This window comes from Niallia sp. FSL M8-0099 (genome assembly GCF_038006945.1).
In the GTDB taxonomy this organism is placed as follows: domain Bacteria; phylum Bacillota; class Bacilli; order Bacillales; family Cytobacillaceae; genus Niallia; species Niallia circulans.
In genome coordinates this window covers 2592934-2650604 of record NZ_JBBOWF010000001.1, presented here as the reverse complement: position 1 = coordinate 2650604, position 57671 = coordinate 2592934, and the positions used below count along the sequence as shown (strand labels likewise).

Here is a 57671-nt window from a genome sequence, read left to right as displayed (position 1 = left end):
GGATATCGAAATGATATTGGGACAATCGAAAGTGGCAATTTAAAAACAAAAATATCGATTCCAAAAGAAATGGAAGGACCTGGTGTCGGTACTAATCCAGATGAAATGCTTCTCGGAGCAGCAGCAACTTGCTTTATTATTACACTTGCTGCAATGATGGAAAGAAGTCGACTTGAGAAGGAAAGCTTAACATTAGAATCAGAAGCAGTAGTTGATGTCACAAACGGTGTATTTACTTACAAAAAAATTATTCATCGCCCGAAGATTGTGCTCAAAAAAGAGGCTGCTGAAAAAGACATAAAGCTTGCAGCAAAACTTGCCCATAAAGCGGAAGAGAGCTGCATGATTACAAGAGCGATTAAAGGGAATGTAGAAGTCGAATTAGAAGAAACAATAGAACTTGCACTGTAAAATCCAAAGAAGGAGGGGGATTCAGATGGCAAAGCAGCGGAGACATGTACAAAAAACAAAACAGGAGGATAAGCCTGTTACATTAGGGGATCTTCTAAATGAACAGTTAGCAGATCAACTGAAAAATAAAAAGCAAGAACTAAAACAACAAGAAGAGGCCAAGCAAAAAGCAGAAGAAGAAAGAAAAAGAGAAGAACGTCGACAAAGAGAAAAAAATAAAAGTTTTGAAGAACTGTTAAATGAAAATGCGATGAATTGGAAGGATTTTAAGTAAGAAGAAAAGGATATCGATTAAGGTATCCTTTTTTAATAATTACTTTATTTCTGTTATTTTGGTGAAATTTTTTTCTTTTATTTGACTATTTTTGGGGTGAAGCAAAGCTTGGAATTCTTGAAATAACGCAGCAATTTCCGTTTGTTCATTGATTAAAGCAATATTGGCATGATAGTCTTGTTCACTCTGATAGGTCGTGATTTCCAGCCATTTTGTCGGATCATCATTACTTTGTAAATAGGTTGTTGTTGAATCGATATACTTGCGATAGATGTTGCTTGCTTTCTCTTGAATACAGAAATATTCTTTGATTTTATCGGTTGGTATATGATATTCATATACTTTTACATACATTTACTCTCCTCCTTCGATTTTAATTAATTAGTAATTCTTATTTTAGCATGTTTACAAAGACATTTAGTGAGAATGTATCAGGATAAGAATATTTGAGCTGAATATTCTGTGGATTTGATCTGTATAAATGTTTGTTTTGCCTATAAGATAGGGAAAAAAGAGTAAAGTTGAATCGAATTTGGAGATGATAGAGTGGTAAACTTGCAATTAAAGGATAGAGAAAACATAGTCGAACGGAAAATTCGCTATGATTCTACCATAGAAGAATATCAATGCAAACTTCTTCAATCGGATAAAAGGAAAATCACTCTCTTGCATCAAGTGGAAAAGTCATTTGAAATGAGGAAAGGCAAACAAAAACTAGTTATTCCGAAAGGGACCTATACGTTTGCTTATTATTGGTTGGATCAGCCATATAATTTATACTTTTGGCGAGATGCAACTGGAAAATATTTAGGAGCGTATTTCAATATTGTGAGAAAAAATTGGTTTCAAAATGATATGGTTATCTATGAAGATTTAATTATTGATATTGTCGTTAAACCTAATCAAATGTATTATATTTTGGATCAAGAAGAATTACCTCAACCCATTGAAACGTTTGAAAAAGGGTTTGTTCAAAAAGCATTACAACAATTGTTAAAGCGGAAAGATGGTATTCTTGCAGAGGTATCTAGAGAAACAGCAGATTTGTTTCGCCTATAAAATGGAGCTATGTACGTATTTTTAAAGGGAAGCTCCAGATCATTGCAGCAAACTTTAGAATATCCTAAAAAATATAGTATGCTCATCTTTCTTTTGTTAAAATTTAACTTAAATTGGCAGGCTTTATTTGAAAGGATGAAGAGCTTGACTATTACCCACGAATTTGGAATCATTGAAAATTTCAATAAACAGTATGTATATAATCATTACACTCCAGATATTTATGATTGTATACCTGTAAATGATGATTTTATACAAGAGCTGATAAAACCATTAGCGATGATGAAAACATACTTCCAACATCTGAACGACCGGCTAAAGGTTTAGCCTATTACGGAATAACACTTATTCCTCCTGAATCGTTACCATTTTTTTTAGATATCGTTGCGTCTAAAAAATCAGGGCAGCTTATTGATCTAGCTCGAAAAATAACAGCAGCGCAGGAAGCAGAAAAATACATGATTCACTATGGGATTTAAGCCATAGTAAATCATGTAATTTTGTCGCTTTATTTTTTACTTTTAATTTGAAAATAAGGAATATCTAGAAATGTAAGACCTATTGCTAAGCCAAGAGAGGTAAAAGAAAATGCAAAAGTCTTCTGATCCGGATGAAAAAAATAAGAAAATAGATAATTAACTAAGCTGAATAAGAGAAACAGGCAAATACATTGCGATACCTTCTTCGCCAATAAAGACCAGCTAAAGTTTTTCTTCCACGTGAATACTGCCATCCATAGTAAGTAAAATATAAAACAAAATAGGAATATGATATATCCAATGATAAAATAAAAGGGAAAAGTGGTAGTAAAATCTTTATAGATAAAATAAAAAGCTATTCCAGTTAGGAGGAAAAAAATAATATATAAAAAAAGGGTTAGCCTGCTAAAAAAATTATTCATATTACACCTTTTTCTAACTTTTATTAATACTATGATTCTAGCATTACACTACAATAATTATAAGCGAAAGTGGTAGATTAATCCAGCAGGCTAAAATAAATGTCAGTAAGAGAGTTAAACTTCATCCTCATCATCCAAATCTCTTCCTTTTTTATTCCGTAAATAATAAGTATAAAGTACAGGTATGATCCCGCATATAAATACTATTCCGCCAATAAGAACACCATTTAAGATACGCTCTCTATCAGAGAGGATTATCAGAATTCCAATAAGCACGGAAAGCAGAGTGACAATAGTAATAGAAAGAGATAGTCCCTTTTTAGGGTCCTTTTTGCTGTTTTCATGATCGACGCTTATATTCATTGATAGATAGGCTGAAATGATGCTAGTAATAATAAATACATACCATAGCGGATTGTCTGTCATTCCAGCTAAGCCCTTTGTAATAAGGTCATAGCCTAATATGCCAATAATACCAAGCGTTTGAATGATATAGGCTACTTTAATATTTTGTAAGTTTTTCATAATTAGACGTTCATCTTTTATTTTTTTCACTTTTCTTCCTCCTTGTCTACCCAAAATAATTCATCTAATGTTCTGTTGAGGGAATAACAGAGCTCAAGACAAAGTTTTAAAGTAGGATTGTATTTTCCTTTTTCAATAAGACTGATTGTTTGACGAGTAACGCCAATCTTATCTGCTAATTGCTGCTGGGTTAAATCTGCTTGAATTCTTGCAATTTTAATATGGTTCTTCAAGGTAATCCTCCTTATTGATGGAATGTATATATTACATTATAACTAATATATATTGCTAAATGCAATATATATATTCCGTTTGATGATTGTGATTCCATAAAAAAGAGAGAATCACTACTTAAATTCTCACTTTTTTATCTTCTATTTCTTTGTGAACGTCATTACTTCTTGCAAATTTGGAATAGAAGAGGAGGCCCCTTTCCGTGTTACAGCAATTGCAGCAGCTTTTGCAGCCATTTGCAAGGCATGTTTTATTTCCGCCTGCTGGGAAACTTGACTTAAAAAGTATCCTAAAAAGGTATCGCCAGCAGCGGTTGTATCAACTGCATCTACTTTAAAAGCGGCTTGTCTATGTTCTTCTAAACTATCTTTATAAATTACGCCTTCATTGCCCAATGTTAAGACGACTTTTAGCTGCTTGTTTAAGGATAAAAGCTTTTGAAAAATCTTGTCATTTGTATGTTCATTCGTAATGGCTTTTGCTTCTATTTCATTTAATATTAAGTAATCAATTTTTGAAAAATCTAGGTTGGTAATTGTCTCATCGATAGGTGATGGATTAAGAGCAATCTTTAATCCTCTTTTGTGTGCAGTTTCCACTATGTATGCTAAATCGTTTATTTCATTTTGCAATAACAGTAAATCGTTCTGGGAAAAATTCGCTAAAACTTGGTTAATATGATTGATTGTTATTTCTTTATTTGCTCCGCCTAATAAAAGAATACAGTTTTCTCCACTAGCAGAGACTTGAATAATGGCGTGGCCAGTTGTGTTCCCATTCTCACCAATCCAATCAACATTTACATTTGCTTCCGCTAATACTTCTTTTAAAAATAAGCCGTCTTTTCCAATATTCCCGCCGTGGTATACTTGTGCTCCAGCTTTAGCAAGTGCAATTGATTGATTTAATCCTTTTCCGCCCGGAAATTCTTCATAAGTCGTAGAAGATAAAGTTTCGCCAGCAGAAACAAAGTGAGGAACCGAATATACTTTATCAATATTTAAAGAACCAAAATTCAAAATCTTCAAGTCTTTCCCCCCATAGTTTTTAACTTATTTATAGAATATCACTGATTTTACTTTAAATAAACGGGTTAAGTTTGTTAAAGTAATAAGATAAGAGGAATTATTAGGAAATTTTAGGAGCGTTTTTTGGTAGTAAGCAAGAAATGAAAACTGATTGGTTAAAGGCTTATTTATAAGGAGGAGCAAAATATGAAGCATGCCTTAATTATTGGAGGCACAGGAATGCTTTTTGATGTGTCTGGATGGCTGGCTGAGCAAGAGGATTGCAGATTATCTATTGTTGGCAGAAAAGCTGCCCCAATAAATAGTTTAATAGATAACCTGGACGATAAAACGAAAATAACCCCCTTACTGGTTGATTATACAAATCACACTGCGTTTAGGGAGAAATTAGAATGGTCTATACAACAGAATGGACCAATTGATTTGGTTGTAGCATGGGTTCATTCGATAGGAAAAAATGCTTTGAATATAGTAAAGGACGAACTTTCCGAAAGCAGACAGAATTGGCGTTTGTTTCACATCACTGGGAGCAGCTCGGATTTGTCCAAAATAAAGAAGGAACTAACGATTCCCCCTAATTGCAGCTATCATCAGATTCAATTAGGATTTATTGTGGAGAATAGCGTCTCCAGATGGCTTACACATAAAGAGATTTCAGCTGGGGTGATTGATGCCATAAAAAATAATTGGAAGAGAAAAGTAGTAGGTGTAGTGGAACCATGGGAGAAAAGACCATAGACAGTGTTTAAAAAGGAAATGGAGGAAAAAAGATGTCAGAAGATTTTTATTGTGACGAAGTTCTTAGTGGAAAAACAAAGGTTAGAAAAGTGATGGAAACTGAAAATGTGTTAGCATATTATCATACAAAACCCTTTTATCCAGTTCATATAGTAGCAATTCCCAAAAAACACATCGCTTCTCTTATTGCATTAGAAGAAGGAGATAATCATTTACTATTGGAGCTTTTGGGCGTTGTAAAGCAAGTAGCTGCTACCGTGACAAAGGAACATGGTGCATGCAGAGTTATCACCAATCTTGGCAAGTATCAAGACTCCAAACATCTTCATTGGCATATTGTTCATGGCAAACCGCTAAGGTAAATGGTCGAATCTAAAAATATAGTAAAATATCATTATTTATTTCAAATACTGAATATTTCTGAAACGGAAATTATTTAATAAGGGAGATTACAAGCTAGGAAGGGGCGCCCCCTATCCTTATGTTCACTATTGAAAAAGGGTTTTATGGAAACTTCACCGGTAAAAGGAATAAAAACCATTTTGTTGTTCAGAAATGGTAGATTAGGAGATCTAGAAATGCTAACCCTTTACATAACAAGACATGGAGAAACACAGTGGAATATAGAAAAAAGAATGCAAGGATGGAGTGATTCAGACTTAACGGAAAAAGGAAAAAAGAATGCAGTATTATTAGGTGAAAGATTGAAAGAGATAGAATTTGCTGCAATCTATACAAGCCCTAGTAAAAGAACGGTCGCAACAGCAAACCTTATAAAAGGAGATAGGCAGATTTCCGATTATTTTCGATGATCATTTAAAAGAAATTAATATGGGAAAATGGGAAGGAAAGAAAGCAGAATATTTGAAAGACAGGTATCCAGAAGCATTTGATTTCTTTTGGAATGCCCCTCATCGTTACAAATCCAGCGATGGCGAAGATTTTTTTGCAGTGGAAAAGAGGGTTAAACAAGCATTAAATATAGTGAAAGAAAATTATGCTTCGGGTAATGTTCTGCTTGTAACGCACTCCGTGGTGATAAAGTTATTACTAGCAATTTTTAAAGAGCTGCCAATGGAGAAAATCTGGGAACCACCTTTTATTCATGATACTAGTCTTACTGTTATAGAAATCAACGGTGATATGGGCAGGATTGTATTAGAAGGGGATCTATCACATCGGGTGTAGAGATATTTTGACTACTCCTGTTTATATTTTTTACCACCATTTTATGCTTAAGGCATTAACTTTTTAGATGACTATTTATATAAAATGTTGAGGACGGGAAAAAGATAAAATATGGAAGAAGATTACCGATAAAAAAGAAGAAAGGAGAATTAATGTCGTTTAAAATCAGCAAAAAAAGATTTAAAAATAATTGAAAGCTTGAATTTCAAATTGTCTTTTATATTAAGTATAAAATTAATGAAACTAAACAACGATTATAGAGAGACTTACAGGGGGAGAGTTTTTTGCGAAAAAAAGTGCATTTATTTATAGCTATTATACTGCTGTTATCATTATTTGTTCCTTATGGTTCTAACAGCAAAATAAAGGCAGCTTCAAATGCGATATCGATTAATTTCCAAGCAGATGATGCAGTGATTGATCCAAATCGCCCATATATTTATATGGTAGAAACAGGTAAGCCTATTTTGCATAGAGTAAATTATCTAACGGGAGAAATAAAAAAGATAAATCTTAAATACCCAGCAGAAAAAGTGGAAGTATACAAGGACAAAGTCTATGTGACTCAGCATTTAATGAAACATTCATATTATACGGAAAAGGGCTTAAAAGGAGCCATTGCAGAAGTGGATGCCGGAAATTTTACTTTATTAGATACCTTTCCAATATCCACAGATCCATGGGATATTGCGATCGATCAGAATGGCTACCTTTATATAACTCCTGGTTCTAATCAATGGGAAACTATTAAGGTTTATTCCTTAAATTCGAAAAAAGAAGTAGCAGAAGATGCTGGAAATGATAATACATCCATTTACATGGAATCTAGTATTTCCTACAATGAAAAGTTACACCGTCTTTATACATTGGACTCAGCAATAAGTCCAATAGATGCCTATGCCTATCTAATTGATAATGGCAAGATTGTAGACCATTATGACTCCCCATATCACGGAGACTATCATTTAAGCTCGGAAATGGTTATAAGCCCAGACGGACAATATATGTACAATATGAATGGGGTTGTATTTCGTTTATCAACTGTACAAGAAGAGGATATGACTTTCGATTTTGAATTTAGGATGGCCAATGATGAGGAAAATAATGAATATGAAACTTTTAATGACATTGCCTTTGATGATTCTGGAAGAAGAACTTATATAGCTAGTAGTTTTGGGGGAATAGATGTTTATGGCTATGGATCTGCCGATTATTACTATTCATTAAAAGAAGATTATTTTGTTCATTCTCTCTTTTATCAAAATGGATTAATTGCTATCTATGAAGATGAGAACGGAAATAATTATGTAGAGTATATGAAAAACACTGAGCCGTCTTCCTTTGAATTAACGGATTCATTGTTTTATGATGTTAAAAATGACGAGTGGGCAAGTTTAAGACAAGATAGTAGTAATCTGGAAATCGATTCTGAACTTTTATTCTTTTTTAATCAGGGGATTAGATGGAAGGATAGAAATGGAATAACTCTTATGGAGGGGGATAAGAAGATTCCTATTCAAATAGAGTCTGATGATAATTATTTGCATATACTCCCAGAATTATTAACAAAGGGAAAAAAATATAAATTAACGATAAATAAAAATGCTATTACCGGTTATGCAGGCAAAAGCTTGGATCGTGATATTGTCATAACATTTGGGACGATTGTTGAACCAGTGTCAGAGGTGTTTCTGGAAAAAGATAGTTCACAAGCTCCCAAGATGTATACATTTATTGGAGGAACTACGGGAGGAAGCAACCCTCTATATGAGTTTTATATAAAAGAGGGAAATAATTGGAAAAAAATACAAAGCTATAGTAGGAATAATAAGCTAGAATGGCAGCCAGCAGGTACTGGAACTTTTCAATTTAAAGTATATGCGAAAAGTTCTGGTAGTAGGAATCTCTATGATTCTGTACGCGAGTTTAGCCAAAAAGTTACAGATACAATAAAGCCGAGTATTACTATTACACAAAAAACTAAGAAACCAACAAACCGAGATATAGAACTCCAAATAACCGCAAAGGATAATTTGGGAATTCGGTATATCCAGCTACCTGATGGGAAGAAAGTGAATAATGAAAACGTAAAGTATATGGTGAAAAAGAATGGAACATATACCTTTACTGTTGTAGATTTGGGAGGAAATAAACAGGTTAAGTCTATAACCATAAAAAATCTCGATAAAACACCTCCAAAGGAACCTCAAATTAAGGAAGTTACAGATAAGTCGACAACTGTATCAGGAAAAGGAGAAGTAAATGCAAAAGTTGTAGTACTGGCAGGTAAAAAGGAACTAGGAAAAAGTACAGTACAAAAAGATGGTCGTTTCCAAATAAAGATTTCAAAACAAAAGGCAGGAACCAAATTAGTAATTAAGATAATAGACGCAGCTGGGAATAGTACATCCAAAGCAATAAAAGTTATCGACAAGACTCCTCCAGCAAAGCCAAAGATTACGACAAATGTAACATCGAAGACGACACTTATTGCTGGAAAAGCAGAAGCGAACGCAACTATTACTATTTATAATGGAAAGAAATTCGTGCAAAAAACAACAGCTGATGGAAAAGGTTCCTTTAAAATGACAATCAAAAAACAAAAGAAAAATACAAGCTTATTGATATATGCACAAGATAAGGCAAAGAATAAGAGTCAAGCAACAAAAATAAAAGTGAAATAAAATAATAGGATATCGTTTGTGTAAGAAAAGACGATATCCTATTATTATAGTTTTTTCCATAGTTTCTATAATTCGAAGTTTTGGCAGAAATGAGTGAACATTTTGAGATGGGGAGTGGAGAAACATTTTGAATAAAATAGAGCTGATTGAATTAACCGCAGAAAATATACAAGCAAATGGCTGCTATTGTTTAAGAAGCAAACAGAAGTCAACAGGCTATCAAGCAAAAAAAGCATGGTTAATGGATCAATTTGGACAAGGATTGAAATATATTCAACTAATGGAGAATGACAAGCTGGCCGGTTTTATTGAATATACACCCATTGAACATTCCTCCAGAGTAGTATATGGGGAAAATTACTATGTCATCCATTGTCTATGGGTAAATATAACGGGTAAAGGCTATGCAACTCAGCTAATTGAAAAGGTAATTCAAGATGCAAAAAATCATAAAAAGAATGGCATTATCGTGGTAACAAATCCAACAACCTCTTGGACGCCAAGCAAGGAAGTTTTCTTAAAAAAAGATTTCACTGAACTAGAAGATGCTCCCTATGGATTCGAGTTATTAGTCTACAAAATAAATGAAGCAGCAAATCCATATTTTCCGAATGATTGGGAAGAACGACTGACACTTCATAACAACCAATTAACCATTCTCCGCACAGCGCAATGCCCCTATATCGATATAGCCATCGATAATGTAATAGAAGCAGCTAGTAAATTACAAATAAAGGCAGAAATTCACCATCTCCAAACACGTGAAGAATTATTAAAGCTGTCGCCAACTCCATATGGTGTTTATGGAGTGATTTTTATGAATAAATTAGTCGCTTATCACCGGCTTACAGTTCATTCTGCGATGAAAAGAATGAAGGAATTTATATAAACAGAGAATTACCGAAAGTGGACCTCTTTGCAGGAATCCACTTTTTATTTTTGAAAATATTTAAAAAAAGTAAAACTTTTTAGAACTCTATCCGTCTATACATAGAATTTTTAATAAAGGAGGGGAAATGGTGGAAAATGAGAAAGATAAAATCATCTTAGAATGGTATGAAAAGTTTGGAGAAGCTATTTTTAAATATATTTTCATCATGATTCAAGATTATCAGCAAGCAGAAGATTTAACAAACGATACTTTTTTGAAAGCTTTTATCCACTTGGAAACATTTAAAAGGGATGCAAGTGAAAAAACGTGGCTGTATCGAATTGCTCATAATCTCACCGTCGATATGATTAGAAAAAAGAAGCCGGTAATACTGCTAAAAGAAGCTTTTTTATTTAAAAAAGATGAGAATCCATTACCTGAAGAGATGCTGCAGATCAGAGAACAATCATTAGAAATTTACAAGGCGTTAAGTACCTTGAAATCAACTTATCGAGAAATCATTATTCTAAGGAAACTAAAAGAATTCTCTATTGAAGAAACGGCAGGGATTTTAGGATGGTCAGAGGCTAAAGTGAAGTCAACCTTATTTCGAGCCATGAGAGCTTTGGAGAAAGAATTAAAAAAGGAGGGAGAATTAAATGGAAAAATTATATAAGGAACAACTAGATACAGAATTGAGGGACTTAGAAGCTGATATATATTGGAATAAAGAACGTAAAGATGCTTTGCATTTAAAGCTGAAGGAGCAGATGAAGAATAATCGGAAAACGAAAAATGCACTTCAACCATTCCCTTTTGTGGCAATTATAGGAGTGGCAGCGATTCTCTTTCTTTTCACTCAAATGGAAATGGAATCACTCCCATTTGAAAAAGGGGCAGCAAAAAATGCAGCTTTCGATATGGAAGCGGATCAAGATGAAAGAGTAGTTTTTACAGTTGAAGAGCAGAATAAAATCGAAAATAAAACAACTGTTTATCTATCAGAGGAAGCGATATTACCATATAACCTAAATACTAAAAATTTATCTTCCATTGTAGTTGTCGGTGAACCAAAAATAAGTGCGAGAAAAGAAAAGCGTTCCATTCTAGTTAATGTTGATTATCCGTTAAAGAATGGCCAATATTTTTCTATCCATTCAGAAAAAAAGCCTAATAATATGCGAGGAAACGGAATAAATAGTGTGGTGAAAAAAGAATACGAGATCACGATTAATAATCAAGAGGCTGTTTTAGTAGATATGGAGAAAAAGCCAAAATTAATACTAAAAACAGATAGATACCAATATACTATCTCGGGTGTAAAAGATGTAAGAGATTTAATCAAAATTGCCGAAATGATAGAATTTTATTGAAGAACAGAATGATAAATTTGTGATTGGAAAATTAATTGTTATTGCTAGCGAGGAAAATCCGAATGGTAAAAATAAGGGAGAGTTAATACATTGAGAAATAGGGGTTCTGTTGTTATTAGCCAAGGGAACAAATTTTGTTTAATTAAAAGAGTAAGAGATAATTCCGTTTATTTTGTTTTTCCTGGCGGAGGAATTGAAGCAGATGAAACGCCCTGAGCAAGCAGCTAAACGGGAAGCATTCGAGGAGTTAGGGGTAACTGTCGAACTAAAAGAATGCCTTGTAGAATTAGAGAAGCAAGGAACTCAGTATTTTTTTCTAGCTGATATCATTCATGGAACGATTGGATCAGGGCAAGGTGAAGAGTTTACTAATTCTAATCGAGATCGTGGCACTTATTTGCCTATGTGGGTAGACATAGATGATTTAACCGTTATGGATGTAAAACCTAATATCGTAGCTAAAAAAGTGCAAGAATATTTTGCTAGAAAGCATTCATCTTAGAAAAAGTGACCTTTTTTATCGAAGGTCACTTTGCTTTTTTGGTTTTGGAAATTTAATCATATTTTGAGGTTTAATGGTATAATTTTGAAGGGGAGCGAACCGAGTTTTGATCTTAAAAAGCTTATGCTAAAAAAGCATCATAACAGGTTGACTGGTATGAATTTGTATTTTGGAAATTGTTTTGGCTGACAAAGTTGACAAATAAAAAATAGGTAGGCAGACGACATGAAAATAGAAATACGAACATCGCAAGAGAAACCAATTAAATGTTTGGGATAACATTTTTTCTATATCCTGCTCCGTTCTTTCCTTCCACCATCCTGCATTTTTATATAGTTCTATCACCTCGCAAGCCTTCTGTAGGTGCATGGGAAAAGAACAAGCTCATTGGGTTTGCAAGAGCAATATCGGATGGGATTTTTAGAGCGTATATAGAGGATGTTGTTATTTCCAGCTCCTTTAATCGGAAAGGAATTGGCATAAAGCTAATTGCTAAAATGGTAGATGAATTATCTAATATTGATGTTATCAGTTTATTTTGTGAGGAAGATTTAATTTCCTTTTACAACAAGAATGAGTTTAAAAAAAGCAACTCACAGTTTGTCATGCATAAAGTAAAGAAATGAAAATGGATTATACTTCCCTAGTTTTTGATAGGAGTGAGAATTTGAATTTAATAGAAAATATAATTGCAATGAAGGAACAAGAGTTAAAGTACTTCTTAGGAAATGATAAATTGGATGAAATAACATCGGATGAAAAAACAAAACAGAAAGTCATCCTGTCCATGCTTAAACATATTGGCTCCCCTGATAGCGAGTTAAGAGATAACTTGATTTATCAAACATTTTGTCAGTTTATATTGGAATCCAAACTAGATAACGATCTATTAATTGAAATATTAGATATTTGTATAAGTGATCAATTTTTATTTAAAGGAATTGGCGAAAAGAATACAGATTCTGTTTTCACTCGTTCTTTCACCTCTTTATTAATAGCACTTATACTTTATCAAGATAATCGCGATGATTTCTTATCAAGGGCAAAGATCCTTGAAGTGAAGGATAAGTTGATTAGCTATGTACATCTTGAAAAAGATGTGAGGGGATATGTTAGAGAAAAAGGATGGGCCCATAGTGTTGCACATGCAGCAGATGCTTTCGATGAACTTGTCAAAAATAAAAAAATGAAGCAAAGTAATTATCCAGAAATAGTGAAGGCGATTTTGGGTAAAATCTATCAGTCGGAGAGTGTCTATATTCATGATGAAGAAGAACGCATGATTATTCCCATTGTACAAATGGCAGATAACGGTTTAGAGAAGATAAGGAAGGTTTGTCTATTATTGTCAACGATAAACTTTTTAAGAAATTTTTGCAATTCGCTACCAAGAACCAATAATTTTCTTCCTCTAATTCATTCTTATCTTTCTCTAACTCCTTCCTCCTATTTTTTATCCAAGATTCCAACACTTCCTTCTCTACACCCAGTCGTACTCCATGCTATAAAGGAGATTTATTAACGATGGACTGGATACTATTTGATACGCCAGATTATTTACAGGGAGGTAGTGCTAAACAGCAGCAAGCATATTTAGCATTGAAGAAATTAAAAATAAATGAAATTTTACATTCTTATAAGCCAATTCTTTGCGGAACCATTCCAATTGGAGTGGATATAGAGTCTTCCGACTTAGATATTATAATGGAAGTCTACGAATTTGAAATTTTTAGCCAGATTGTCATCGATTATTTTGGAAAAATGAATCATTTTCGCCTAAAAAGATTAATGATTAGAGAAGTGGAAGTAATAAAAGCAAATTTCTATTTTGATGGCTTTGAATTTGAATTGTTTGGTCAGCCTATCCCGGTTAAGCAGCAATATGCGTATCTCCATATGATAATTGAACACGCCGTTTTAAGGATAAATCCATCCGTAAAAGAAGAAGTACTTATACGAAAGAAACAAGGCTATAAAACAGAGCCAGCTTTTTGTCAGGTTCTAGGATTAAAAGGTGATCCTTATCAGGCGCTGATAGAATACGGGAAAGCAAAGAGATTCATTTAAGTATCAGCAGAAAAAGGCAGGGACAACAGTGGAAAGAAAAATAATCGGTGAATGGAAGTTTTATCAATCTACGAAAAATATTCAAAATAAAGACAAAATTGTAATCTTATATCATGGTTGGGGTGGAACAGCGAAGGGATACATAGAGTTGGCCGAAGAAGTTGCTCAAGAAGGGTATGGCGTATTAATTCCTGACATCCTATATCACGATGAAAGATTTCCTTTAGAAGATTACTTTGATTACAACATTACTCAGCAGTACTTTTGGGATACTATTTTCCATACTATTGATGAATTCAATGATTTTTTAGGCGTAGTAGGAATAAAGAAAAACAGTATCATATTAATAGGCAATTCAATGGGGGGATTTATAGCAAATGGTATTTTTGCGAAAGAGCCTGACATAAGTGGCTTGGCAAACATCAATGGCTCGGGTTCCTTCCTCCTTACAGAAAAATTATTTCGTATACGAGATGATAGAGAAGAGATGTCTCAAGAAGAAGAGAAGTTATTAAAGAAATACGATCCAATAAACACAACGAGGAGTCTATCACCAGTTCTTCTTATGCATGGAGATAGTGATACGATAATTCCAATCGAGAGTCAAGAAAATTATTATAAGTATCTTAGCCAGGAGAAGGGAAGAACCAATGTGGAGTGGGGAATTTTTGAAAAAGTGAATCATGCATTTACACCCGAAATGGTAGAGAAACTTATTGCTTGGTTAAAGGAAATCAAAAATAAGGATGAGTGGATAAGATGGACTTAATATTTATACGACATGGAGAGGGAGAACACACACTTAACCTTCCTGCTAGTTTACAAAAAAGAAATCCTTCTCTCACAAAAAAGGGGAGGGATCAAGCTAATAAGCTAAAGGAACGTTTGCCTTTAACCACTCAGGATATTGTGTTTATTAGCCCCTTAGTAAGGACATTGGAAACAGCTATGCTATGGACTGATGGAGTCGATTGTAAAAAAATAGTAACTCCTTATGTTTCTCCAAGGATGTTCCCTCTCTTAACGAATAAACAAACCTTGCCTTGTGATCTAATGATGGAAAAGGAGAAAATACTAGATATTTTTCCTGTCTTTGAACTAGACGACAATCCCCCTGAGTCATTATGGGAGAACGGATTTAATACTGTTATAGATAGTGAATTTACAAGACAGGCGGAAGAATTTTTAGCAAATTGTAGACATTTAAAAAAAGAGAAAATCTATATTGTTTCACATGACGGCACCATTACTTCCTATCGCCAGTTAATATTAGGGAGACCGTTAAGTAGAGATGATTTTCCGAAAGAGACAGGGTGGTTTCAGATATCATGTTGATTAGGATGGGGGTGTATGCTAGAAATGCTATTTTAAATATGTACAATAATGCTTGGATAAATATGTACAAATTTGCTTTCATTTTACATACTAGTCTTGAGGTGACTAGTCATGTATATATCATTAAATGTCGATGTTAATTTTGAGATTAATAGTCTTTCAGACTTACCAAAATTCAAACAAATAATGGAGCATATGAAAATGAAAATTAATAAGAGTAAATTGGCTGAAGAACTTGGAGTAGATCGACGAACAGTTGAGAAATATCTAAATGGTTTTGTCCCCAAGAGGACAAGAAAAAAGTCCTCAAAAATTGATGAATATTATGAAGTGATCGCTGCTCTTTTATCTGAGGATTCTAAACAGGTGTTTTATTATCGGCGGGTGCTTTGGCAGTACTTAAAGGATAATCACGGTTTAGACTGTGGTGCTTCGACCTTTCGAGCCTATATCGCTCGAATACCTGAATTTAATGCTTACTTTGTGGAGGACAAACGTATTGCTTCTCCGAAGGGGACGGTTCGCTATGAAACTCCGCCAGGTAAACAAGCTCAATTAGATTGGAAGGAAAATATTCAATATGAAACAAAAGATGGCGAGCAGGTCGAGATCAATGTAGCTGCGCTTATTCTATCTACTTCAAGATTGCGAGTATTCCACTTGAGTATTTCCAAGTCACAAAGTACGCTGTTTTCCTTTCTAACAGAAGCTTTTGAAACGTTTGGCGGTGTTCCTGAGGAACTCCTTACGGATAATATGAAAACAGTGATGGATGAAGCAAGAACGGAACATTATCCGGGTAAAGTGAATGCAAAGTTTGAGCAATTCGCAAAAGACTTTGGCTTTAAAGTGAAAGCCTGTATCGCTGGCAGACCAAGGACAAAGGGAAAAGTCGAAACGACAATGAAATTGTTAGACGAAATTCATGCCTATCAAGGACAATTCTCTTTAGAGGAACTGCATCAATTTATACAAGAGTTAGCCAACAGAGTGAATCACCAGATTCACCAAGGGACAGGAAGAATACCAATGATTGAATATAAAAAAGAAAGGAACCACTTACTCCAGCTACCAACTGATAAAGTAAGAGATTCCTATCGCATTAAGCACACACAAGTAAAAGTCAATGCATCCAACATGATCTCCTACAAATCAAACCAGTATTCCGTACCACCAGAATATCAAGGAAAGAAAGTAGGTTTACAAGTGTATGATAACAACTTATGGATTTATTATAACATGAAACTTATTGCACAGCATCCAATCAGCAAAGCGAAGCTAAATTATCAGGAAGCACATTATAAAGCAGGTTTGGCTGTTTCAGCCCCTTACTATAACTATCCGGAAATCGATGATTTGGCAAAGAAAAATCTAGCAACGATTGGAGAAGTGTATAAATAATGAATCTATCCACTAATTATCAACAATTATTAAGAAACCTAGAGTATCTAAAGCTGAAGCAAATGACTCTACATTTAAATGAAGTAATTGATTTCGGAGTCCAGAACCAGCTGTCATTTATTGATACGTTAATCAAGTTAACCAACTATGAAATTGATGTGCGAGAACAAAATATGACGCAGTCGATGGTAAAGGTGGCTGCATTTCCACATATGAAAGAAATAAAAGATTTTGATTTCACTTTCCAAACCTCAGTCAATCAGCAACAGATTCAAGATTTTCTAACCTTTCGCTTTATTGAAGAGAACGAGAATATTGTTTTCTTAGGACCAAGTGGTGTTGGCAAAACACACTTGGCCACCGCCATAGGGATTGCGGCAGCAAAGAAAAGAACAAGTACCTATTTCATTAAATGCCATGATTTAATTCAGAATTTAAGACGAGCACGATTGGAGAACCGCTTAGAAACTCGTCTAAAACATTATACAAAATATAAACTATTAATCATTGATGAGATTGGTTATTTGCCAATTGATCAAGAAGATGCGAAATTATTTTTCCAACTGATTGACATGCGATATGAAAAGCGCAGTACGATCTTAACAACGAACGTAAACTTTAAGGCATGGGATGAAGTATTTCAGGAGCCTAAGCTGGCAAATGCCATCTTAGATCGCATCTTACACCATGCGAAGGTTGTGACAATGGTGGGAAATTCCTATCGTTTAAAGGATCATTTAGTGCAAGAAAACGAGTGATTTTGTACATCCTTAAACGAGCGAAAATGTACATATTTGTGTTGACATTTATATGTATGCCGGTAAAAAGAAGATTTGGTAATCATAAAAACTGGAAACGGATAATAGAAAAGCAATATGCTCAAACGTTTATGAAGACGGAAGAGTTTACAGGATATTTGGCGCTCTTTCATTCAATAAAGGTAGTGGAGTCAGTAACAAAAAGGTATGATCAGAAAGTTGTGTGTATCCTTGATGATGGCTATATGTGGCTTCATCAGTTTCCCTTATATAAACATCATTCTGTCACTACTATGTTTAATGCAGATGGAGATAAGGTTAGTGGGTGAGGCTGAACAAAAAAGCAAATAAAAACCACTAAACTTCAAGTGGTTTTCGTAAATTTATATTAATGTCCCATTATAAGCGTGCCTAGTATATGGTAAAAAATAGGGAACAAAAACAATACTACATTGGCAATTATACCTACTAGTGATAAGGTATCTCTATTCCGTTTATACCCTAAAAAGCCGATGACTGCTCCAAATGGACACAAAAAGAGCGGCATAAGAACAGGTAATCCTTGAATTTTCTCCAACGGAATGATGTCTGTAAAAAAATTAAGAATCAATAGTCCAAGGACAATAGGAAAAAGAATCGATAGCACACCTAAAAAGCTGCTTTTATTACTTTGTTTTTCTCTGATTTTCTGATGCACATTCATACTCCTTTCAGATTTGCTTTTCATAAATTCACTTTTTGAAAACATGAGAGGATGAAACTTTATATGTATACTTTACTATACAATTATTGGAAGTGTATGTAATTTTTCGAAAAAAGTTGTATTTTTACATTTAATAAGAGGGAGAATAATTTTGCTAATATCTGATAAACTGTACGGGAATTTTGAGATAGAAAAAGTTTTAATAGAATTAATAGAAAGTAAGCTAATCCAGCGATTAAAAGGAATTCATCAAGGTGGAGCAAGTTATTTAGTAAATGAAAACTGGAATGTAACGCGCTATGAGCATTCAATTGGGGTTATGCTTTTAATCCGAAAGCTTGGAGGTTCGATAGAGGAACAAATTGCTGGTTTATTGCATGATGTGTCTCATACTGCCTTTTCCCATATTATTGACTTTGTCTTAGATAAACAGAATGAGAATTATCATGAGGAAATATTTCTTTCTGTGATAAAGGATTCTGAAATACCGATAATCTTAGAAAAATATCATTATGACTATGAGAAAATAATCGGAGACGATTCTAAATGGACGATTTTGGAGCAGCCTGCACCAGAATTATGTGCCGATCGTGTGGACTATACATTACGGGATATGTATACATATGGAAAAATATCGTTAAAGGAAGTAGAGGGGTTTTTAGAAAATGTTGTAATAGTTGAAGGGAAAATGTGTTTACAACATGTCGATTCGGCAGAATGGTTTGTTGAAACCTATTACAAAGAGGTCATCGATTTTTTCATGCATCCATTAAATATTTATGGATATGACCAGTTAACAAAAGTTTTAAAAGCAGCTTTAGCTCATAGCATCATACAATTTTCCGATTTTTTAGGGGAGGATAAGGAGTTAATTCATAAAATAAGTACAGCCAAGAATGTGGAGCTCCAAATGCTATGGAATAAGCTCCATCCCAGTGTGAAAGTAATCGAAGATGAAGAGGATTTTGATATCCATTTAAAGAATAAGGTTCGACTTATTGACCCATTAATTTTCTGCCGAAATAAACTAATAAGTGCTTCAAGCCTTTCGCAAAAAATTCAAGGGATGAATCATGCAGCTTTGCAAAAAGCGAAGAAAGGTGCTTATGTAAAAGTGATAGAAGCGTAAGGGTTTGATGATCAGTTTTTTATTATTTTTTCCTCTGACTTACTGCATGATTCTTAAATTAATGGTTAATCCCTGTATAGGTCATTCATAAAAAGTCATATGTGGTTTTTCGGTTTTATAGTAATGGATGCGGTCACTTAATGTTCCGGTATGAAATTCGAATTTATGGCCATCAGGATCAGTAAAATAGATTGATTTTTTATCTTTTTATCTCTTTCTCTGCCATCGAGAAGGGAAACATTAAGGTGCTCTAATTTTTTTAATGTTTTATCATAGTCAGCTTCCTCTATCGAAAAGGCAATATGTGTATAAGAATGGTGAATCTCGTTTCTTGGAATCTCTTTCTCTTCGTTTAAGGCTAACCATATTCCACTTAAATCAAAATAGGCGGTAGAACGACCTTTTACTAGCAATTTTGCATCAAAAACCTGTTGGTAAAAAAGAATAGATTTTTCTAAATTAGAAACAGAAAATAACAAGTGATTGAGTCCATTTATCATTGTAATCCCTCCTGTTATTATAATTTGTTAAAAGCTTAAATAATTCCTTTTTTAATAGTAATACAATATATTAAAAGGATACTAGTTATTTATGAGTGTTTTTTTAGTAACGATAAAAGAGACATTTCCTTAAGCAGCAAATGTCTCTTTTACTTTCCATTAGATTTTTTTCAGATAAACATAGCTTACTTTATCATATTCCATTTTCTCTTCATAAAAGCGATGGGCATCGATTCGCTGTAAACCAGAGGATAAAGACACGATAGGATAGTCATTAGCGACAGCCCACTCATGAACATAGTTTAATAATACCTTTCCATATCCTTTCGACCGATGCTTGCTGTCTGTAATTAATTCGCATACCCAGATGAATTTGCCGTTATACAAGGTTATCATAGGCATAAACCCACAAAGGGCGACAATTTCATTCTGATTATAAAGTGCAATCAAACGGTAGTCTTCTTTTTGAACAGACTCTGACACTAATGTAAGATAAGTATCCAAATTTAATTGCGTTCTCAATTGTTTCATAACAGGAAAAGCTTTTTCCCATTCTGCTTCAGAAGTTAATTCTTTAATAAGTAATTGGTCATTTAACATATCCAATCCTCCCTTTCTATCTCTAATGTAATGGCAATCTGGTATAATCTAAAGTGCCAGAATTGTTCTTTTTAAAGGTATCAGCTGAAGGGAAGGAGTGGATACTAATGCTAGAATTAACACCAATTTTACAGAAGGATAGTGGAAAGCCCCTTTATATGCAGTTAGCGAATTTTATTAAACAAGAAATTATGAATAAACATATTTCACCGAATGAAAAATTGCCATCGAAAAGAAAGCTGGCGGAACATTTGCAAATTAGTTTAAACACAGTCCAATCGGCCTATGACCAACTTTGTGCAGAAGGATATGTGGAAAGTATTCCGCGAAAAGGATTATTTGTATTAACTATTGATGAAGAATTTCGAAATCGGTTCGATACAGAAGAGAATAAGGAAAAGCAAAAGGTGGAACAGGAAAAGCCTGTGAAAATAGACTTTAATTCAGGAAATGTCGATAGTAGCTATTTTCCCTATACTACTTGGAGAAAACTTTCTATGCAATCGATATATGAAGATCAAAACTTCTGGTTTTCGAATGGAGATCCACAAGGGGAATTTAATTTAAGAGAGCAGATTGCTAAACACTTATATGCGACAAGAGGCGTAAACTGTCATCCCGACCACATTATTCTAGGTGCAGGTACGCAAATGCTAATTGGGTTAATTGGTTTATTGATCGGAAGGGATAAAACATACGCCCTTGAAAATCCGGGCTATCATCGAATTAGAGTAGTTTTTCAAGATATGGGGATTAAAGTTTTACCAATTTCGGTTGATGACAATGGCATGAATGTTTCGCAATTGAATGAGAGTAAAGCAAATATTGCTTATGTAACGCCTTCTCATCAGTTTCCTTATGGAATGATTATGCCTATTACACGTCGATTAGAATTGCTTAAATGGGCAGAAAAAAACGGCGGTTATATAATAGAAGATGATTATGATGGGGAGTATCGCTATAAAGGAAAGCCGATTCCGGCACTTCAAGGACTAGATAAGAACAATCGGATTATTTATCTAGGAACCTTCTCAAAATCCTTAATTCCATCTCTGCGCATAAGCTTTGCTGTCCTCCCGAATTCTTTATATTCTACATATAGGAAGCATTTTACCGTGTATAAACAGACTGTTTCTCGCATGCACCAAGACACTTTATATCGTTTTATTAAAGAGGGCCATTGGAATAGTCATTTAAATAAAATGAGAACATTATATCGAAAGAAGCGCCAAGTATTACTGCAAACGATTCAACATCATTTAGGTGGATTTGTAAAAGTGATTGGAGAAAATGCTGGCCTTCATATTGTTTTAGAAGTTCATACTGAGTGGACAGAAACACAATTAATAGAAAAGGCATTGATCTTTGGAGTTAAGGTATATCCACTTTCCTTGTATTACTTTGAGAAACGCTATACAGGTAATCCAAAAGTAATTTTAGGGTATGGGGGATTAACAGACACAGAAATGGAAGAGGGTATTGGTTTACTGAGAAGTGCTTGGGAGATCGGGAGTGATTAATGAAATTAGCTAAACAAAAGCCATTTTTAAGATGACTTTTGTTTAGGAATTTTAGATTATTCTTGCGAGAAAATTATCGATATGTATCATGAGTAGGTGTAAACAAATCCTCGGCAGCATTGCGAACTATGGAAAAATGATCGACATTATAATGGCCATGTAATATTGTATTGTGATGTTTTATAATGGTCTCGGCAGAAAGGATAGAAGAATCAGTTGTGGAATGGCCATCCCCAACTAGCGTGACATCTATATGATTAACCGTTGCTGTTCGGACCGCTGTATCAATACAATAAGGAGTTTCGCAACCCATAATAACAAGATGGTGCATTTCTTTTTCCTGTAGATACTCTAATAAACCTGTTCCATAGAACGCATTGGTTTTAACTTCGCGAGGGACATTTATATCGGAGTGAATGTCAAATCCAGGTCCTTTTCCTCCTGCAACATCTTTATCTCTTACAAAAATGATCTCTATCCCTGATTCAATAGCTTTCTTTATTACTAAATTGATTGATTCTAATAAACCTTGTTTGTTATAGACCCCTTTTGCTTCTGCGTTTCCTTCAACCAGCTCTTGTTGTACATCAATAATTAATAATGCTTGATTCAATCGAAAAACCCCTTTAAACAAGAATAGTAGTAGCTTTTTAACTACGATATTATATTCGCGATTGGAGAGAGCTTTTCCTTTTGGAGATTAAGGAAGGTTAAATAAACTTTTAGAGGCTTTTTATTCCAAGTATTAATTTGAAGGATTTTCTATTTTTAGTAGCTTTTTTAAATCCTTCTTTTGAGTCGATAATAAGCACTGTTTTTCCAACCCAAATTCTAGTATATAATGATTGAAATTTAATAGGTCTCTTTATTCCTTTTTCCTCAAACTCTGTTCCATCTTGTAATTCTGTTTCTGTTCGTATAAGCCATTTGTTGCCTATACCAAATTCTATGTATTTCAAAGTGATTCCTCGTTTCTACTATTTAGTTAAGGTGTTATTTCGATAAGAATAATATATTGGTGTTAAAATCATCGTTCATAACCAAGATGAACACCGCTTTTCAAGACACAGAGCCCAAAAAAAGGTGTTCATAAGCAAGATGAAAACAACTATTCAATAGATAGAGCCCAAAAAAGGTGTTCATATTCGAGATGAAAACAACTATTCAATAGATAGAGTAGAAAAAAGGTGTTCATAGGCAAGATGAAAACCATTATTCAAGAGACAGAGCTCAAAACTAGCGTTCATAACCAAGATGAGCCCCGCCTACAAAAACAATAAGTAAAATCGGCATTCATCTATCATAAAAAATGGTTCATAGAAAAATTCCATGAACCATTCGGGGAACAAGCTCCGAAATAAACACCTATCCTAATTAACGGTGTGCTTCATAAACAGATGCTTTGGAAATCTTTTTGATGAATGCTATTTCATCCGCAGATAGAGGGGCACTGTTAACTGCTTTTGCGTTAGCGCGAAGCTGTTCTGCTGAGCTTGCTCCTGCGATGATGCTAGCGACAGCGGGATGAGCTAAATTATATTGCACGGCAGCCTCTGTAAGTGTACGATTATCTAAGAATTTCTGTTCCAGTGTTTGTAATACTTCTGTCAATTCTTCTCGAGAATAATCTAAATAGCCTTTCTCCGATAGTTTTTCGCGATATTTAGGACTTAAAAGACCTTTTGCAACCGGTCCGCGAGTGACAACACTAATATTGTTTTCGGCAAGTAATGGCAGTGCTTCTTCCTCAGGACGTCTGTCCAAAATGCTGTATTGCATCATGACAGAAACAATTGAAGAACGTTTCACATATTCGCGAATGACATTGGGACGAATGGAGGAAATACCATAATAATGAATAATTCCTTCTTCTTTTAATTCTTCAAATGCCTCAATCGTTTCCTCTATTGGATCTTCCATCGTGCCTCCGTGCAGCTGATATAAATCAATATAATCTGTGCCAAGGCGCTTTAGGCTTTGTTTTACTTGTTCTTTAATATAGGCTTTACTTGCATCCCAAACCCAGCCTTCTTGTCCTTCTTCCCACTTATTGCCTACCTTTGTAGCAAGAATGACATCTTCGCGATTATTCTTGAAAAACTGACCGAGCAATTGCTCATTTTTCCCTTGATCATATAGATCCGCTGTGTCAAAATAATTAATTCCTTCTTCAAGTGCTGCTTCTAAAATTGGGAAAGCAGTTTTTTCTTCGGTACCGAGACTCATACAGCCTAGACCTAATTTGGAAACAAATAAGTTAGAATTGCCTAATTGAGACTTTTGCAAAATTAAACACCTCTCCATTAAAGATATCTCTTATTGTACGAAAGATGCTGTTTATTCACAAAGAATATGGCTTATTTTTGAGAGCTGTCAGCATTTGCGTTTATCCAATCTTTTACATAAGTAAATTCCGTTTGGTATTTTTTAAGAATATAGCGGATTTCCCAAGCCTTTCCTGATAAAATAATTCCTTTTTCCTGGATATATACTTTCAAAAGCTTCCCCCAATCCTTTCCATTGAACAGAAATGAAGTATAATAATCTATATGTCAGAGCTTTGGCTTAATAGAACAGGAGTGTGTCAAATGAGTACATTGGAAGAAAAAACATTAAAAACAGAGCATATTTATAGCGGGAGAATCATTCAAGTTCAAGTGGATGAGGTCGAATTGCCGAATGGGAAAACGTCCACGCGAGAACTTGTAAAGCATCCAGGCGCGGTTGCTGTAATAGCGATAACGGATGATAATAAACTAGTTATGGTAGAACAATATAGAAAGCCGCTTGAAAAAGTAATTGTGGAGATTCCTGCTGGGAAATTAGAAAAAGGCGAAGAACCAGCTCTTTGTGCTAGAAGAGAGTTAGAAGAAGAGACGGGATATGAATGTGAAACTCTAGAATTGGTAAGCTCATTCTATACTTCCCCAGGATTTGCTGATGAAATTATTCATGTATATGTGGCAAAAGGATTAAAGCAAAAAGAAAATGCAGCAGGACTTGATGAAGATGAGTTTGTGAATGTATTAGAAATTTCACTAGAGGAGGCATTGGAATTTATCAAAGAAAAGCGTATTTTTGATGCTAAAACGATTTTTGGGGTACAATATTTACAAATTGCAAATTTAAAGGAGTAAAAATGAATTCGTATTACACTGATTTACATATCCATATTGGTAGAACAAAGAGCGGGAAACCGGTAAAAATAACAGCATCAAGAAACTTAACTTTAACGGCAATCATAGAATATGCCAGTAAGCAAAAAGGTCTTGATATGATTGGGATCATTGATTGCCATTCTCCTGAGGTAATATTGGAAATGGAGGAGTTAATAGCACAAGGGAAGATGCTGGAATTAGCCGATGGTGGGGTGAGAATGGAAGAAATCACGATTATTCTTGGCTCAGAGCTCGAAATATATGATTCTTTCTGTAAGGGTCCTATTCATGTGCTATGCTATCTACCGACGTTGGCTAAAATGAGGGAATTTTCTAATTGGATTTCTCACCATATGAAAAATGTAACATTAAGCTCGCAGCGCCTTTATATCAGTGGAAAAGAATTACAGTATAAAGTAAAGGAATTAAATGGACTATTCGTTCCTGCCCATGTCTTCACACCGTTTAAAAGTTTATATGGTAGCGGAGTTAATCGTTCCTTTAAAGAAGTTTTTGACGAGAAAATGATTGATGGGATTGAGCTTGGTTTGAGTTCTGATACCGAGATGGCAGACCAAATCGCAGAATTACATTCTTTTTCATTTATAACCAATTCTGATGCTCATTCTTTAGAAAAAATGGCTCGGGAATATCAGGTCATGGAAATGGAGGACGCTTCTTTTGCTGAATTTGCAAAAGTACTTCATCAAGAAGACGGTAGAAAAATCATTGCCAATTATGGATTAGATCCGAAATTAGGTAAATATCACGAAACAGTTTGCATGAAATGCTATGCTCCATTCTCGGAAACGACAGGGATCTGCACAGAATGCGGAAGTCATAAATGGGTAAAAGGGGTGGCAGCAAGGATTAGCGATTTAAAAGATGCAGCCAGTGCACCTAGTAGACCTCCGTATATTCATCAAATACCGTTAGAATATATACCTGGATTAGGAAAAAAAACGCTGCAAAAATTACTCGATTATTTTTCTACTGAAATGCAAATCATTCATGAAGCCCCCTATGAAAAACTAGTGGAGATTGTGCCAAAGAAAGTGGCAGATTATATTGTTGCAGCAAGAACGGGAATGGTAGACTTGCAAGTTGGCGGGGGCGGCAAATACGGCAAGGTCAGAGTAGATAAGTAATATCAAAAATCCCACATAATCATTTGTGGGATTTCTTCATTATGTCAAAGAATAAAGACAAATATCTCTTAGTTCTTCTGTATCGGCACTTAGTGTCTCATTTTTCAAAATTCCATCTAATGAGAAGCCGAGTTTTTCTGGGATAGCACGGCTTTTCATGTTGGTGGAATCTACTCGTATCTCAATACGATTAGCCTCAAGAGTACTTTGTGCGAACTTTATTAATGCTTTTGTACTTTCGGTAATATAGCCTTTTCCTGTATGAGCTGAATCACACCAATAGCCAATTTCAAACACGCGGACTTTCCAATCGATTGAATGTAGACCGGTTGATCCAATAAATTCATTTGTTGCTTTTAAATAAATATGTAATCGAATATCTTCTCTTAAAATATATTTGGCATATGATTCTCGTACGCCTGCTTCCACTTCTTCTAGTGTTTGCTCCTGATTGGCAAAACTCATCCAAGGTTTAAAGTCTTCTTTTGACCGCTGAATGCTTTCATATACATCTTTGCCATCTCCTGGCATACAGGGGCGTATGACTAGCCTTTCTGTTTCGATCGTTTCTGGTAAATCGATTAATACTGGTTTCAAAACACTCACCTCAATTTGTTAATCTATCTATCTCTATAATCAATAATATAATAATCTGATTATTTTTTCATTTCTATTAATAATAGATTTATAGTCATATGCCCTTTTTTTTTGCATAAACATTAACTAACAGACTTGGCGGGAGGAAAGGCAATGAAAAAGAAAAAATATCAGAATATCCTAGTGAATCATATACGCGATCATTCCTCAATTTACTTATTTATCATTGTATTGTTTTTAATGGGGGTTATTTTTGGTGCAATTGTAGTGAATAGTTTGTCTCTCTCCCAAAAGGAAGATCTCTATTATTATTTAACACAGTTTTTTGGACAGGTTTCGAATGGACAAGTAGCGGACAGCAAAGATTTGTTTTTTCAAAGCTTTTCGCATAATAGTAAGTATATTGGTTTTATTTGGCTGTTAGGTATTTCGATCATAGGATTGCCTATTATTTTAATTCTACTATTTATTAAAGGAATGGTAGTTGGTTTCACAGTTGGCTTTTTAGTAAATCAAATGGGATGGCATGGATTTCTACTATCATTTGTGTCGGTTCTGCCGCAAAATCTAATTGTTATTCCAATTTTTATAATTTCTGCTACACTATCAGTAGCATTCTCTTTTAAAATGATTCGCCAGCAGTTTATGAAGAAAAAGGGAGAACCAATGCTGCCGCTGTTTGCTAGATATACTATTCTTCTAATAATGGCCTTTATAGTAATCGGCATTGCTGCTGCAGTAGAGGCATATATTTCGCCATTATTAATGAAAGCTGTCATTAATATGGTACAATCTATTATTATTACTATCCCTTTTTAATGGAGGGGTGCTGCTTCATTCATTATCGTTGATAGTCATTATAAATTAATAATTATTATTAATTGTTATTTATAATAATTTTTATTAGGATTCTTTTCCTACTTCTGTTATAATGAGATGGACAGTGGCTAGGGAGGGACTTTCGGAATGGAAAGTAGAATAGATAGAATAAAAAAGCTGTTGCATTCTTCGAGCTATAAATTAACTCCCCAAAGGGAAGCAACAGTTCGAGTATTATTAGAAAATGAAGAAGACCATCTCAGTGCAGAAGATGTTTACTTACTCGTTAAAGAGAAATCTCCTGAAATTGGATTGGCAACCGTATATCGCACACTTGAACTACTTACGGAATTGAAAATTGTTGATAAAATAAATTTTGGTGACGGTGTTTCTAGGTATGATTTGAGACAAGAAGGTGCAGCCCACTTTCATCACCATTTAGTATGTATTGAATGTGGAGCAGTGGATGAAATTCAAGAAGATTTACTAGGAGATGTAGAGAAATTAGTAGAGCGTGACTGGAATTTTAAAATTAAAGATCATCGTCTAACATTTCATGGTATTTGTCATCGTTGCACGGAAAAAAACGAGGATGTTTCATCCGCAGAATAAACCTTTTCAGTTGAGAAGGTTTTTTATTTTTGTTATTTACTAATTCAAAGAAGGAATGTTACCTTTATCACATATTCATAGGATATCAAATGAAAACGAAGGGGGAATTTAACGCTTTAAATAATATTTATTTCTATTATAATAAGAATAATAGGTCCATTAGGTATATTAAATGTCCAATCTGGCATAGCTTGTATTATAGAAGTTATGGAGGGATTTTGGATGAGATGGACAAAAGCAATTATAAATACACTAAAAGTATTTCTCCTATTTACAGGATGTACGATTCTTTTTTATTATGCAATCGTTTGGTTTAATCAAGAATATCAACAACTACATCGCTATGATGAGCCATCAGGTTCTGCCATCAAGGTGAATGCAGATAATAGTCTGGAAACAGAAAAATATTCATGGAGGGATCGAATATTCCTGTTTTACTTAAATGGGGAATAGTCCTATGGAAGATCAATTAAAAGATTTTATACATTATTTATTAGTGGAAAAGGGTTTAGCGAGTAATACACTTGTATCATATGAAAGAGACTTAAAAAGCTATATAAAATATATGAAAAATGTAGAACAATGTAATCTCAAAGAAATACAGCGTTCCCACATTATTCGCTTTTTAGGTTTTTTAAAGGACCAAGGAAAGTCCTCTAAAACAATCGCACGACATATAGCATCTATTCGTGCATTTCATCAATTTTTATTCCGGGATCGTGTGCTTGAAGAGGATCCAACTGTACATATTGAAACACCGCAGGCAGAAAGAACATTGCCTAAAGTTCTATCCATGGAGGAAGTAGAAGCACTGCTTGATTTTCCTCATAAAAATGACCATTATGGACTCAGAGATAAAGCGATGCTTGAGCTTCTCTATGCAACAGGAATCCGTGTGAGTGAGTTGATCAATTTAAATATGGATGATGTTCATCTTACAATGGGGTTTATCCGCTGTATCGGAAAAGGGAACAAAGAAAGAATCATCCCTATTGGCGGAGCAGCTACGAGGGCATTGAAGGATTATTTGCATCAAGGGAGACCAACATTTTTAAACCAAAAGAAATCCACGGAGCATTCCTTGTTTCTAAATCACCATGGCAATCGATTAACAAGACAAGGCTTTTGGAAAATTTTAAAGCGTTTAGGGAAGGAAGCCCATATTGAAAAAGAAATAACACCGCACACATTAAGACATTCGTTTGCAACTCATTTATTAGAAAATGGTGCTGATTTAAGAGCGGTGCAGGAAATGCTCGGTCATGCTGATATCTCAACAACTCAAATATACACCCATGTAACAAAAACTAGATTGAAAGATGTATATAGTCAATTTCATCCTCGTGCCTAGTGGGCGGGAGATAGTTTTTATTTAAAAGGGTAAATAGTAAGGAGAAAAAGACACTGTCAGCAAACTTGAACAGTGTTCTTTTTTCTTTTTATATGAAAAAAGGTATAATGAAGAAGAAAATAGAAAACAATTTTTATTTTTCCAAAGTGAAAGATAACAATTTTGAAAAAGATGTCAGACTTCTGACGATTATGCTATAATTTTTATGGTTAATAAAGATACATATAGTAGGACAAAATAGGGTTAAATGAAATGGTAAAAGGAGGAAAAAGATGTCTACATATAAATATAATCGTGTTTTCCTAATTGTAATGGATTCTGTAGGGATTGGCGAGGCACCTGATGCGAAAAAATTTAATGATGAAGGAGCACATACATTAGGGCATATTGCTCAAAGAATGAATGGTCTTCATATGCCGAACATGGCGAAATTAGGTCTTAGTAATATTGAGGAAATTGCTGGTGTTGAGCGGGCTGATACTCCAATTGCTTATTATACAAAAATGCAAGAAGCATCAAACGGAAAAGATACCATGACTGGACACTGGGAGATAATGGGTCTAAACATTGCGACACCATTCCGTGTATTTCCGGAAGGATTCCCAGATGAACTATTAAATGAAATCGAAGAAAAATCTGGACGCAAGATCATTGGAAATAAACCAGCTAGTGGAACAGAAATTCTAGATGAGCTAGGCGAAGAGCATATGAAGACTGGTGCTTTAATCGTCTACACATCAGCAGATTCTGTGCTGCAAATTGCTGCACATGAAGACATTGTTCCTTTAGATGAATTGTATCGTATTTGTGAATTAGCAAGAGAATTGACACTCGATGAGAAATATATGGTTGGTCGTATTATTGCTAGACCATTTATTGGCGAGCCAGGCGACTTTAAACGTACTGCAAATCGTCATGACTATGCTCTAAAGCCATTTGATCGAACTGTAATGAATGAATTGAAAGATAATCAAATTGAGAGTATTGCTATTGGAAAAATCTCTGATATTTATGATGGAGAAGGTGTGACAAAATCATTGAGAACCGTCTCCAATATGGATGGGATGGACAAACTAGTTGACACACTAAAAATGGATTTTACAGGTTTAAGCTTCTTAAATTTAGTAGATTTTGATGCTTTATTTGGACATAGAAGAGACCCAATTGGCTATGGAAAGGCATTAGAAGAGTATGATGCTAGACTGCCAGAAGTATTGGAATTACTGAAGGAAGATGATTTATTAATCATTACCGCTGATCATGGAAATGATCCGATCCATCATGGAACAGATCACACAAGAGAGTATGTACCATTATTAGTATATAGCAAATCATTAAAGGAACCGAAAGAGCTGCCGCTACGTAAAACGTTTGCTGATATTGGAGCAACAGTAGCAGATAATTTCAGCGTAAAGATGCCAAAGCATGGCACAAGCTTCTTAAATGACTTAATATAAGGGGAATAAAAAATGAATTATACGATGATTAAGCAATCAGCTGATTTTTTAAAACAAAAATATGCGAAAACACCTAAAATTGGTTTAATTCTTGGCTCAGGCTTAGGCGTTCTTGCAGGGGAAATCGAAAATCCAGTAAAAATACCTTATGAAGAAATTCCAGAATTTCCGGTATCAACAGTAGAAGGTCACGCTGGACAACTTGTATTCGGTACAATTAAGGGAATCGAAGTGGTAGCAATGCAAGGTCGTTTCCACTTTTATGAAGGGTATACATTTGATAAAGTAACTTTCCCGGTTCGCGTTATGAAGGAATTAGGAGTAGAAAAATTAATTGTAACCAATGCTGCAGGCGGGGTGAATGAAAACTTTGCACCTGGTGATTTAATGCTAATCTCTGATCATATTAATAATATGGGCACCAATCCATTAATCGGACCAAATGACAGTAAGTTAGGGGTGAGATTCCCTGATATGTCAGAAGCATATTGCAGAAATCTGCGTGAAACAGCACGCAAGGTCGCAAGCAGTATTGGACTGAGTATTCAGGAGGGTGTCTATGTGGGAAACACAGGTCCATCATATGAAACGCCAGCAGAAGTAAGAATGCTTCGCGTATTAGGCGGCGATGCAGTGGGGATGTCGACTGTTCCGGAAGTAATAGTCGCTCGTCATGCAGGTCTGAAAGTATTAGGGATTTCTTGTATTTCTAATATGGCTGCAGGTATTCTAGATCAACCACTGAATCATGAAGAAGTAATCGAAACAACAGAAAAGGTAAAAGCAAATTTCCTGCAATATGTGAAAGAGCTAATTAAACATATAGGTGCATAATGAAGTTTTCATCCTAAAGAGTTACTGATTTACCGGTAACTCTTTAGATAGATATATTTTTACACCGTTTACATAAATCAAAAAATTAAAAAAAGCAGTAATTTGACTTGAATTTTTGCAATTTTAAAGAAAAAAATTCCATACATATGAAGGAGAATTCAAATTATGGCATTCAGAATGGTCGATTTAATTGAGAAGAAAAGGAACGGTTTAGAATTATCCAAAGAAGAAATCTCTTTTATTATTAAAGGCTATACAGATGGAACGATTCCTGATTATCAAATGAGTGCATTTAGTATGGCTGTGTTTTTTCAAGATATGACAGCAGCTGAACGTGCTGAATTAACAATGGCAATGGTTCATTCAGGAGATGTCATTGATTTATCTGCCATTGAAGGAATTAAAGTGGATAAACATTCAACTGGGGGAGTTGGCGATACTACCACATTAGTATTGGGACCATTAGTGGCATCAGTAGGTGTTCCAGTGGCGAAAATGAGTGGAAGAGGACTCGGTCATACTGGTGGAACCATCGATAAATTAGAATCAGTAAAAGGTTTCCATGTGGAAATAGAAAAAGAGGAGTTTATTGACCTAGTAAATAAGAATAAATTAGCGGTTATTGGACAAAGTGGGAACCTCACTCCTGCTGATAAGAAGTTATATGCCTTACGAGATGTAACCGCGACTGTTAACAGTATTCCATTGATTGCCAGCAGTATCATGAGTAAGAAAATTGCAGCAGGTGCAGATGCCATTTGCTTAGATGTGAAAACAGGTGCTGGAGCATTTATGAAAACATTGGATGCATCTAGAGAGCTTGCTGAAGCAATGGTGCAAATAGGGAATAATGTGGGCAGGAAAACAATGGCTGTTATTTCTGATATGAGTCAGCCTTTAGGATATGCAATCGGAAATGCACTAGAAGTAAAAGAGGCAATTGATACATTAAAGGGGCATGGACCAGAAGATTTGACGGAACTATGTTTAACTTTAGGCAGTCATATGGTCTATTTAGCTGGAAAGGCAGAATCAACGGATAGAGCGAGAGAAATGCTGCAAGAGGTAATAGATAATGGCAAAGCGCTCGAAACGTTCAAAATTTTCTTAAGTTCCCAAGGTGGAGATGCTTCTGTTGTGGATCAAACAGATTTATTACCTAAAGCTAAATTTATTACGGAGCTTCCAGCAAAAGAATCAGGCTATGTCGCAGAAATAACAGCTGACAGCATTGGGACCGCTGCTATGTTATTAGGAGCTGGCCGAGCAACAAAAGAGTCAGAAATTGATCTAGCGGTAGGCTTAGTTTTACGCAAGAAAATAGGAGATAAAGTGGAGGCTGGCGAATCACTCGTTACGATTTATAGCAATACTGAAGAAGTAGACGATGTAATAAAAAAATTGGATGAAAATATTAAGCTTTCACCAAATGAAGTAAAAGCTCCTACGCTAATTTATGAAATAATTACAGAATAAGAAGAAAAGACTCACGATTGAAGCTAATAGCTGATCATTTGTGAGTCTTTTGCTTTCTTTATTGAAGAGGAATAGCTAAAGTTTTATTGTATTCTTTCACATAATGCAATCCGCCAATATGCAGTTCCAGCGGTCGAGATTTTGTGTTAAATAGCAATGATCGCTCATTATTAATTGTTCCATCCTTGTTAGTTATCAACTGGTGATTGGTTGTTGTTTTTAAAGGAATTCTTTCTTGCTCTTCATTGATAATACTTACTTTATCTAATAAAACAGAATCACTCGAGGAGATACTTATTGATAGCATATCATTTAACTGGATGTTCTTTATAGTTACTTCATCATTCTCTAATGGTATTACTCTATTTTCTTCTTTCCCTGTAAGCGCAATGGATTTATTTATCGATTTATAACCGATAAAGTCTTTCATGAGAATTTCGAGTGAATGGATATCTTCTGGAAGGCCATCATATTCAATCGAAAATGTATTGTTTTTGTTAATGGATGAAGAAGTAGTATAGCCTTCTTGGGAGAGAGGCTGACCATTTGCGACTAGCTCTACTCCATTAAAACCATGATTGAGCCGGTCATAATTGTCGACATGAAACGTGCCTTCTATAACCGTTTGTGTAGGAGTAGCTGTGATTCTTTTAAAATGAATAGTACCTTTATCTACATTCCATTTTTTATTAATAGATTGCTTCATTTTTGTTTGTAATGCTTCCTTATGATTATAGGGAAAGGAGATATCAGTTGTACCTTCCATTGTTTCATCATCTTTCCAGTAAACATAGTGCAGCTGGAGCTTTTTCGAAAAAGCATTAATGGGATCAAAATTTAATATTCCCGTGATTTTTGTTTTGTCATCATTTTTTTCAAAAACGGAGCTATTCATTTTTGCATTTGTAAAAAAGCCAGTAATGTTCCTTGGTGAAAAAATGTGATCTAGATCATTTGGCAAGCCTTTATCATTTTCTAATGTAATATAAACAACCAATCTATTTTCATCGGACATAAGTCCATTGATTGTTAATACAGTACCATTTTCTAATAGATAGGACTTCTCAATATTTTGCCCAAATCCTTTTTCATTTAAATCTTTTAAGGATTGATTCATAATGGTATCGAATCCTAACAGTTTTTTGCCGTAATAAGCCAATGCACTTGATTGATACGTCATAAAAATTAATAGAATTATTACAGCAGCAGATAAGGGAACCCATCTCTTTAGGTTAGGAGAGTTTGTTTTTTTATCAAAAAGTGCTTTGCTTAGTCGCTGTTCTAATTCTGGCGGAGCTGTTATTTCTGCGATTTTCTTTTTTTCCTCTAGTAGTTTATCCTCTAAAGATTCCACTTGTCTTCCCCTCCATACATCTTCTTTAATCGTTTTAAGCCATTGTGTATTCTGGATTTTACTGTGCCGGTAGATACTTTCATGATGCTGGCAATCGTCTCATTATCGAAATCGTGAAAGTACTTTAGCTTGATTGCTTCCGCTTGGACTGGGGGTAATTTTGTTAATAATTGTACAATGTCTAGTGTTTCCACTGAATATTTATAGGGATCGGTTGTATGTAAAAGATTGTGCTGCTCTAAGTCATCCATAACTATTTCTCTACGTTCCTTTTTTAATTTCCCCTTACAAATATTCACTAAGATAGTTTTACTCCAGCTATAGAAAGATTCAATTTTTTCGAGCTGAGCAATTTTCTCATATAAGATGATGATCATTTCTTCCATTGCATCCATCGCATCATGAGAATTCCCCATATAGGAATATGCTAGACGATAATAATCGTCTTTTTGCTGCATCACTAATTGAAGCAAGGCTTTTTTATTCCGCTTTTTTGCCTTCTGTACAAGTTGTTCATCATTCATGTCTTCACCTCTCGCTTATAAGAGTATTTTATCGTTTAAAAAGTTCATTTTTTTGTATTTAATATATAAATATTTTCAGGACAACAAAAAGACACCCAATGGCTTGCAATCTGCCATTGGGTGTTTCCCCTTATTGTTTCGTTAAGATTACTGGTCCATTAGCTGTAATGGCTAAGGTATGTTCATATTGCGCAGAAAGGCTGCCATCAACAGTTCGTGCTGTCCATCCATCCAAATCAACCTTGGCATGATACATACCGATATTTAGCATTGGTTCAATGGTAATAACCATCCCCTCTTTAAGAGGTGTCCCAACGTGTGGAGGACCATAGTGAGGGATTTGTGGGAGTTCGTGCATTTCTCTGCCAATCGCATGTCCTACAAAATCTCGCACTACCCCATAACCTTTTGCTTCAGCGAACGTTTGAATGGCATGGGAGATATCTCCTACTTTGTTTCCAATGACCGCTTGTTCTATCCCTTTGTATAATGCCTCTTCGGTTGTTTTTAATAAGTTTTTTGCCTCTTCGGAGATATTCCCAACCGCATAAGACCAGGCGGAATCAGCAAGCCATCCATCTAAGTTTACTACCATATCTATCGTAACAATATCTCCATCTTTTAAGGGGCTTTTGGAAGGAAAACCATGACAGATTACATCATTAATAGATGCACAAGTTGCAAAAGGATAACCGTGATAGCCCTTTTGTTCTGGAGTGGCTCCTCTTTGTAAAATAAAGTTTTCCGCAAATGCATCGATTTCTTCCGTAGTAATGCCTGGTTTGATTAACTTTTTAATTTCTTTATGACAATCAGCAAGAATTTCTCCTGCTTTTCTCATTTTTTCAATTTGCTCAGGTGTCTTTAAATGAATCAATTGTTATCCTCCTTTGAACTCTATTCATTATAACCTAGATCAGTAAACTAGCCTAACGATACCTATGAAATGCATGAAACATTCCATCTTCCTTTAGTGCTATTCAAATTATTTCATGAATATTCTTCATTGGCTGTATAAACTTGTTTTTTTTGGAAAAAATGGATGCTATATAGAATGGAGGGTCAATAGATGAAACGCATCATATCATTGTTAATCATTACCTGTTTTATGACATCAATTTTGGCACCGGGCACTTTAGCTGCTGAGAAAAAGCAAGAATTAGTTGAAAATGTAAAATCAGCCATTTTAATTGATCGAGATACAGGGACTATTATGTATGAAAAAAACAGCGAGGAAAAACTTCCTCCTGCCAGTATGACAAAAATAATGACGATGCTTCTGATCATGGAAGCAATTGATCAAGGAAAATTAAAGTTAGATGAGAAAATACGTACAAGTGAGCATGCGGCATCTATGGGAGGCTCACAAATTTTCCTTGAACCTGGGGAAGAGATGACAACCGAGCAAATGTTAAAAGGAATTGCCATTGGATCTGGAAATGATGCAGCTGTAGCAGTTGCGGAAAGATTAGCAGGATCTGAAGAAGAGTTTGTTCGATTAATGAACGAAAAAGCAAAAGAATTAGGCTTAGAAAGCACCAAGTTTCAAAATGTGACAGGACTTCCAGTAACAGATCATTACAGTTCTGCAAAAGATATGGCATTAATGGCAAAGGAATTGCTTAAATATGAAGATATAACGAAATTTACTGGCACATATGAAGATTATTTAAGAGAAGATACTGATAAGAAGTTTTGGCTAGTTAACACAAACCGTCTTGTGAAGTTTTATCCAGGCGTGGACGGATTAAAAACAGGATTTACAGCTGAAGCAAAATATTGTTTAACCGCAACTGCTATGAAAAATGGAATGCGTGTAATTGCAGTTGTTTTCGGTGCGCCAACCTCGAAAGAAAGAAATGCTCAAGTAACAAAAATGCTGGATTATGCATTTAGTCAATATGAAACACATCCTTTGCATAAACGAGAAGAAGCGATTGGTAAAGTAAAAGTAAGCAAAGGATCAGAGAAAGAAGTGACAGCCGTTACGAGCGAACCAATTTCTATCTTAACGAAAAAAGGGGAGCAAATCGATAAATTAGAGAAGGAAATTACGATGAATAAAAAATTAAAAGCTCCAATTGAAAAAGGGCAGGAAATTGGAAAAATATCCTATAAAAAAGACGGGAAAACCCTTGTGACAAGTCCGTTGGTAGCACAAAAAGAAGTGAAATCAGCAAAATGGTGGACATTATTTAAACGCTCTGCAGGAATGTTTACAAAAACAGAATAGTTTTATTTCTTTTGTCGAATTCATTTATATTCCTTCTGTTTTTAGCGAAAGAACACTAGTTTTGTCTGTGGAGAAGGAAATTGCATGAAAACCTAGAATAGTTTCTTTAAACCAAATAAGGAGGCTATTCTAGTGAGTCTTAATATTGAGTTGGAAATAAAAAATAATGTACTTTGTATACGCCTATCTGGGGAATTGGATCATCACTATGCAGAAGAATTACGGACAAAAGCAACAACTGCAATCGAGAGCTATAGTATTCGTCATATCGTGTTAAATCTTGAACATTTAACGTTTATGGATAGTTCTGGCTTAGGAGTTATATTGGGAAGATATAAGCAAATTAAACAGCTTGGAGGAGAAATGGTCATTTGTGCTATCTCCCCAAGCGTTCAGCGTTTATTTGATATGTCTGGCATGTTTAAAATTATGAAGCTGGAAACAAATGAAGAATTTGCCCTACAACGATTGGGGGTAGCTTAAGATGAGAAACGAAATGCACATTCAATTTAGCGCACTCAGCCAGAATGAATCATTTGCACGTGTAACGGTTGCTGCATTTATTACACAGTTAGATCCAACAATGGATGAATTAACGGAAATTAAAACAGTTGTTTCAGAAGCAGTGACTAACTGCATTATCCACGGTTATGAAAATGATCCGAATGGAATTGTTTATATTTCTGTTATATTAGAAGATTCATACATTGATTTAACCATCAGAGATGAAGGGAAAGGAATTTTCGATGTAGAGGAAGCAAGACAGCCATTATTTACGACAAAACCAGAGCTTGAACGATCTGGTATGGGATTTACCATCATGGAAAATTTTATGGATGAAATCGAAATTCAGTCAAGTCCAGATAGCGGAACAGAGATTCGTCTGCGTAAGCATTTAATGAAAAGCAAAATGCTAAGCAATTAAGGAGAATCGTCTATGGATGTGGAGGTAAAGAAAGATAAGAAGGAAACGTATCTAAAAGACCATGAAGTCAAGGACTTAATAAAGCGAAGCCAAGATGGAGATCAATCAGCAAGAGATACTATCGTTCAGAAAAATATGCGTCTTGTTTGGTCAGTCGTGCAAAGATTTTTAAATAGGGGATATGATCCTGATGATTTATTTCAAATAGGATGTATCGGGCTATTAAAATCAGTTGATAAATTTGATTTAAGCTATGATGTAAAATTTTCTACCTATGCAGTACCAATGATTATCGGAGAAATTCAACGATTTATCCGTGATGATGGGACGGTAAAGGTTAGTAGATCGTTAAAAGAATTAAGTAATAAAATTCGAAAGGCGAAGGACGAGTTATCGAAGCAATATGGCAGAACACCAACAGTCGGGGAACTTTCCGAGTTTTTAGAGATACCTCCAGAAGATATCGTTCTCGCACAAGAAGCTGCAAGAGCGCCATCCTCGATTCATGAAACTGTTTATGAAAATGATGGCGATCCCATTACATTACTGGATCAAATAGATGATGGTAATGAAGGAAAATGGTTTGATAAGATTGCTTTACAGGAAGCTATTAGGGAGCTTGATGAACGAGAGCGTCTGATTGTTTATTTACGATATTATAAAGATCAGACTCAATCCGAAGTAGCAACGAGGCTAGGGATTTCTCAAGTTCAAGTTTCTAGGCTGGAGAAAAAAATATTAATACAAATGAAAGAGCAAATGGATCTTTAAAGGAAATAGCCGCAAGTCCGCATCGTGGATTAGCGGCTATTTTGTTTTTATATAAAAAGTGAAAAAATTACCATTTAACAGACTTTCATAATTTTATCATGATAATCGAATACTACAGTCATGGTGAAAACAACGTGTTAGGACGTGAAAAAATGGCAGAGACAATATATATCAGAATGAGACATCGCATTCAAAAAAAGTCAAATGAACGGATATTTCTGAAAGACCTTGCACAAATAATTGCAACAGATGAATTGCTGTCTACACTAAAGGATGTATGTCTATACCATATTACAGAACAAGATAAGAATATAATCATTATTGATAGTACGCTAGTTATTCGTGAAATTAAAAAAATCCATAAAGAAGTTGAAATCCAACTAATTGGACCAGCTCAAACGATCATTGAGGTTGTTTTTAAGAAGAGAAAAGTGACACTTCCGTTATTTATCTTGGTTTGGCTATTACTTTTTATTGGTTCTGGATTAACGATTATGAACTTTCATGAAGATGTAAGCATGCAATCTGTTCATCAGAGAGTTTATAAAATGATTACAGGGAAGGAGATTGAAAAACCATTAATTTTTCAGATTCCTTATTCTGTAGGATTAGGTCTTGGAATGGTCATTTTTTTCAACCATGTGTTTAAGAAACGCCTTAATGAAGAGCCTAGTCCATTAGAAGTGGAAGTATTCAATTATCAGCAGTCCTTAGATCAGTTCATGATTATGCATGAAAATAAAGAAAGCATAAAAAAACTAGATGATCATTAATATCTTATTTGTAATCTTTGTCGGTTTAGCGTGGGGAATAACCGTTGGGGCTGGTTACGTTGCCTTTTTAACCGTATTCGGTATTATCCCAAGACTGACACAGCTAACAAAAACATTTAGTAAGATTTATGCATATGAATGGGCTGCTGTTTTAGGAGCTGTTTCTGGGACACTTGCTTTTTTGAGAGAACCTAGTTTTTCCTTACCATCATTTCTGCTTATCATAATGGGCATTGCTGGAGGAATTTATATTGGGATGATAGCAGCAGCATTAACAGAAGTGCTGGATGTATTCCCCCTTTTAGCAAAGCGAATTGGAATTGATGACAAGTTATTGGTATTAATGATGGCTCTTGTATTTGGTAAGATCTTTGGCTCCTTATTTCATTGGGTATATTTTATTCCTTGAGGCTGAATGTAATGGAGACAGAAAGGAAGTATGGGAAATGGAAAATAGGAGAAAGGTAATCCTTATAACAGATGGAGATGAATATGCCAGAAGAGCTGTTGAAATGGTTGCAAAGGAGATTGGGGGAAGATGTATTTCTACCTCCTTCGGTAATCCAAGTAATCATAGCGGAGAGGAAATATTATCTTTTATTAAGCAAGCAAAAAATGATCCAGTCTTAGTCATGTTTGATGATAGCGGCTTTGTGGGAGAAGGAAATGGCGAGAATGCACTAAAGTACATAGCTACTCATCCTGATTTAGAAGTCTTGGGAGTACTTGCAGTAGCAAGCAGAACAAGACGAGAGGAATGGACAAAAATAGATGTTGCCATCGACCAAGATGGTGAATTGACGCCATATGGTGTTGACAAATATGGAATTCCAGAAATGGAGTTAGGAAGAGTTAATGGAGATACTGTGTATATTCTAGATGAATTAAATCTTCCCCTTGTTGTTGGTATTGGGGACATTGGGAAGATGGGGAAAAAGGACTCTTATGAAAAAGGCGCCCCGATTACACGGAAAGCAGTAGAATATATTTTAGAAAGAAGTGGTTTTTATGAGCAGCAAGACAGAAAAGAAGATCCAAATATACGAAGAACTAGATAAAATCGAAAAGTATATGAAGGATCGGGTCGGGCTTGGAACTAGCTTCGATCTGGGTGTTCGAAAATTTAAAGTAATGCGAAAAGAAGTTAATTTATATTATGTAAATGGATTATGCGATAGTGTGTTGATTGCAGAATTATTGGAGCAGCTACTATTTTTAAATGATGCGGATCGTAAATCACAAGCAAGAGATACATTTGATATTATTCAGAATCAATTGGTCCACCAAAGTGTACAAGTTATTGAAAAAATGGATGAATTAGTCGACCAAGTTCTGTCTGGATTAGTAGCAGTTGTTATTGAAGGTTATGATCATGGTCTTATTATTGATGTGCGAAGTTATCCAGGAAGAATGCCAGAAGAACCCGATACGGAAAAGGTAGTCAGAGGTTCACGTGATGGGTTTGTTGAGAATATTATCGTAAACACTGCCATCACAAGAAGAAGAATTAGAGATGAACGATTACGCTTTGAAATTATGAGAGTGGGAGAGCGTTCTAAAACCGATATTGCCGTAGGGTATATTGATGGAGTGGCGGATCCTGATTTAATTGAAATTGTAAAAAAGGAAATGAAAAACTTAAAAACAGATGGACTAACAATGGCTGATAAAACGATTGAAGAGTTTTTATTAAAGCAAGGCTATAATCCTTATCCTCTCGTAAGATATACGGAACGAGCAGATGTAGCTGCAACTCATTTATTAGAAGGCCATGTCATTATCTATGTCGATACATCTCCAAGTGTCATTATAACACCAGCTACTTTTTTTCATCATTTGCAGCATGCAGAGGAATATAGACAATCACCTATGGTTGGAACCTTTGTGAGATGGGTTCGGTTTTTAGGGATTATCGCCTCTATCTTTTTCCTGCCATTTTGGTTTTTAGCTGTGCTGGAGCCATCCCTGCTGCCAGAAAGGCTTGCTTTTATCGGACCAAATGAAACAACAAACATTCCAATTGTTGTACAGATTTTCATTGCAGACCTCGGGCTTGAATTTTTAAGGATTGCGGCCATTCATACACCAACACCATTGTCAACCGCAATGGGATTGATAGCAGCTGTTCTCATTGGGCAAATTGCGATTGATGTAGGACTATTTGTTCCAGAAGTTATTCTGTATGTATCAGTTGCTGCAATTGGTAACTTTGCTACACCTAGTTATGAACTTGGGATCGCTAACAAAATTGTTCGGCTTGTCTTGTTAATCGTTGTAGCTATTTTTCATACTCCTGGCTTTGTTATTGGAATGACCCTGTATCTTCTATTCTTAATTCGAACAACAACATTAAATGTGCCTTATCTATGGCCATTTATTCCTTTTCATCCAATAGCTTTGGCCCAAATTATCATTCGCCGTGCGGTTCCAGGAAATAAAATTAGACCAAGTCATTTGCATCCACAGGATCGATTTAAGAGGTAGTAAAAGTATATTTATGCGGACAGATTACTTCTTATTAATAGAGGGAATAATCTGTCCGCTCCTTTGTTAAATTAGCTGAACAGCCACTTGAGAATTGGCTGAATTTATGGTACATTTGGATAATTAAACAGAGTTATTAATAAAGTGAAACTTTCATTAGCGCTCCTTTCACAAGTTTATCACAGTGAGACTAATGTTAATTATGATGATATTTATATGTTTCACACACAGACAAGTTCTTCGTTAAGTAGACTGTCTGTTTTTAATAGGAGATATAATTTTATAGAAGAATAGAGGGGAATCCATGCACTATTACGGAACTTCAAAAGTGAACGATGCAGGTCATCTTGAAATAGGTGGAGTCGATACACTGGAATTAGTCGAAAAATTTGGAACACCTGTTTATGTATATGATGTTGAATTAATTAGAGAAAGGGCGAAAGGTTTTAAGGAGACTTTTGATCAGCTTGGAGTAAAAGCGCAAGTGGCTTATGCAAGCAAAGCTTTTTCTACTATAGCAATGGTTCAACTAGCAAACGAAGAAGGCTTATCATTAGATGTAGTTTCCGGTGGTGAGTTATATACTGCAATTGCTGCAGATTTCCCTGTAGAAAGAATCCATTTTCATGGGAATAATAAAAGTAAAGAAGAACTATTGATGGCAATTGACGAACAGATTGGCTGCATTGTTGTCGATAATTTTTATGAGCTTGAAATGCTTACTCAACTATGTGAAGAAAAAAATAGGAAAATGTCGATCTTACTAAGAGTGACGCCTGGAATTGAGGCACATACTCATGATTATATTTTAACTGGTCAAGAAGATTCTAAATTTGGGTTTGATTTACAAAATGGACAAGCAGAAAAAGCGTTGTTAGAAGCGATTAAATCGCCGTTCATAGAGGTACTAGGCCTTCATTGTCATATTGGGTCTCAGATTTTTGATACAACAGGTTTTGTTCTCGCTGCCCAAAAAATAATGGCACATTTATCAGAATGGAAAGCCAATCATCATTTTGAATCAAAAGTATTAAATTTAGGTGGTGGATTTGGTATTCGTTATACCGAGGAAGACCAGCCTATTCAGCCAGCTGAGTATGTAGAAGTAATTATCAAGGAAGTAAAAGAACAAGTAAACAACTTAGAAATGCAAATGCCGGAAATTTGGATTGAGCCAGGCAGATCTCTTGTAGGGGATGCAGGAACTACTTTATATAAAATCGGTTCACGAAAGGAAGTACCGAATGTTAGAAAATATTTAGCAATTGATGGAGGAATGAGCGATAATATTCGTCCTGCTTTATATCAGGCCAAATATGAAGCAGTGCTGGCAAATAAACCGCTGCAAGCCCCAGATGAAACAGTTTCCATTGCAGGAAAATGCTGTGAATCAGGAGATATGCTTATTTGGGACCTTCCTTTACCTAAAGCAGGCGATCATGATGTACTTGCTGTATTCTGTACAGGAGCATACGGATATTCGATGGCAAACAATTATAATCGAATCCCAAGACCACCTGTTGTGTTCGTGGAAAATGGAGAAGCAAGAGTGGTAGTGAAGAGAGAATCATTTGAAGATTTATTACGCTTAGACTTGCCATTAAAAGAAACAGCTTCATTAAAAAAATAAAGCTAAAAAAGGGAGTCGCTAAGACTCCCTTTTTTACTTGAGTAAATAATAGTTAAGAGAAGAAAGATTTGATTGCTTCAACAATACTTGTAAAGACTTCTTTAATCTTTGCTAAAAATCCTTTTCCTTCTTCGCTTTCTAAATAGCCCGTTAATTTATCCTTTGCTTCACTCAGCTGATTTCCAACTTGATTCCAGTCAATATTAAGTTCTTTTAATTTATTAAAGAAAGAAATAAGACTTTGAAGCTGTTCATCCGTTAAACTGATATTTAATTCTTTAGCAGAATCTTGAATAATTGTTTGTATTTCTTCAACTGTTTTTGGTTTTTGCTCTGCTATTTGCTCCTTCACTTTAGCCATTAAAGCAGTGGCTTCCTCTTGGCCAATATCTTCCCCTAAATTAGCTGTCTCCACCATCTCTTCATTGGCAGCTTGCTTTACGTCTTCTGGGATAACAGTATCTGTAGAGACTTCGTATGCTTTAATAATTCCTGTTAATGCAGCTGTACCAGAAACTTCAATAGGCGCAGTAATATAAATTTTTGCATCCTTTACCCCGGCAGTAATCAAGGCATTAATATACATTTCGTCCGTGACCCAATTAATATTTTTGGTAGTAACTTGAATTCCAGTACCTTTGTCCCCGATTGTAATGGCCGAAGAAGAGATTGCTCTAGTACCAATTAACGATTTTGAAATGTACTTTCCTAAATATTGATGCTCTTCTTTATTAGAAACAGTAATAATTTCTGCATCTTCAGGTGCTTTCATTTCAGTTAATAAAAGCTGTTTTTGTTCGGCTGTTAAGTTTTCACCAAGTGTAACAATCATGTCCCCAACTGCTACATCAGCATAAGCTGGAATCGGTATTAATAGTAAGAAAGCTAGAACCATCCATATCCATTTATTTTTTTTCATTCGTTTACCTCCTGTTTTCCTTCTGCAGAACTAGGTGAAAAGTAGGGCTATCCATATTTGATAAAATAGCATAAATTTCCGTGATCTAAAATAACTACATCTAATAGACGTAATTCAACTACAATAAGTTTCTTATTTTAGTTTTATTGTCTTCTTTCCCTTTATTATTCACCGTAACTCCTGAAAAAATGAAGTTTTTGTGTAGCTTTTTAACATATATATGCATATTTTATATAGTATTAAATAAATTTAAAGTGGTAAATAATTTGATTTAGATTGGAAAGTAAAGGTTTTTTCCTTTTAGAAGCTAGATAGTTATTTTCTCAATATCTTTATGTATAGAATTCAGAGTTGCTTTGTTCGGGCTAACAAGAAAGCAATCAACGGGCAGGAATATTAAGAAGTAAAGCTAGTAAAGGGAAGGGTAATAGTAATAAATGTTTAAAACATTTAGTGGCTAGCTATTTAGAAATGAAGACGAGGAGGGACAAGCAGAATTTTAGAAGTCCTCAAAAAATTCTCTTCAAAGATGTATACGGAAGAAAGACTTGGATAAATAGTATTATCTCTATAAGGGTAATTTGGCATGGATAGAATGAATCCTTATGCTTAAAAGATTTTCATTGAAGAATACCGCTAATTTATGTATGATAGAACCAATAACATTTATCATATTTTTGGGGCGGTCCTAAATGATTCTTACAAAAAGGAAGAGGATGGTAATAATTCGTTTCAGTTTCGTACAGATGAAAAATTTTTAATTTAACATCAGGAGATTGATTGAATCTTATTTTTGATGGGAAAACTGTTAGTGAATATGTTTTAAAAATAATGAGGGATATTAATGATTATTCGATATAAAAAGGCATTTGAAAAGATTGCAATGGGATTGCTTTCTTTTATGCCTGCAGAAAAAGATTTAAAAGTATTACAACAAACAATTAAACAATATGAGTCGGAAGAAAATTGGCAATTATTTTTATGGAAGGAAGAGGAAGATATTATTGGCTTAATAGGCGTTATCTTTGAAGATGAATCTTCCATTACCATCCAGCATATAACTGTTAATCCATCTCATCGCCATCAAGGTGTTGGAAAAGCTATGGTTCAAGCTGTGAAAGGTCTTTATCCGAACCGTACATTAAAATCAAATGAATTAATTGTCAATTTTTTATCTAAGTGTAACGATGGTGTTCAAGTAGATAAATAAAAAAGAGGTGTTTTCTAGGAAGAATCCATTGAATTGGTTCTTTAAGAAAACACCTCTTTTGTGATAAGGACGGCACTATTAAAGGTGCTTATCCTTTTGTTTTCTTTGAAGCAGTGCGTTTTCTCGTTCCTTTATAACCATACTTCTATCTCGGCTTATATGACGATGAATGATTTCAAAAGGAACCGGCTCACTATTTTTCCATTTCAGTCCCTTTATATGTGCTGATTCGATACAGTTCATTTCTAAGTTAGGGTCTGTAAATGGTAAATGATAGGTACAGAAGGCAAGTTGCTGTTTAATATGCTTTTCTTGTAGCTTTAATAAAAGAAGTAATTTTGAGGCATCGAGACCTAATTTCTTAATTATTTCCTGCTTCTTTTCTAATAACTGCATGCTTTTTATAAGCGTTTTTTCTGCTCCTTTAAAATTTTTTCGGCGATGATGATAGGCAGATACTGCTAAGAGAATAAATCCTACCCAAATAGAATCTTTATTGCCACTATCGACTTTTTTCCAATATTCCTCTAAAATTTCATGACACTCAAAATAATCTTGATCGCAATGAAAATGTACAAGAAACTCTATATATTCATTTGGATACATTATTATCTCCTTATTCTTTACTGAAATTAAAATGGGGTTAAAGGATCCATTACATGTCTGTTATTATATCGATAAATGATAAAAAATGTAACGATAAGACTTAAAATTAGGGAAATGGTGATTTTTCTGTTGGATAACTATTGTGTTTCGTTTATATTAATACTATCATTATTAAGTTAAAGGGATTCTATTAGGATTTTGGTGAGAATAATGCAATATAATGTGAAAATTGATAGTTTTGAAGGACCATTAGATTTACTTCTTCATTTAATCAATAAATTGGAAATTGATATTTATGATATTAACGTCGCAGAAATTACCGAACAATATTTAGATTATGTTCATGCCATGCAAGTGTTACAATTAGACGTAGCGAGTGAATTTTTGGTGATGGCAGCAACTCTTTTAGCGATTAAGAGTAAAATGCTTTTACCAAAGCATGAAGAAGAGTTATTAGATGACGATTTAATGTATGAGCCGGAAGAAGATTCACGAGAAGAGCTAATTGAGAGGTTAGTAGAATATCGTAAATTTAAAGAGGCTGCAGATGATCTAAAAGAGATGGAATTGGAAAGAGGGCTTATATTTACGAGACCTCCAAGTGATTTATCAGATTTTAACGTAAGTAATGAAGAAAGCATCAAACAAGAGTTAGATGTTTCTTTATATGATATGCTTGCTGCCTTTCAAAAATTGCTAAAACGTAAAAAGTTACAGTCACCGTTAGCAACAAAAATCACGCGGCAAGAAATTCCAATAGAAAGTCGAATGGAAGAAATTGTCGGGTTTTTAAGAACTAGAAGAGAGAGAACATCTTTTGAAGACCTTTTTCCAGTCGCCACAAAATCACATATTGTCGTGACTTTTTTGGCAATTTTAGAACTTTTAAAGCGTCGACAAATATTTGTAGAACAAGAAGGAAACTTTGCAGATATTTTTGTAATGGGAAAGGAAGTTGAATAACAGATTGAAAGTGAATGATTGGAAAGCAATCGTTGAAAGTCTTCTCTTTGCCGCGGGAGATGAAGGATTAACGATCAAGCAATTAATGCATGTTTTAGATATGGAGCAATTAGAAGTAGAACAATTAATAGATGAGCTAATAAAAAATTATCGTAAGGATAAAACAAGAGGAATTTCTATTATTGAAATCGCTGGTACGTATCAATTTGCCACAAAGAAAGAGCATTCGGAGTATCTAAAAAAGTTAGTGGAATCCCCACATGCATCTACCTTATCACAGGCAGCTCTTGAAACATTGGCAATCATTGCATATAAGCAGCCGATTACACGTGCAGAAATTGAGGAAATTAGAGGGGTGAAAACGGAAAGACCTCTTCATACGCTTTCAGCAAAAGCGCTCATTAAAGAAGTGGGTAGAGCAGAGGGAGCGGGAAGAGCCATTCTATATGGAACAACCAAAGAATTCTTGGATCACTTCGGATTAAAGAATATTGGGGAATTACCTCCATTGACAGAAAAGGAAGAAGAGTTTAATCAAGAAGAGGCTGATTTGTTTTTTGAATCGTTTCAGCAAATAGAAGAATAAAAAAGGAGTATCTAGGCAGTGGCTTAGATACTTTTTTATTATTTTAAAAAAGAAGGTTTATCTTTTGCTCGAATAATTGTGTCCAAATTCCACGCATTTAAGAAAAACTACATAGAGTACATCCAACAAGATCAGTAAAGAGGTAATTTAAAGACATGATGCTCATCCTTTTATCATACCTTTTATAAGAACGATAATGGAGGAAATGGAGTTGGCACATAGATGAGTAGTTATAATGAATATGTTAGAAATGTGTTAATTTGGAACCAGGAATTAAAGCAGTTATTAGAATCGGAAGAAGTTCAAAAGGAAGAGAGTATTTGGAAAAGGCTTGATAAATTTTCGCAGTTAATGGAAGGTGTTCAAAGAAAACCAATTGAAACAGAGGAATTAATTAGAATTCAGCATGAAGCAGAAGAGCTTCATGAACAAATGGAAAGCTATTTTGCCCAAAGACAACAGCTTGGAACAATATTTATAAAGGAGCCGACAATTGCAGCCGGAGAGCATCAATTGCCGCAGTTAGCATATGCTTATGATGCCCTAGAACCTTATATTTCAAAGGAGATTATGGAGCTCCATCATCAAAAGCATCATCAATCCTATGTGACAGGACTGAATAAGGCAGAAGAGAAACTAAAAGAGGCAAGAAAAAATAATGATTTTGCCCTTGTGAAACATTGGTCTAGAGAGCTGGCATTTCATGGTTCAGGACATTATCTCCATACAATTTTTTGGAATAATATGAGCCCTAATGGTGGAGGCAAGCCCAAAGGTGCATTAATGGAGGAAATAAGGAGCTATTTTGGTAGTTTTAATGCTTTTAAAAATCACTTTTCAGAAGCAGCAAAAGCGGTGGAAGGTGTTGGTTGGGCGCTTTTAGTATGGTCTCCAAGAGCAAGGCGCCTAGAAGTTCTTCAATCCGAACGACATATGCTGTTAACCCAGTGGGACACCATTCCATTATTAGTACTTGATGTTTGGGAACATGCATACTATTTGCAATACAAAAACAATAGAGGCGATTATGTAGATAATTGGTGGAACATTGTTAATTGGAAAGATGTTGAAAATCGATTTTTAAAAGCAAGTGAATTGAAATGACGCCCCTATTAAAGGGAAGTCATAACTATAATTTAAAAATAACAGAGATATATGCTATAAAATATGCAGTCCCTTTTAGGACTGCATATTTTATTTGCTAGGAAGCTCTATTTATTAGTCATATGCTTGTCTTTTTTTTCATAAACTTGTACAAACCATTAAAGGAGACGAGGTTGTGTTAAATGAAATTACGTAAACTTATTATTCTTACAATCATTACCTCCATTCTGTTTCTCGCTATTCCCCAAAAAAGCAGTGCACAAATGTATGTAAGTGCACAAAGTGCGATATTAATGGAACAAGATTCTGGACGAGTTATTTTTGAAAAGGACGCACATACAAAAAGAAGAATTGCTAGTATAACAAAAATAATGACCGCGCTCCTTGCGGTGGAGTCTGGAAAATTAGAGGATACAGTGACTGTTAGTAGTAATGCAATTAGAACGGAAGGATCATCTATCTACTTACAGGAAGGGGAAAAAATTAAGCTTGAAGATCTTGTATATGGATTGATGCTTCGCTCAGGAAATGATGCCGCAGTTGCTATTGCTGAAACTGTTGGTGGAAGTCTAGATGGCTTCGTCTATTTAATGAATCAAAAAGCAGAAGAAATCGGCATGAAAAACACTCATTTTGCTAATCCCCATGGACTTGATGATCATGAAGACCATTATTCTACAGCTTACGATATGGCACTGCTTACCCGTTACGCAATGAATAATGATACATATAAAAAAATTGCTGGGACAAAAAGCTATCGTTCGGAAAGTACAAACAATGAGTGGGATCGGGTCTGGAGGAACAAAAACAAACTTTTAACAAGTCTATATGAACATTCAACAGGAGGAAAAACAGGGTATACAAAGAGAGCAAAAAGAACATTGGTCAGTACAGCGGAAAAGGATGGAGTAGAATATATAGCAGTAACGTTAAATGATCCGGATGACTGGGATGATCATATTAATATGTTTGAAACCGCGTTTAAAACATATAAAAAAGTGCAGGTACTTGAGGAAGGGAAAATAAAAACAGTTAAAAATAAATTTTATAAAAATAAAGTATATATAAAGTCTGATTTAGAATACCCAGTGACAGAGAAAGAAGAAGATTTATTTAAGGTTGAGTATAGTTTGACAAAGGTGAAGAAAGAATGGGAAAAAAATCAGGAGGAAGTACCTGAAATAGTAGGAGAAGCAAAAATATATTTAGATAGTAAACTTGTAGATAGTGTTCCTATTCATTTTAAAAACACTAAGGCAAAAGAATCAAAAAGCTTTCTAGATTATTTTAAGAATATGTTTACAGCAATGACTGGGGTTGGCAAGCATGGTTAATTATATTTGGGCAGCGCTAGCTATTATAGGAATTGTTTTTGCAGCAGTTAATGGAACGATGGATGAAGTAAATAAAGCGATTTTTTCTGGAGCAAAAGAAGCGGTAACAATATGTATTGGGCTTATAAGTGTTTTGGTTTTTTGGCTGGGGATGATGAAAATAGCAGAACAGGCTGGGTTACTTCAAAAGCTTACAAATCTATTTAGACCAATAGTAGCAAAGCTTTTTCCCGAGGTTCCAAAAAACCACCCAGCAATGGGGTATATATTATCGAATATGATTGCTAATATATTTGGGTTAGGTAATGCTGCAACACCTCTAGGGATTAAAGCAATGGAAGAATTGAAAAGATTGAATGGGGGCAAGAATTCAGCAAGTAACAGTATGATTACTTTTCTTGCCTTAAATACGTCATGTATTACTTTAATTCCGACAACGGTTATTGCTATCAGAATGAATTACCATTCTGCTTCTCCGACAGATATAGTAGGCCCAACTATTATTGCAACCATTTTCTCCTGTATAGGCGGGATTTTAATTGATCGCTATTTTTACCATAAGAGAATGAGAAAAGGGTGATGAGTGATGGAGATAGTATCTTTAATTTCATTGTGGATGATTCCTTCCCTCATCGGGTTTATTTTACTGTATGGAACATTTAAAAAGGTTCCAACATATGAAAGCTTTGTTGAAGGTGGAAAAGAAGGAATACAAATTGCGTTCTCCATCATTCCCTATTTAGTTGGAATGCTTGTTTCTATCTCCATTTTTCGCGCATCTGGGGCATTAGAATTTTTTATGAGTTTTCTTAAGCCTGTATTAGACTTTATCGGCGTTCCCTCCGAAGTAGCACCATTAGCAATTATAAGACCAATATCAGGAAATGCAGCATTGGGAATGACAAGTGATTTAATCGCAACATATGGTCCAGATTCCTTTATCGGCAGGCTTGCATCTGTCATACAAGGAAGCACCGATACCACTCTTTATGTATTGACCGTTTATTTTGGGGCAGTAGGGATAAAGAAAATGGGGGATGCCTTGAAAGTTGGATTACTAGCGGATCTTATTGGATTTATTGCTGCTATTTTAGTTGTAACTTTAATGTTTGGTAAATAATCATAAAATGTCTTAGGGAAAGTTTGGGGTATTGGAACTTTTCCTAAGGCATTTTTTTGTTGTTTGGCAGATTCTTTCTCTTTCTATGAGAGTTCTAAAAGATTGTTAAGGTTAATGAGAAAAAATAACAACCAACTATATAAAAATTCTTATTTAATGAGTAGATCCCTAATTTTAAAGATTTCTTTGAAATTTCGTCCATTTATGTCATAATTCATAGGAATGGCAAAAAAAGAACGATCAAGGTTTTGAAATTAGTCTATTTTCATAATAGGATAAAAAATAAACGCTTATAAAATATTTTGTAATATGATCAATCATTTTTTACTGTTGAGAAATTGGATGAGGTGATTTAGATGGAAAGACTACAAAAAGTAATTGCACACGCTGGAATTGCATCAAGAAGAAAAGCAGAGGAATTAATTCTTGACGGAAAAGTAAAAGTTAATGGGAAAACAGTGAAAGAACTAGGTGTGAAAGTAGGTTCTAATGATAAAATTGAGGTAAGTGGAATTCCTGTTGAGAGGGAAGAACCAGTTTATTTTATCCTTTATAAACCAAGAGGGGTAATTTCTAGTGTCAATGATGATAAAGGAAGAAAAGTTGTAACGGATTATTTTTCTGAGATTGAAGCAAGAATTTATCCTATAGGACGATTAGACTATGATACTTCAGGTATCATTCTTTTAACAAATGACGGGGAATTTGCAAACCTTATGATGCATCCAAAAGGAGAAATTGAGAAGGTATATGTTGCAAAAGTCAAAGGCATCCCTGCTCGTGAGAAAGTAAAGCAACTCGAAAGAGGGATTATGCTAGAGGATGGAAAAACAGCCCCTGCCAAGGCGAAAATTCTCTCTGTTGATAAGAAAAAAGGAACAAGTATTGTCGAACTGAAGATTCACGAAGGAAGAAACCGCCAAGTCAGAAGAATGTTTGAAGCGATTGGAACACCTGTAATGAAATTAAAAAGGGAAAGATATTCATTCCTAAATTTAAATGGCTTGCAGCCTGGAGATGCTCGTGAATTAACTGCACATGAAGTGAAATTACTAAGAGCAGAAGCGCAAAAGAAAAAAGGATAAACTGTATATATTTTCGTATTCTCCAGCGTCTATATCCTTGTATTGCATAACAATGTTTACCTACTTAATACGACAGAAATTACACAAAAATGTTCATAAAAGTTTCACATATTGCAATGGATGATAACAATATCTACATGATAATAATGCTATAATAATTGTGGAAGATTAGATAAATCATTTATATAAATTACAATGTTATTGGAGAAATGCAGTATAAATAATAAACGATAAGATAAATAGCTATTGCAAATAGACATGGCATTTATTTATACATGCAGCTAACGAAACAATAAAAAAAGATAATCGTTTCGTGTATTTTTGTTAGGAGGGTATGAACGATGGAGAAAGAAATAAAAATCCTAGTGGTAGATGACGAAGAAAGAATTAGACGTCTTCTAAAGATGTACTTAGAAAGAGAAGAGTTTATTGTGGAAGAAGCGGAAGACGGAATGAGCGCTCTTTCTAAGGCATTAAACACAGATTATGATGTTATCTTACTCGATCTAATGATGCCTGGTAAAGATGGTATGGAGGTATGCAAGGAGCTAAGAGAAAAGAAGACTACTCCAGTAATTATGCTTACAGCCAAGGGAGAAGAAGTAAATAGAGTTCAAGGATTTGAAGTCGGAACAGACGACTATATCGTAAAGCCATTTAGTCCAAGAGAGGTTGTTCTGCGAGTAAAAGCTTTATTACGCCGCTCTACCAAAACGACTTTTGAGCAAAGCGATAGTTCTTCAAAAGATGTCATCATCTTTCCAGCATTGACTATTGATCATGATGCACACCGCGTATTGGCTAGTGGGAAAGAGGTAAGTTTAACTCCAAAAGAATATGAACTGCTATATTTCTTAGCTAAGTCACCAGATAAAGTATTCGATAGAGAATTACTCTTAAAAGAAGTATGGCATTATGAATTTTTCGGTGATTTAAGAACGGTTGATACACATGTTAAACGATTAAGAGAAAAGTTAAACCGTGTATCAGAAGAAGCAGCAAGCATGATTGTAACAGTTTGGGGAGTAGGATATAAGTTTGAGGTTAACAATGGATGAAGTTTTGGCGGAGCGTAGTATTTAAGCTTTGGATTACTTTTTTATTGTTGGTCTCCGTTGTATTAACGATTCTAACAATTATGCTTCTTGAGTATTTTGAGCAGTATTATACCGAGCAGACGGAAACAGAATTAACAAATACCGCCACAAAAATATCGGAAATAATGAAAGAGCATAATAATCAAATAGGTTTGGAAATTGTAGGAGAACTACTTGATCATTCAACAGGAGCTGTCATCGTTTCCTCTCCAGATCAAGTGTATTATTATCCAGAGAGTGGCTTGCAAGAACTTTCTTATTCTTTCATACAGGGCAATGAAGACTTAAACAAGGTGGTGACAAGCAATAAGACAGCAGTTGTAAGGACAGAATTAAACAATAAAGACAATACACCTGAACAAGTAGCGATTGTCGGATCCCCTCTCCATGTGAATGGAGAGGATGGAGCTGTTTTTATTTATCAGTCCTTACAATCGATGAATGAATCTAAACAATCTACCGCCAAATTTATTGTATTAGCAGCTGTTATTGCGATTATTCTAACAACGATTTTTGCTTTTTTCCTACTAACAAGGATTACTGCTCCGTTAAGGAAGATGAGAGAAGCTGCATTTGAAGTTGCCCAAGGTAATTTTGCAGCTAAGGTTCCCATTATGGCACAGGATGAAATTGGCGAACTTTCCATCGCATTTAATGAAATGGCGAAAAGGTTAAATTTTAATATGAACGCCTTAAGTCAAGAAAAGGAGCAGTTAGATAATATACTAAGTGGAATGGCAGACGGAGTGCTAACCCTTAATCGAAATGGTAGTTTATTGCTTACGAATCCTCCTGCTGAGAAATTTTTGCAGCATTGGTATTATGAAAAAGGCGAATTAAGTGATATGCAAGCACAAATCCCAGAAGAATTACGTAAATTGTTCCAGCTTGCTGTTCATACTGGTAATGAACAAATAGATGAAATCACTTTACAGGGAAGAAACTGGGTAATGATTGTCAGCCCTTTATATGATAAGAAGGATATTAGAGGAGCGATTGTCGTCATTCGCGACATGACAGAGGAACGTAAATTAGACAAGCTACGGATCGATTTTATAGCCAATATTTCTCACGAATTAAGAACACCTATAAGTATGTTACAAGGATACAGTGAAGCGATTGTCGATAATATTGCTGAGTCAGAGGAAGAAAAGAGAGAGATGGCTCGAATTATTTATGATGAATCATTACGCATGGGTCGTTTAGTCAATGAATTTTTAGATTTAGCCAGAATGGAAACAGGTTATCTTGAATTAAGGAAGGAAACAATTGATCTATACCCATATATTAATCGGGTAGCGAGAAAGTTTAATGCCATCGCTAAAGAAAAAGAAATCACCTTTACTGTCTCTATATCGGAGGATATTGGGGAGTACGAACTTGATCCAGATCGTATCGAACAAGTTCTAACCAATATAATGGATAATAGTATGCGCCATACACCAAGTGGTGGAACAGTTTTTTTAAGAGGCAGATCGGATGATTATGGAGTGTATCTAGAAGTAGAGGATACCGGTTCTGGAATTCCAGAGGAAGATTTACCATATGTCTTCGAGCGCTTTTATAAAGCAGATAAAGCTAGAACAAGAGGTAATGCTGGGACAGGCTTGGGATTAGCTATTGTCAAAAATATTATTGATTCCCATGGGGGAGATATATCTGTTTATAGTAAATATGGTCGAGGAACGACATTTTTTATCTTTTTACCTCGAAATAAAGAAGAAAATTAGAGAATGTGCCGATTCTTCTTGATTCACAAGAAACAATTTAACATAATAGAACGTATGGGGTGTCTAAAAAAGTATTTGACCCTGCAAGCTATTTTTCCATTTTGTATGTATGAAATTATTACATACAGATATAACTTGTGAGGTCAAACTTTTCAGGGCATCTTTTCTTGTGTTTACGTACTAATGGGATAAAGGAAATTAGAATAATTACATATAAGTAGTGAAACTAAATAAGTTAAACTTACGACTAATATAGTGAACGGGGGAGGGAATGAGATGAACTCCGTTTTTGATGAAATCTATAATAAGTATCATCATGACGTTTTTCAATTTTTATTTTATATGGTAAACCATAAAGAAACGGCCGAAGATTTAATGCAAGAGGTCTATATTCGTGTACTTAAATCTTATCATCGCTTTGAGGGGAAAAGCTCTGAGAAAACCTGGTTATTTAGTATTGCAAGAAATGTCGCAATTGACCACTTTCGCAAACAAAAAAATTGGAAAGACCGTATTATGGATAAATTCGACTGGTCGAAACAGCAAGTAAAAGCAGAAGGATTTCTGCCAGAAGAAATCACCTTGCAAGCAGAAGAAGTAAAAGGTGTTTATCATGCCTTACAATATTGTACAGTAGACCAACGAATGGTTATTGTGTTTCGGTATATTCAAGAATTATCTATTGCGGAAACAGCCAAAGCACTAGGATGGACAGAAAGCAAGGTTAAAACAACCCAGCACCGTGCCTTAAAAGCACTGCGCAACTTTTTAGAAGAGTATGATGGAAAGGAGGATTCTTATGCCGAAACAAAAGTGGAATGATGACAAAATAAAACTGGTGCTTAAACAGATGCCATATATAAAAGATGAGAGAAGTCCAGAATTTATCTATCGTACAATCCAAATGAAAAAGAAGAGCGAACGGAAATCGCGAAGAATAATGCCCGTACTGGCGACCGTATGTACGCTTATGCTCCTGTTCATTATTAGTCAAAGCTTCTTTGATAGTAATAGAGAGGACTCTTTTAAGCGTGAAAGCAAGATGGCTGATAATTCTGCTGAAATGAAAAATAAAAGCTATGATATAGCTGAAACCGCTGAAAGTGAAAATTATGACATGACAGATGAACAAGGAGAAAGGCTCACTACTTCACTCATCCCATCGGCTATTTACGAGGATGAGGTAGGAAAGCAAGAATTATTAACGTACCCAATACCAGATAAAAATGTCCTAGTCATTGTTCCTGTCAGCATTTTAGTGGAAAATACAAATAAGCTGTCTAGATTTGATTTGTATGTGGAAAACGTGAAGAAAGTAATCGGCGTCAACAAACAGTTAAGCAGCTATTTCCCAATTAGTCCAGAGATGTTTGCATATGATTTAAAAGATGATTACATCGAAGTAAATGTGAAACAGGGAATTTCAAATTTTGGTTCTCATTCCGAAGACTTTTTTAATACAATGGTTCAGCAGCAACTACAAACCATTGGCGCCAAGAAAATGGAGTTTTATACAGACGGTAAACTAGGAGCAGTACTAGGAAATCGCGAAGAAACAAGTATTGAGTATAAACCGTTAGAGAATAGAGCATATTTTCTTTTAGAGAATGATGAACAAGATGATCAACCATTATATGTGCCTTGGGAAAAGCCATATGATACGATTGAAAATGCTTTTGATGCCATGGAAAATAATATAGACACACATGGTTTGTCAGCTTCCATCCCTGATACTATTGATATTGATAAGGTTTCAAAAGACGAGAGCAAGGGAGAATTAGTTGTTCATTTATCTAATGAAAGTAAAATGGAAGAAGATCAAAAAACATTACATGCAATTGAGTCCATTTTATTAACAGCAAAAGATTTTAAATATTCTACAGTAAAGTTTGAGAATACCAATGTTAAAGAAGTAGGTGGATTTGAGCTAACGAAAGAATTAGATGTTCCGGTTGCCGCCAATAAAGTTG

At 34.9% G+C, this 57671-nt stretch carries 68 protein-coding genes and 2 pseudogenes (2 of these 70 only partly in view); 53 read left to right on the top strand and 17 right to left on the bottom strand.

Features of this window, described 5'->3' with window-relative positions; all coding sequences use genetic code 11:
* Together NSQ92_RS13185 and NSQ92_RS13180 are read left to right on the top strand one after the other, a co-directional pair.
* Positions 1-411, top strand: partial view of an OsmC family protein gene (locus tag NSQ92_RS13185; RefSeq protein ID WP_061798399.1) — the 3' portion only. Its footprint begins 39 nt before the window's first position; 411 of the gene's 450 nt are visible here — the last part of the coding sequence; its start codon lies beyond the left edge, outside the window; its stop codon occupies positions 409-411.
* 25 nt (positions 412-436) lie between these two features.
* On the top strand, positions 437-685 hold the full coding sequence (locus tag NSQ92_RS13180; RefSeq protein WP_047941071.1) for a YqkE family protein: 249 nt from the start codon (positions 437-439) through the stop codon (positions 683-685).
* A gap of 39 nt (positions 686-724) precedes the next feature.
* Here NSQ92_RS13180 and NSQ92_RS13175 read toward each other — a convergent pair whose 3' ends face one another.
* Positions 725-1039, bottom strand: a complete 315-nt coding sequence (locus tag NSQ92_RS13175) for a hypothetical protein (RefSeq protein ID WP_047941070.1) — start codon at positions 1037-1039, stop codon at positions 725-727.
* A gap of 192 nt (positions 1040-1231) precedes the next feature.
* Here NSQ92_RS13175 and NSQ92_RS13170 point away from each other — a divergent pair, with 192 nt between their 5' ends.
* Complete coding sequence (locus NSQ92_RS13170) at positions 1232-1744, top strand: DUF402 domain-containing protein (protein ID WP_235850123.1); 513 nt, start codon at positions 1232-1234, stop codon at positions 1742-1744.
* A gap of 144 nt (positions 1745-1888) precedes the next feature.
* Entirely contained in the window at positions 1889-2071 is a 183-nt protein-coding gene (locus NSQ92_RS26830; protein WP_369988174.1) for a hypothetical protein, read from the top strand.
* Between the two features lie 688 nt (positions 2072-2759).
* Here the strand turns inward: NSQ92_RS26830 and NSQ92_RS13160 are convergent.
* The 3 genes from NSQ92_RS13160 to NSQ92_RS13150 all read right to left on the bottom strand — a co-directional run bounded on the left by NSQ92_RS13160 (position 2760) and on the right by NSQ92_RS13150 (position 4432).
* Positions 2760-3200, bottom strand: coding sequence for a hypothetical protein (locus tag NSQ92_RS13160; RefSeq protein ID WP_341152843.1), 441 nt, complete (start codon positions 3198-3200; stop codon positions 2760-2762).
* Positions 3197-3403, bottom strand: a complete 207-nt coding sequence (locus NSQ92_RS13155; RefSeq protein ID WP_047941067.1) for a helix-turn-helix transcriptional regulator — start codon at positions 3401-3403, stop codon at positions 3197-3199. Before NSQ92_RS13155 ends, NSQ92_RS13160 begins: the two co-directional genes overlap by 4 nt.
* A gap of 141 nt (positions 3404-3544) precedes the next feature.
* Entirely contained in the window at positions 3545-4432 is an 888-nt protein-coding gene (locus tag NSQ92_RS13150; RefSeq protein ID WP_341152842.1) for a ribokinase, read from the bottom strand.
* Between the two features lie 186 nt (positions 4433-4618).
* Between NSQ92_RS13150 and NSQ92_RS13145 the strand changes: the two genes are divergently transcribed.
* From NSQ92_RS13145 to NSQ92_RS13065, 17 genes and pseudogenes are all read left to right on the top strand, one after another.
* The gene (locus tag NSQ92_RS13145; RefSeq protein ID WP_047941065.1) at positions 4619-5170 is read left to right on the top strand and encodes a short-chain dehydrogenase; all 552 of its coding nucleotides are present in this window, start codon (positions 4619-4621) and stop codon (positions 5168-5170) included.
* A 32-nt stretch (positions 5171-5202) separates the two neighbouring features.
* Positions 5203-5532: an HIT domain-containing protein gene (locus tag NSQ92_RS13140; RefSeq protein WP_047941064.1), complete on the top strand. Its 330-nt coding sequence runs from the start codon at positions 5203-5205 to the stop codon at positions 5530-5532.
* A gap of 216 nt (positions 5533-5748) precedes the next feature.
* Positions 5749-5982 carry a histidine phosphatase family protein gene (locus tag NSQ92_RS13135; RefSeq protein WP_341152841.1) on the top strand — a complete coding sequence of 78 codons (234 nt, stop codon included), beginning with the start codon at positions 5749-5751 and terminating at the stop codon, positions 5980-5982.
* A 19-nt stretch (positions 5983-6001) separates the two neighbouring features.
* Complete coding sequence (locus NSQ92_RS13130; RefSeq protein WP_341152840.1) at positions 6002-6358, top strand: histidine phosphatase family protein; 357 nt, start codon at positions 6002-6004, stop codon at positions 6356-6358.
* Between the two features lie 284 nt (positions 6359-6642).
* The gene (locus NSQ92_RS13125; RefSeq protein WP_341152839.1) at positions 6643-9042 is read left to right on the top strand and encodes an Ig-like domain-containing protein; all 2400 of its coding nucleotides are present in this window, start codon (positions 6643-6645) and stop codon (positions 9040-9042) included.
* 127 nt (positions 9043-9169) lie between these two features.
* Positions 9170-9931, top strand: a complete 762-nt coding sequence (locus tag NSQ92_RS13120) for a GNAT family N-acetyltransferase (RefSeq protein WP_251687675.1) — start codon at positions 9170-9172, stop codon at positions 9929-9931.
* 127 nt (positions 9932-10058) lie between these two features.
* On the top strand, positions 10059-10589 hold the full coding sequence (locus NSQ92_RS13115) for an RNA polymerase sigma factor (RefSeq protein ID WP_047941062.1): 531 nt from the start codon (positions 10059-10061) through the stop codon (positions 10587-10589).
* The gene (locus tag NSQ92_RS13110; RefSeq protein WP_341152838.1) at positions 10573-11286 is read left to right on the top strand and encodes a DUF4367 domain-containing protein; all 714 of its coding nucleotides are present in this window, start codon (positions 10573-10575) and stop codon (positions 11284-11286) included. Before NSQ92_RS13115 ends, NSQ92_RS13110 begins: the two co-directional genes overlap by 17 nt.
* Before the next feature lie 90 nt (positions 11287-11376).
* Positions 11377-11788, top strand: a pseudogene (locus NSQ92_RS13105) (NUDIX hydrolase).
* A gap of 266 nt (positions 11789-12054) precedes the next feature.
* Entirely contained in the window at positions 12055-12414 is a 360-nt protein-coding gene (locus NSQ92_RS13100) for a GNAT family N-acetyltransferase (protein ID WP_053215599.1), read from the top strand.
* 41 nt (positions 12415-12455) lie between these two features.
* Positions 12456-13310, top strand: a complete 855-nt coding sequence (locus tag NSQ92_RS13095) for a DUF2785 domain-containing protein (RefSeq protein WP_341152837.1) — start codon at positions 12456-12458, stop codon at positions 13308-13310.
* Between the two features lie 2 nt (positions 13311-13312).
* A complete protein-coding gene (locus NSQ92_RS13090) occupies positions 13313-13855 on the top strand; it encodes a DUF4269 domain-containing protein (RefSeq protein WP_047941060.1) in 543 nt (180 codons plus the stop codon).
* A gap of 28 nt (positions 13856-13883) precedes the next feature.
* Positions 13884-14624 (top strand): alpha/beta hydrolase family protein, encoded by a 741-nt coding sequence (locus tag NSQ92_RS13085; RefSeq protein WP_336044928.1) that lies wholly within the window; start codon positions 13884-13886, stop codon positions 14622-14624.
* Positions 14615-15190 (top strand): histidine phosphatase family protein, encoded by a 576-nt coding sequence (locus tag NSQ92_RS13080; RefSeq protein WP_047941058.1) that lies wholly within the window; start codon positions 14615-14617, stop codon positions 15188-15190. Before NSQ92_RS13085 ends, NSQ92_RS13080 begins: the two co-directional genes overlap by 10 nt.
* Positions 15191-15301: 111 nt before the next feature.
* Positions 15302-16591: an IS21 family transposase gene (gene istA / locus NSQ92_RS13075; RefSeq protein WP_061801336.1), complete on the top strand. Its 1290-nt coding sequence runs from the start codon at positions 15302-15304 to the stop codon at positions 16589-16591.
* Positions 16591-17349, top strand: coding sequence for an IS21-like element helper ATPase IstB (gene istB / locus NSQ92_RS13070; protein ID WP_061801337.1), 759 nt, complete (start codon positions 16591-16593; stop codon positions 17347-17349). Before istA ends, istB begins: the two co-directional genes overlap by 1 nt.
* A gap of 26 nt (positions 17350-17375) precedes the next feature.
* Complete coding sequence (locus tag NSQ92_RS13065; protein ID WP_341152836.1) at positions 17376-17678, top strand: hypothetical protein; 303 nt, start codon at positions 17376-17378, stop codon at positions 17676-17678.
* A 59-nt stretch (positions 17679-17737) separates the two neighbouring features.
* Here NSQ92_RS13065 and NSQ92_RS13060 read toward each other — a convergent pair whose 3' ends face one another.
* Entirely contained in the window at positions 17738-18046 is a 309-nt protein-coding gene (locus tag NSQ92_RS13060) for a hypothetical protein (RefSeq protein WP_235850599.1), read from the bottom strand.
* 157 nt (positions 18047-18203) lie between these two features.
* On the opposite strand from NSQ92_RS13060, the gene NSQ92_RS13055 reads away from it, so the two are divergent.
* The gene (locus NSQ92_RS13055) at positions 18204-19181 is read left to right on the top strand and encodes an HD domain-containing protein (RefSeq protein WP_095320842.1); all 978 of its coding nucleotides are present in this window, start codon (positions 18204-18206) and stop codon (positions 19179-19181) included.
* An 81-nt stretch (positions 19182-19262) separates the two neighbouring features.
* Here NSQ92_RS13055 and fosB read toward each other — a convergent pair.
* Positions 19263-19681: pseudogene (gene fosB / locus NSQ92_RS13050) on the bottom strand (metallothiol transferase FosB).
* 159 nt (positions 19682-19840) lie between these two features.
* Positions 19841-20281 (bottom strand): GNAT family N-acetyltransferase, encoded by a 441-nt coding sequence (locus NSQ92_RS13045; protein WP_047940297.1) that lies wholly within the window; start codon positions 20279-20281, stop codon positions 19841-19843.
* A gap of 107 nt (positions 20282-20388) precedes the next feature.
* Between NSQ92_RS13045 and pdxR the strand changes: the two genes are divergently transcribed.
* Positions 20389-21801, top strand: a complete 1413-nt coding sequence (gene pdxR, locus NSQ92_RS13040) for a MocR-like pyridoxine biosynthesis transcription factor PdxR (protein WP_341152835.1) — start codon at positions 20389-20391, stop codon at positions 21799-21801.
* A 73-nt stretch (positions 21802-21874) separates the two neighbouring features.
* On the opposite strand, the gene NSQ92_RS13035 is transcribed toward pdxR, so the two are convergent.
* The 4 genes from NSQ92_RS13035 to mciZ all read right to left on the bottom strand — a co-directional run bounded on the left by NSQ92_RS13035 (position 21875) and on the right by mciZ (position 24299).
* The gene (locus tag NSQ92_RS13035; RefSeq protein WP_341152834.1) at positions 21875-22414 is read right to left on the bottom strand and encodes an isochorismatase family protein; all 540 of its coding nucleotides are present in this window, start codon (positions 22412-22414) and stop codon (positions 21875-21877) included.
* Positions 22415-22523: 109 nt separating this feature from the next.
* Complete coding sequence (locus NSQ92_RS13030) at positions 22524-22760, bottom strand: DUF3977 family protein (RefSeq protein ID WP_047940300.1); 237 nt, start codon at positions 22758-22760, stop codon at positions 22524-22526.
* Positions 22761-23175: 415 nt separating this feature from the next.
* Positions 23176-24087 (bottom strand): aldo/keto reductase, encoded by a 912-nt coding sequence (locus tag NSQ92_RS13025; RefSeq protein ID WP_095320845.1) that lies wholly within the window; start codon positions 24085-24087, stop codon positions 23176-23178.
* Positions 24088-24158: 71 nt separating this feature from the next.
* On the bottom strand, positions 24159-24299 hold the full coding sequence (gene mciZ, locus NSQ92_RS13020) for a Z-ring formation inhibitor MciZ (protein ID WP_047940302.1): 141 nt from the start codon (positions 24297-24299) through the stop codon (positions 24159-24161).
* Positions 24300-24389: 90 nt separating this feature from the next.
* Here mciZ and NSQ92_RS13015 point away from each other — a divergent pair, with 90 nt between their 5' ends.
* Together NSQ92_RS13015 and NSQ92_RS13010 are read left to right on the top strand one after the other, a co-directional pair.
* Complete coding sequence (locus tag NSQ92_RS13015; protein WP_095320846.1) at positions 24390-24938, top strand: NUDIX domain-containing protein; 549 nt, start codon at positions 24390-24392, stop codon at positions 24936-24938.
* Between the two features lie 2 nt (positions 24939-24940).
* Positions 24941-26107 (top strand): endonuclease Q family protein, encoded by a 1167-nt coding sequence (locus NSQ92_RS13010; protein ID WP_047940304.1) that lies wholly within the window; start codon positions 24941-24943, stop codon positions 26105-26107.
* 39 nt (positions 26108-26146) lie between these two features.
* Here the strand turns inward: NSQ92_RS13010 and NSQ92_RS13005 are convergent, their stop codons facing one another.
* Positions 26147-26704: a GNAT family N-acetyltransferase gene (locus NSQ92_RS13005; protein WP_095320847.1), complete on the bottom strand. Its 558-nt coding sequence runs from the start codon at positions 26702-26704 to the stop codon at positions 26147-26149.
* A gap of 153 nt (positions 26705-26857) precedes the next feature.
* Between NSQ92_RS13005 and spoIIM the strand changes: the two genes are divergently transcribed.
* From spoIIM to NSQ92_RS12970, 7 genes are all read left to right on the top strand, one after another.
* On the top strand, positions 26858-27523 hold the full coding sequence (gene spoIIM / locus NSQ92_RS13000) for a stage II sporulation protein M (RefSeq protein ID WP_047940306.1): 666 nt from the start codon (positions 26858-26860) through the stop codon (positions 27521-27523).
* A 147-nt stretch (positions 27524-27670) separates the two neighbouring features.
* A complete protein-coding gene (fur, locus tag NSQ92_RS12995) occupies positions 27671-28135 on the top strand; it encodes a ferric iron uptake transcriptional regulator (RefSeq protein WP_047940307.1) in 465 nt (154 codons plus the stop codon).
* 222 nt (positions 28136-28357) lie between these two features.
* On the top strand, positions 28358-28588 hold the full coding sequence (locus NSQ92_RS12990) for a YqzK family protein (RefSeq protein ID WP_047940308.1): 231 nt from the start codon (positions 28358-28360) through the stop codon (positions 28586-28588).
* A 4-nt stretch (positions 28589-28592) separates the two neighbouring features.
* Positions 28593-29486, top strand: coding sequence for a site-specific tyrosine recombinase XerD (gene xerD, locus NSQ92_RS12985; RefSeq protein ID WP_047940679.1), 894 nt, complete (start codon positions 28593-28595; stop codon positions 29484-29486).
* A 272-nt stretch (positions 29487-29758) separates the two neighbouring features.
* A complete protein-coding gene (deoB, locus tag NSQ92_RS12980; protein ID WP_047940309.1) occupies positions 29759-30943 on the top strand; it encodes a phosphopentomutase in 1185 nt (394 codons plus the stop codon).
* A gap of 12 nt (positions 30944-30955) precedes the next feature.
* Entirely contained in the window at positions 30956-31777 is an 822-nt protein-coding gene (locus NSQ92_RS12975; RefSeq protein ID WP_047940310.1) for a purine-nucleoside phosphorylase, read from the top strand.
* 165 nt (positions 31778-31942) lie between these two features.
* Positions 31943-33253, top strand: a complete 1311-nt coding sequence (locus NSQ92_RS12970) for a pyrimidine-nucleoside phosphorylase (protein ID WP_095259126.1) — start codon at positions 31943-31945, stop codon at positions 33251-33253.
* Positions 33254-33311: 58 nt separating this feature from the next.
* Here NSQ92_RS12970 and NSQ92_RS12965 read toward each other — a convergent pair whose 3' ends face one another.
* From NSQ92_RS12965 to map, 3 genes are all read right to left on the bottom strand, one after another.
* A complete protein-coding gene (locus NSQ92_RS12965; protein ID WP_061798340.1) occupies positions 33312-34607 on the bottom strand; it encodes a DUF4179 domain-containing protein in 1296 nt (431 codons plus the stop codon).
* Positions 34595-35131, bottom strand: coding sequence for an RNA polymerase sigma factor (locus NSQ92_RS12960; RefSeq protein WP_061798334.1), 537 nt, complete (start codon positions 35129-35131; stop codon positions 34595-34597). Before NSQ92_RS12960 ends, NSQ92_RS12965 begins: the two co-directional genes overlap by 13 nt.
* A gap of 130 nt (positions 35132-35261) precedes the next feature.
* Positions 35262-36008 (bottom strand): type I methionyl aminopeptidase, encoded by a 747-nt coding sequence (gene map, locus NSQ92_RS12955; RefSeq protein WP_095259125.1) that lies wholly within the window; start codon positions 36006-36008, stop codon positions 35262-35264.
* A gap of 192 nt (positions 36009-36200) precedes the next feature.
* Here map and NSQ92_RS12950 point away from each other — a divergent pair, with 192 nt between their 5' ends.
* The 9 genes from NSQ92_RS12950 (at position 36201) to lysA (ending at position 43947) form a co-directional block, all read left to right on the top strand.
* On the top strand, positions 36201-37364 hold the full coding sequence (locus NSQ92_RS12950) for a D-alanyl-D-alanine carboxypeptidase family protein (protein ID WP_095259124.1): 1164 nt from the start codon (positions 36201-36203) through the stop codon (positions 37362-37364).
* A 132-nt stretch (positions 37365-37496) separates the two neighbouring features.
* Positions 37497-37847: an anti-sigma F factor antagonist gene (gene spoIIAA, locus NSQ92_RS12945; RefSeq protein ID WP_047940316.1), complete on the top strand. Its 351-nt coding sequence runs from the start codon at positions 37497-37499 to the stop codon at positions 37845-37847.
* A 1-nt stretch (position 37848) separates the two neighbouring features.
* Positions 37849-38289: an anti-sigma F factor gene (spoIIAB, locus tag NSQ92_RS12940; protein WP_047940317.1), complete on the top strand. Its 441-nt coding sequence runs from the start codon at positions 37849-37851 to the stop codon at positions 38287-38289.
* A gap of 12 nt (positions 38290-38301) precedes the next feature.
* Positions 38302-39060, top strand: a complete 759-nt coding sequence (gene sigF / locus NSQ92_RS12935) for an RNA polymerase sporulation sigma factor SigF (RefSeq protein WP_061798315.1) — start codon at positions 38302-38304, stop codon at positions 39058-39060.
* Between the two features lie 152 nt (positions 39061-39212).
* A complete protein-coding gene (locus tag NSQ92_RS12930; RefSeq protein ID WP_341152833.1) occupies positions 39213-39833 on the top strand; it encodes a stage V sporulation protein AA in 621 nt (206 codons plus the stop codon).
* Entirely contained in the window at positions 39823-40242 is a 420-nt protein-coding gene (locus tag NSQ92_RS12925) for a stage V sporulation protein AB (protein WP_152679991.1), read from the top strand. The genes NSQ92_RS12930 and NSQ92_RS12925 overlap by 11 nt, the downstream gene beginning before the upstream one ends.
* Positions 40243-40279: 37 nt before the next feature.
* Positions 40280-40891, top strand: a complete 612-nt coding sequence (locus tag NSQ92_RS12920) for a stage V sporulation protein AE (RefSeq protein WP_047940319.1) — start codon at positions 40280-40282, stop codon at positions 40889-40891.
* Positions 40842-42317, top strand: coding sequence for a spore germination protein (locus tag NSQ92_RS12915; protein WP_047940320.1), 1476 nt, complete (start codon positions 40842-40844; stop codon positions 42315-42317). Before NSQ92_RS12920 ends, NSQ92_RS12915 begins: the two co-directional genes overlap by 50 nt.
* A 304-nt stretch (positions 42318-42621) precedes the next feature.
* Positions 42622-43947, top strand: coding sequence for a diaminopimelate decarboxylase (gene lysA / locus NSQ92_RS12910; RefSeq protein ID WP_047940321.1), 1326 nt, complete (start codon positions 42622-42624; stop codon positions 43945-43947).
* A 52-nt stretch (positions 43948-43999) separates the two neighbouring features.
* Here lysA and NSQ92_RS12905 read toward each other — a convergent pair whose 3' ends face one another.
* Positions 44000-44866, bottom strand: coding sequence for a DUF1002 domain-containing protein (locus NSQ92_RS12905; protein WP_047940322.1), 867 nt, complete (start codon positions 44864-44866; stop codon positions 44000-44002).
* An 844-nt stretch (positions 44867-45710) separates the two neighbouring features.
* Here NSQ92_RS12905 and NSQ92_RS12900 point away from each other — a divergent pair.
* A complete protein-coding gene (locus NSQ92_RS12900) occupies positions 45711-46076 on the top strand; it encodes a GNAT family N-acetyltransferase (protein WP_047940323.1) in 366 nt (121 codons plus the stop codon).
* A 78-nt stretch (positions 46077-46154) separates the two neighbouring features.
* Here the strand turns inward: NSQ92_RS12900 and NSQ92_RS12895 are convergent, their stop codons facing one another.
* Positions 46155-46682 (bottom strand): DUF309 domain-containing protein, encoded by a 528-nt coding sequence (locus tag NSQ92_RS12895; RefSeq protein WP_144580883.1) that lies wholly within the window; start codon positions 46680-46682, stop codon positions 46155-46157.
* 210 nt (positions 46683-46892) lie between these two features.
* Here NSQ92_RS12895 and NSQ92_RS12890 point away from each other — a divergent pair, with 210 nt between their 5' ends.
* The 11 genes from NSQ92_RS12890 to NSQ92_RS12840 form a co-directional block, all read left to right on the top strand.
* A complete protein-coding gene (locus NSQ92_RS12890) occupies positions 46893-47645 on the top strand; it encodes a segregation/condensation protein A (RefSeq protein WP_082138214.1) in 753 nt (250 codons plus the stop codon).
* Positions 47646-47649: 4 nt separating this feature from the next.
* Positions 47650-48231, top strand: coding sequence for an SMC-Scp complex subunit ScpB (gene scpB, locus NSQ92_RS12885; protein ID WP_061798302.1), 582 nt, complete (start codon positions 47650-47652; stop codon positions 48229-48231).
* 222 nt (positions 48232-48453) lie between these two features.
* Positions 48454-49335 (top strand): superoxide dismutase, encoded by an 882-nt coding sequence (locus NSQ92_RS12880; RefSeq protein WP_341152832.1) that lies wholly within the window; start codon positions 48454-48456, stop codon positions 49333-49335.
* Positions 49336-49517: 182 nt separating this feature from the next.
* Positions 49518-50669, top strand: coding sequence for a D-alanyl-D-alanine carboxypeptidase family protein (locus tag NSQ92_RS12875; RefSeq protein WP_341132650.1), 1152 nt, complete (start codon positions 49518-49520; stop codon positions 50667-50669).
* On the top strand, positions 50662-51249 hold the full coding sequence (locus NSQ92_RS12870) for a nucleoside recognition domain-containing protein (protein WP_047940328.1): 588 nt from the start codon (positions 50662-50664) through the stop codon (positions 51247-51249). The genes NSQ92_RS12875 and NSQ92_RS12870 overlap by 8 nt, the downstream gene beginning before the upstream one ends.
* 6 nt (positions 51250-51255) lie before the next feature.
* Positions 51256-51789 (top strand): spore maturation protein, encoded by a 534-nt coding sequence (locus NSQ92_RS12865; protein ID WP_047940329.1) that lies wholly within the window; start codon positions 51256-51258, stop codon positions 51787-51789.
* Positions 51790-52145: 356 nt separating this feature from the next.
* Positions 52146-52874 carry a 23S rRNA pseudouridine(2605) synthase RluB gene (gene rluB, locus NSQ92_RS12860; RefSeq protein WP_047940330.1) on the top strand — a complete coding sequence of 243 codons (729 nt, stop codon included), beginning with the start codon at positions 52146-52148 and terminating at the stop codon, positions 52872-52874.
* 341 nt (positions 52875-53215) lie between these two features.
* Positions 53216-53932 (top strand): response regulator transcription factor, encoded by a 717-nt coding sequence (locus NSQ92_RS12855; protein WP_047940331.1) that lies wholly within the window; start codon positions 53216-53218, stop codon positions 53930-53932.
* The gene (locus NSQ92_RS12850) at positions 53929-55701 is read left to right on the top strand and encodes an ATP-binding protein (RefSeq protein WP_251687711.1); all 1773 of its coding nucleotides are present in this window, start codon (positions 53929-53931) and stop codon (positions 55699-55701) included. Before NSQ92_RS12855 ends, NSQ92_RS12850 begins: the two co-directional genes overlap by 4 nt.
* Positions 55702-55977: 276 nt before the next feature.
* Positions 55978-56523, top strand: a complete 546-nt coding sequence (gene sigX, locus NSQ92_RS12845) for an RNA polymerase sigma factor SigX (protein ID WP_047940333.1) — start codon at positions 55978-55980, stop codon at positions 56521-56523.
* Positions 56501-57671 carry the 5' portion of a GerMN domain-containing protein gene (locus NSQ92_RS12840; protein ID WP_341152831.1) on the top strand. It continues 14 nt past the right edge of the window, so the window shows 1171 of its 1185 coding nt (coding positions 1-1171); it begins with the start codon at positions 56501-56503; the stop codon falls past the right edge of the window. Before sigX ends, NSQ92_RS12840 begins: the two co-directional genes overlap by 23 nt.

Coding starts and splice junctions, on each gene's coding strand:
- NSQ92_RS13015 (WP_095320846.1), top strand. CDS start 24,390: ATGAGTACATTGGAAGAAAAAACATTAAAAACAGAGCATATTTATAGC.
- xerD (WP_047940679.1), top strand. CDS start 28,593: ATGGAAGATCAATTAAAAGATTTTATACATTATTTATTAGTGGAAAAG.
- spoIIAB (WP_047940317.1), top strand. CDS start 37,849: ATGAGAAACGAAATGCACATTCAATTTAGCGCACTCAGCCAGAATGAA.
- sigX (WP_047940333.1), top strand. CDS start 55,978: ATGAACTCCGTTTTTGATGAAATCTATAATAAGTATCATCATGACGTT.
- NSQ92_RS12850 (WP_251687711.1), top strand. CDS start 53,929: ATGAAGTTTTGGCGGAGCGTAGTATTTAAGCTTTGGATTACTTTTTTA.
- NSQ92_RS12950 (WP_095259124.1), top strand. CDS start 36,201: ATGAAACGCATCATATCATTGTTAATCATTACCTGTTTTATGACATCA.
- spoIIM (WP_047940306.1), top strand. CDS start 26,858: ATGAAAAAGAAAAAATATCAGAATATCCTAGTGAATCATATACGCGAT.
- NSQ92_RS12895 (WP_144580883.1), bottom strand. CDS start 46,682: ATGTATCCAAATGAATATATAGAGTTTCTTGTACATTTTCATTGCGAT.
- NSQ92_RS12960 (WP_061798334.1), bottom strand. CDS start 35,131: ATGAATGATGAACAACTTGTACAGAAGGCAAAAAAGCGGAATAAAAAA.
- fur (WP_047940307.1), top strand. CDS start 27,671: ATGGAAAGTAGAATAGATAGAATAAAAAAGCTGTTGCATTCTTCGAGC.
- NSQ92_RS13140 (WP_047941064.1), top strand. CDS start 5,203: ATGTCAGAAGATTTTTATTGTGACGAAGTTCTTAGTGGAAAAACAAAG.
- NSQ92_RS13090 (WP_047941060.1), top strand. CDS start 13,313: ATGGACTGGATACTATTTGATACGCCAGATTATTTACAGGGAGGTAGT.
- NSQ92_RS13065 (WP_341152836.1), top strand. CDS start 17,376: ATGTACATATTTGTGTTGACATTTATATGTATGCCGGTAAAAAGAAGA.
- NSQ92_RS13045 (WP_047940297.1), bottom strand. CDS start 20,281: ATGTTAAATGACCAATTACTTATTAAAGAATTAACTTCTGAAGCAGAA.
- NSQ92_RS12930 (WP_341152833.1), top strand. CDS start 39,213: ATGGCAGAGACAATATATATCAGAATGAGACATCGCATTCAAAAAAAG.
- NSQ92_RS13145 (WP_047941065.1), top strand. CDS start 4,619: ATGAAGCATGCCTTAATTATTGGAGGCACAGGAATGCTTTTTGATGTG.
- lysA (WP_047940321.1), top strand. CDS start 42,622: ATGCACTATTACGGAACTTCAAAAGTGAACGATGCAGGTCATCTTGAA.
- NSQ92_RS12855 (WP_047940331.1), top strand. CDS start 53,216: ATGGAGAAAGAAATAAAAATCCTAGTGGTAGATGACGAAGAAAGAATT.
- NSQ92_RS12925 (WP_152679991.1), top strand. CDS start 39,823: ATGATCATTAATATCTTATTTGTAATCTTTGTCGGTTTAGCGTGGGGA.
- NSQ92_RS12990 (WP_047940308.1), top strand. CDS start 28,358: ATGAGATGGACAAAAGCAATTATAAATACACTAAAAGTATTTCTCCTA.
- NSQ92_RS12915 (WP_047940320.1), top strand. CDS start 40,842: ATGAGCAGCAAGACAGAAAAGAAGATCCAAATATACGAAGAACTAGAT.
- NSQ92_RS12970 (WP_095259126.1), top strand. CDS start 31,943: ATGGCATTCAGAATGGTCGATTTAATTGAGAAGAAAAGGAACGGTTTA.
- NSQ92_RS13110 (WP_341152838.1), top strand. CDS start 10,573: ATGGAAAAATTATATAAGGAACAACTAGATACAGAATTGAGGGACTTA.
- NSQ92_RS12900 (WP_047940323.1), top strand. CDS start 45,711: ATGATTATTCGATATAAAAAGGCATTTGAAAAGATTGCAATGGGATTG.
- NSQ92_RS12920 (WP_047940319.1), top strand. CDS start 40,280: ATGGAAAATAGGAGAAAGGTAATCCTTATAACAGATGGAGATGAATAT.
- istB (WP_061801337.1), top strand. CDS start 16,591: ATGAATCTATCCACTAATTATCAACAATTATTAAGAAACCTAGAGTAT.
- NSQ92_RS12865 (WP_047940329.1), top strand. CDS start 51,256: ATGGAGATAGTATCTTTAATTTCATTGTGGATGATTCCTTCCCTCATC.
- istA (WP_061801336.1), top strand. CDS start 15,302: ATGTATATATCATTAAATGTCGATGTTAATTTTGAGATTAATAGTCTT.
- NSQ92_RS13100 (WP_053215599.1), top strand. CDS start 12,055: ATGTTTGGGATAACATTTTTTCTATATCCTGCTCCGTTCTTTCCTTCC.
- deoB (WP_047940309.1), top strand. CDS start 29,759: ATGTCTACATATAAATATAATCGTGTTTTCCTAATTGTAATGGATTCT.
- NSQ92_RS12880 (WP_341152832.1), top strand. CDS start 48,454: ATGAGTAGTTATAATGAATATGTTAGAAATGTGTTAATTTGGAACCAG.
- NSQ92_RS13175 (WP_047941070.1), bottom strand. CDS start 1,039: ATGTATGTAAAAGTATATGAATATCATATACCAACCGATAAAATCAAA.
- NSQ92_RS13115 (WP_047941062.1), top strand. CDS start 10,059: ATGGTGGAAAATGAGAAAGATAAAATCATCTTAGAATGGTATGAAAAG.
- NSQ92_RS13010 (WP_047940304.1), top strand. CDS start 24,941: ATGAATTCGTATTACACTGATTTACATATCCATATTGGTAGAACAAAG.
- NSQ92_RS12975 (WP_047940310.1), top strand. CDS start 30,956: ATGAATTATACGATGATTAAGCAATCAGCTGATTTTTTAAAACAAAAA.
- NSQ92_RS12890 (WP_082138214.1), top strand. CDS start 46,893: ATGCAATATAATGTGAAAATTGATAGTTTTGAAGGACCATTAGATTTA.
- NSQ92_RS13135 (WP_341152841.1), top strand. CDS start 5,749: ATGCTAACCCTTTACATAACAAGACATGGAGAAACACAGTGGAATATA.
- NSQ92_RS13180 (WP_047941071.1), top strand. CDS start 437: ATGGCAAAGCAGCGGAGACATGTACAAAAAACAAAACAGGAGGATAAG.
- NSQ92_RS13130 (WP_341152840.1), top strand. CDS start 6,002: ATGGGAAAATGGGAAGGAAAGAAAGCAGAATATTTGAAAGACAGGTAT.
- pdxR (WP_341152835.1), top strand. CDS start 20,389: ATGCTAGAATTAACACCAATTTTACAGAAGGATAGTGGAAAGCCCCTT.
- sigF (WP_061798315.1), top strand. CDS start 38,302: ATGGATGTGGAGGTAAAGAAAGATAAGAAGGAAACGTATCTAAAAGAC.
- NSQ92_RS12905 (WP_047940322.1), bottom strand. CDS start 44,866: ATGAAAAAAAATAAATGGATATGGATGGTTCTAGCTTTCTTACTATTA.
- rluB (WP_047940330.1), top strand. CDS start 52,146: ATGGAAAGACTACAAAAAGTAATTGCACACGCTGGAATTGCATCAAGA.
- NSQ92_RS13080 (WP_047941058.1), top strand. CDS start 14,615: ATGGACTTAATATTTATACGACATGGAGAGGGAGAACACACACTTAAC.
- NSQ92_RS12870 (WP_047940328.1), top strand. CDS start 50,662: ATGGTTAATTATATTTGGGCAGCGCTAGCTATTATAGGAATTGTTTTT.
- NSQ92_RS12875 (WP_341132650.1), top strand. CDS start 49,518: ATGAAATTACGTAAACTTATTATTCTTACAATCATTACCTCCATTCTG.